The sequence below is a fragment of the Pelomonas aquatica genome (assembly GCF_026712205.1).
GTDB lineage: Bacteria > Pseudomonadota > Gammaproteobacteria > Burkholderiales > Burkholderiaceae_C > Pelomonas > Pelomonas aquatica.
On sequence record NZ_JAPPUW010000002.1, the window covers coordinates 55,707 to 109,087 of the forward strand.

The 53,381-nt window shown below is 70.3% G+C and carries 63 protein-coding genes (2 of these 63 cut by a window edge); 37 read left to right on the plus strand and 26 right to left on the minus strand.

Annotated features, from left to right (window positions below):
* The 20 genes from NYP07_RS02530 to NYP07_RS02625 all read right to left on the minus strand — a co-directional run.
* Window positions 1–130: the 5' portion of a phage baseplate assembly protein gene (locus NYP07_RS02530; RefSeq protein ID WP_268147077.1), read on the minus strand. The gene continues 944 nt to the left of window position 1, outside the view; only the first 130 of its 1,074 coding nucleotides appear in the window; the start codon lies at window positions 128–130; the stop codon falls past the left edge of the window.
* A complete protein-coding gene (locus NYP07_RS02535; protein WP_268147079.1) occupies window positions 123–1,328 on the minus strand; it encodes a DNA circularization protein in 1,206 nt (401 codons plus the stop codon). Before NYP07_RS02535 ends, NYP07_RS02530 begins: the two co-directional genes overlap by 8 nt.
* Window positions 1,325–2,806 carry a phage tail tape measure protein gene (locus NYP07_RS02540; RefSeq protein WP_268147081.1) on the minus strand — a complete coding sequence of 494 codons (1,482 nt, stop codon included), beginning with the start codon at window positions 2,804–2,806 and terminating at the stop codon, window positions 1,325–1,327. The genes NYP07_RS02535 and NYP07_RS02540 overlap by 4 nt, the downstream gene beginning before the upstream one ends.
* A 9-nt stretch (window positions 2,807–2,815) precedes the next feature.
* Window positions 2,816–2,941 (minus strand): GpE family phage tail protein, encoded by a 126-nt coding sequence (locus NYP07_RS02545; RefSeq protein ID WP_268147085.1) that lies wholly within the window; start codon window positions 2,939–2,941, stop codon window positions 2,816–2,818.
* An 8-nt stretch (window positions 2,942–2,949) separates the two neighbouring features.
* The gene (locus NYP07_RS02550; RefSeq protein ID WP_268147087.1) at window positions 2,950–3,246 is read right to left on the minus strand and encodes a phage tail assembly protein; all 297 of its coding nucleotides are present in this window, start codon (window positions 3,244–3,246) and stop codon (window positions 2,950–2,952) included.
* Window positions 3,243–3,608: a phage tail tube protein gene (locus tag NYP07_RS02555; protein ID WP_268147089.1), complete on the minus strand. Its 366-nt coding sequence runs from the start codon at window positions 3,606–3,608 to the stop codon at window positions 3,243–3,245. The genes NYP07_RS02550 and NYP07_RS02555 overlap by 4 nt, the downstream gene beginning before the upstream one ends.
* 3 nt (window positions 3,609–3,611) lie before the next feature.
* The gene (locus NYP07_RS02560) at window positions 3,612–3,791 is read right to left on the minus strand and encodes a hypothetical protein (RefSeq protein WP_268147091.1); all 180 of its coding nucleotides are present in this window, start codon (window positions 3,789–3,791) and stop codon (window positions 3,612–3,614) included.
* 35 nt (window positions 3,792–3,826) lie between these two features.
* The gene (locus tag NYP07_RS02565) at window positions 3,827–5,287 is read right to left on the minus strand and encodes a phage tail sheath subtilisin-like domain-containing protein (RefSeq protein WP_268147093.1); all 1,461 of its coding nucleotides are present in this window, start codon (window positions 5,285–5,287) and stop codon (window positions 3,827–3,829) included.
* Between the two features lie 11 nt (window positions 5,288–5,298).
* Entirely contained in the window at window positions 5,299–5,517 is a 219-nt protein-coding gene (locus tag NYP07_RS02570) for a DUF2635 domain-containing protein (protein WP_268147095.1), read from the minus strand.
* Between the two features lie 8 nt (window positions 5,518–5,525).
* Window positions 5,526–6,146, minus strand: coding sequence for a phage protein Gp37 (locus NYP07_RS02575; RefSeq protein WP_268147097.1), 621 nt, complete (start codon window positions 6,144–6,146; stop codon window positions 5,526–5,528).
* Window positions 6,143–7,159, minus strand: coding sequence for a gp436 family protein (locus tag NYP07_RS02580; RefSeq protein ID WP_268147099.1), 1,017 nt, complete (start codon window positions 7,157–7,159; stop codon window positions 6,143–6,145). The genes NYP07_RS02575 and NYP07_RS02580 overlap by 4 nt, the downstream gene beginning before the upstream one ends.
* On the minus strand, window positions 7,156–8,619 hold the full coding sequence (locus tag NYP07_RS02585; protein ID WP_268147101.1) for a hypothetical protein: 1,464 nt from the start codon (window positions 8,617–8,619) through the stop codon (window positions 7,156–7,158). Before NYP07_RS02585 ends, NYP07_RS02580 begins: the two co-directional genes overlap by 4 nt.
* 3 nt (window positions 8,620–8,622) lie before the next feature.
* Entirely contained in the window at window positions 8,623–9,690 is a 1,068-nt protein-coding gene (locus tag NYP07_RS02590; RefSeq protein WP_268147103.1) for a hypothetical protein, read from the minus strand.
* Complete coding sequence (locus tag NYP07_RS02595) at window positions 9,690–10,088, minus strand: hypothetical protein (RefSeq protein WP_268147104.1); 399 nt, start codon at window positions 10,086–10,088, stop codon at window positions 9,690–9,692. Before NYP07_RS02595 ends, NYP07_RS02590 begins: the two co-directional genes overlap by 1 nt.
* A 152-nt stretch (window positions 10,089–10,240) precedes the next feature.
* The gene (locus NYP07_RS02600; protein WP_268147106.1) at window positions 10,241–10,417 is read right to left on the minus strand and encodes a hypothetical protein; all 177 of its coding nucleotides are present in this window, start codon (window positions 10,415–10,417) and stop codon (window positions 10,241–10,243) included.
* A 10-nt stretch (window positions 10,418–10,427) separates the two neighbouring features.
* A complete protein-coding gene (locus NYP07_RS02605; protein ID WP_268147108.1) occupies window positions 10,428–11,387 on the minus strand; it encodes a hypothetical protein in 960 nt (319 codons plus the stop codon).
* 17 nt (window positions 11,388–11,404) lie between these two features.
* The gene (locus NYP07_RS02610) at window positions 11,405–11,764 is read right to left on the minus strand and encodes a capsid cement protein (protein WP_268147110.1); all 360 of its coding nucleotides are present in this window, start codon (window positions 11,762–11,764) and stop codon (window positions 11,405–11,407) included.
* Window positions 11,765–12,955 carry a hypothetical protein gene (locus NYP07_RS02615; RefSeq protein WP_268147112.1) on the minus strand — a complete coding sequence of 397 codons (1,191 nt, stop codon included), beginning with the start codon at window positions 12,953–12,955 and terminating at the stop codon, window positions 11,765–11,767.
* Between the two features lie 139 nt (window positions 12,956–13,094).
* Window positions 13,095–13,568 carry an OB-fold protein gene (locus tag NYP07_RS02620; RefSeq protein WP_268147114.1) on the minus strand — a complete coding sequence of 158 codons (474 nt, stop codon included), beginning with the start codon at window positions 13,566–13,568 and terminating at the stop codon, window positions 13,095–13,097.
* A 267-nt stretch (window positions 13,569–13,835) separates the two neighbouring features.
* Window positions 13,836–14,333, minus strand: a complete 498-nt coding sequence (locus NYP07_RS02625; protein WP_268147117.1) for a helix-turn-helix domain-containing protein — start codon at window positions 14,331–14,333, stop codon at window positions 13,836–13,838.
* Window positions 14,334–14,455: 122 nt separating this feature from the next.
* Between NYP07_RS02625 and NYP07_RS02630 the strand changes: the two genes are divergently transcribed.
* The 14 genes from NYP07_RS02630 (at window position 14,456) to NYP07_RS02695 (ending at window position 26,237) form a co-directional block, all read left to right on the plus strand.
* Complete coding sequence (locus NYP07_RS02630; RefSeq protein ID WP_268147119.1) at window positions 14,456–14,686, plus strand: helix-turn-helix domain-containing protein; 231 nt, start codon at window positions 14,456–14,458, stop codon at window positions 14,684–14,686.
* Window positions 14,687–14,697: 11 nt separating this feature from the next.
* Entirely contained in the window at window positions 14,698–14,988 is a 291-nt protein-coding gene (locus tag NYP07_RS02635) for a hypothetical protein (RefSeq protein WP_268147120.1), read from the plus strand.
* Window positions 14,985–17,345: a Mu transposase C-terminal domain-containing protein gene (locus NYP07_RS02640; RefSeq protein ID WP_268147122.1), complete on the plus strand. Its 2,361-nt coding sequence runs from the start codon at window positions 14,985–14,987 to the stop codon at window positions 17,343–17,345. Before NYP07_RS02635 ends, NYP07_RS02640 begins: the two co-directional genes overlap by 4 nt.
* A 34-nt stretch (window positions 17,346–17,379) precedes the next feature.
* A complete protein-coding gene (locus tag NYP07_RS02645; protein WP_268147124.1) occupies window positions 17,380–17,592 on the plus strand; it encodes a hypothetical protein in 213 nt (70 codons plus the stop codon).
* A complete protein-coding gene (locus NYP07_RS02650; RefSeq protein WP_268147126.1) occupies window positions 17,571–17,957 on the plus strand; it encodes a glycoside hydrolase family 19 protein in 387 nt (128 codons plus the stop codon). The genes NYP07_RS02645 and NYP07_RS02650 overlap by 22 nt, the downstream gene beginning before the upstream one ends.
* 130 nt (window positions 17,958–18,087) lie before the next feature.
* On the plus strand, window positions 18,088–18,885 hold the full coding sequence (locus NYP07_RS02655) for a DNA adenine methylase (protein WP_268147558.1): 798 nt from the start codon (window positions 18,088–18,090) through the stop codon (window positions 18,883–18,885).
* A 521-nt stretch (window positions 18,886–19,406) separates the two neighbouring features.
* Complete coding sequence (locus NYP07_RS02660) at window positions 19,407–20,489, plus strand: sterol desaturase family protein (protein WP_268147128.1); 1,083 nt, start codon at window positions 19,407–19,409, stop codon at window positions 20,487–20,489.
* 73 nt (window positions 20,490–20,562) lie between these two features.
* Window positions 20,563–21,135: an NADPH-dependent FMN reductase gene (ssuE, locus tag NYP07_RS02665; RefSeq protein ID WP_268147131.1), complete on the plus strand. Its 573-nt coding sequence runs from the start codon at window positions 20,563–20,565 to the stop codon at window positions 21,133–21,135.
* Between the two features lie 126 nt (window positions 21,136–21,261).
* Window positions 21,262–22,224: a sulfonate ABC transporter substrate-binding protein gene (locus tag NYP07_RS02670; protein WP_268147132.1), complete on the plus strand. Its 963-nt coding sequence runs from the start codon at window positions 21,262–21,264 to the stop codon at window positions 22,222–22,224.
* Complete coding sequence (locus NYP07_RS02675; protein WP_268147134.1) at window positions 22,221–23,165, plus strand: aliphatic sulfonate ABC transporter substrate-binding protein; 945 nt, start codon at window positions 22,221–22,223, stop codon at window positions 23,163–23,165. Before NYP07_RS02670 ends, NYP07_RS02675 begins: the two co-directional genes overlap by 4 nt.
* Entirely contained in the window at window positions 23,162–24,319 is a 1,158-nt protein-coding gene (gene ssuD, locus NYP07_RS02680) for an FMNH2-dependent alkanesulfonate monooxygenase (RefSeq protein WP_268147136.1), read from the plus strand. Before NYP07_RS02675 ends, ssuD begins: the two co-directional genes overlap by 4 nt.
* Before the next feature lie 2 nt (window positions 24,320–24,321).
* Window positions 24,322–25,083, plus strand: a complete 762-nt coding sequence (gene ssuC / locus NYP07_RS02685) for an aliphatic sulfonate ABC transporter permease SsuC (RefSeq protein ID WP_268147138.1) — start codon at window positions 24,322–24,324, stop codon at window positions 25,081–25,083.
* A 2-nt stretch (window positions 25,084–25,085) separates the two neighbouring features.
* Complete coding sequence (locus tag NYP07_RS02690; RefSeq protein WP_268147140.1) at window positions 25,086–25,877, plus strand: ATP-binding cassette domain-containing protein; 792 nt, start codon at window positions 25,086–25,088, stop codon at window positions 25,875–25,877.
* A 30-nt stretch (window positions 25,878–25,907) separates the two neighbouring features.
* Complete coding sequence (locus NYP07_RS02695; protein ID WP_268147142.1) at window positions 25,908–26,237, plus strand: thioredoxin domain-containing protein; 330 nt, start codon at window positions 25,908–25,910, stop codon at window positions 26,235–26,237.
* Here NYP07_RS02695 and NYP07_RS02700 read toward each other — a convergent pair.
* Together NYP07_RS02700 and NYP07_RS02705 are read right to left on the minus strand one after the other, a co-directional pair.
* On the minus strand, window positions 26,207–27,709 hold the full coding sequence (locus NYP07_RS02700; RefSeq protein WP_268147145.1) for a tripartite tricarboxylate transporter permease: 1,503 nt from the start codon (window positions 27,707–27,709) through the stop codon (window positions 26,207–26,209). The genes NYP07_RS02695 and NYP07_RS02700 overlap by 31 nt on opposite strands.
* A 10-nt stretch (window positions 27,710–27,719) precedes the next feature.
* On the minus strand, window positions 27,720–28,145 hold the full coding sequence (locus NYP07_RS02705; protein ID WP_268147148.1) for a tripartite tricarboxylate transporter TctB family protein: 426 nt from the start codon (window positions 28,143–28,145) through the stop codon (window positions 27,720–27,722).
* Between the two features lie 119 nt (window positions 28,146–28,264).
* Between NYP07_RS02705 and NYP07_RS02710 the strand changes: the two genes are divergently transcribed.
* Both NYP07_RS02710 and NYP07_RS02715 read left to right on the plus strand, forming a co-directional pair.
* A complete protein-coding gene (locus NYP07_RS02710; RefSeq protein ID WP_268147150.1) occupies window positions 28,265–29,809 on the plus strand; it encodes a glycine betaine ABC transporter substrate-binding protein in 1,545 nt (514 codons plus the stop codon).
* Between the two features lie 49 nt (window positions 29,810–29,858).
* Complete coding sequence (locus tag NYP07_RS02715; RefSeq protein WP_268147152.1) at window positions 29,859–30,653, plus strand: type 2 periplasmic-binding domain-containing protein; 795 nt, start codon at window positions 29,859–29,861, stop codon at window positions 30,651–30,653.
* Here the strand turns inward: NYP07_RS02715 and NYP07_RS02720 are convergent.
* Window positions 30,601–31,563, minus strand: coding sequence for a DMT family transporter (locus NYP07_RS02720; protein WP_268147154.1), 963 nt, complete (start codon window positions 31,561–31,563; stop codon window positions 30,601–30,603). The two genes, NYP07_RS02715 and NYP07_RS02720, sit on opposite strands and share 53 nt — an antisense overlap.
* A 74-nt stretch (window positions 31,564–31,637) precedes the next feature.
* Here NYP07_RS02720 and NYP07_RS02725 point away from each other — a divergent pair, with 74 nt between their 5' ends.
* The 8 genes from NYP07_RS02725 (at window position 31,638) to NYP07_RS02760 (ending at window position 39,062) form a co-directional block, all read left to right on the plus strand.
* Window positions 31,638–32,498 carry a LysR family transcriptional regulator gene (locus tag NYP07_RS02725; protein ID WP_268147156.1) on the plus strand — a complete coding sequence of 287 codons (861 nt, stop codon included), beginning with the start codon at window positions 31,638–31,640 and terminating at the stop codon, window positions 32,496–32,498.
* A gap of 133 nt (window positions 32,499–32,631) precedes the next feature.
* Window positions 32,632–33,432, plus strand: coding sequence for a class II glutamine amidotransferase (locus tag NYP07_RS02730; RefSeq protein ID WP_268147158.1), 801 nt, complete (start codon window positions 32,632–32,634; stop codon window positions 33,430–33,432).
* A gap of 322 nt (window positions 33,433–33,754) precedes the next feature.
* The gene (locus NYP07_RS02735) at window positions 33,755–33,928 is read left to right on the plus strand and encodes a hypothetical protein (RefSeq protein WP_268147160.1); all 174 of its coding nucleotides are present in this window, start codon (window positions 33,755–33,757) and stop codon (window positions 33,926–33,928) included.
* Window positions 33,929–34,102: 174 nt separating this feature from the next.
* Window positions 34,103–34,240 (plus strand): hypothetical protein, encoded by a 138-nt coding sequence (locus NYP07_RS02740; RefSeq protein WP_268147163.1) that lies wholly within the window; start codon window positions 34,103–34,105, stop codon window positions 34,238–34,240.
* A gap of 27 nt (window positions 34,241–34,267) precedes the next feature.
* On the plus strand, window positions 34,268–35,917 hold the full coding sequence (locus tag NYP07_RS02745) for an NRAMP family divalent metal transporter (RefSeq protein ID WP_268147166.1): 1,650 nt from the start codon (window positions 34,268–34,270) through the stop codon (window positions 35,915–35,917).
* 42 nt (window positions 35,918–35,959) lie between these two features.
* A complete protein-coding gene (locus NYP07_RS02750; protein WP_268147168.1) occupies window positions 35,960–37,297 on the plus strand; it encodes a carbohydrate porin in 1,338 nt (445 codons plus the stop codon).
* Window positions 37,298–37,299: 2 nt separating this feature from the next.
* Complete coding sequence (locus NYP07_RS02755) at window positions 37,300–38,016, plus strand: MgtC/SapB family protein (protein WP_268147170.1); 717 nt, start codon at window positions 37,300–37,302, stop codon at window positions 38,014–38,016.
* Window positions 38,017–38,108: 92 nt separating this feature from the next.
* The gene (locus NYP07_RS02760; RefSeq protein WP_268147172.1) at window positions 38,109–39,062 is read left to right on the plus strand and encodes a cation diffusion facilitator family transporter; all 954 of its coding nucleotides are present in this window, start codon (window positions 38,109–38,111) and stop codon (window positions 39,060–39,062) included.
* A 335-nt stretch (window positions 39,063–39,397) separates the two neighbouring features.
* Here NYP07_RS02760 and chrA read toward each other — a convergent pair whose 3' ends face one another.
* Window positions 39,398–40,759 carry a chromate efflux transporter gene (gene chrA, locus NYP07_RS02765; RefSeq protein WP_268147174.1) on the minus strand — a complete coding sequence of 454 codons (1,362 nt, stop codon included), beginning with the start codon at window positions 40,757–40,759 and terminating at the stop codon, window positions 39,398–39,400.
* Window positions 40,760–41,042: 283 nt separating this feature from the next.
* On the opposite strand from chrA, the gene NYP07_RS02770 reads away from it, so the two are divergent.
* From NYP07_RS02770 to NYP07_RS02780, 3 genes are all read left to right on the plus strand, one after another.
* Window positions 41,043–42,473: a S41 family peptidase gene (locus NYP07_RS02770; protein ID WP_268147177.1), complete on the plus strand. Its 1,431-nt coding sequence runs from the start codon at window positions 41,043–41,045 to the stop codon at window positions 42,471–42,473.
* 96 nt (window positions 42,474–42,569) lie between these two features.
* Window positions 42,570–42,800: an addiction module protein gene (locus NYP07_RS02775; RefSeq protein ID WP_268147179.1), complete on the plus strand. Its 231-nt coding sequence runs from the start codon at window positions 42,570–42,572 to the stop codon at window positions 42,798–42,800.
* Window positions 42,797–43,099, plus strand: a complete 303-nt coding sequence (locus NYP07_RS02780; RefSeq protein ID WP_268147181.1) for a type II toxin-antitoxin system RelE/ParE family toxin — start codon at window positions 42,797–42,799, stop codon at window positions 43,097–43,099. Before NYP07_RS02775 ends, NYP07_RS02780 begins: the two co-directional genes overlap by 4 nt.
* Window positions 43,100–43,121: 22 nt before the next feature.
* Here the strand turns inward: NYP07_RS02780 and NYP07_RS02785 are convergent, their stop codons facing one another.
* Entirely contained in the window at window positions 43,122–44,303 is a 1,182-nt protein-coding gene (locus NYP07_RS02785; protein ID WP_268147183.1) for an MFS transporter, read from the minus strand.
* Window positions 44,304–44,385: 82 nt separating this feature from the next.
* On the opposite strand from NYP07_RS02785, the gene NYP07_RS02790 reads away from it, so the two are divergent.
* From NYP07_RS02790 to NYP07_RS02820, 7 genes are read left to right on the plus strand one after another with little or no spacing between them, the layout of a single operon-like run.
* On the plus strand, window positions 44,386–45,144 hold the full coding sequence (locus NYP07_RS02790; protein WP_268147185.1) for a HesA/MoeB/ThiF family protein: 759 nt from the start codon (window positions 44,386–44,388) through the stop codon (window positions 45,142–45,144).
* 22 nt (window positions 45,145–45,166) lie between these two features.
* The gene (locus tag NYP07_RS02795) at window positions 45,167–46,141 is read left to right on the plus strand and encodes a GGDEF domain-containing response regulator (RefSeq protein ID WP_268147187.1); all 975 of its coding nucleotides are present in this window, start codon (window positions 45,167–45,169) and stop codon (window positions 46,139–46,141) included.
* A gap of 26 nt (window positions 46,142–46,167) precedes the next feature.
* The gene (locus tag NYP07_RS02800; RefSeq protein WP_268147189.1) at window positions 46,168–47,046 is read left to right on the plus strand and encodes an LOG family protein; all 879 of its coding nucleotides are present in this window, start codon (window positions 46,168–46,170) and stop codon (window positions 47,044–47,046) included.
* Entirely contained in the window at window positions 47,043–47,963 is a 921-nt protein-coding gene (gene rocF, locus NYP07_RS02805; protein WP_268147191.1) for an arginase, read from the plus strand. Before NYP07_RS02800 ends, rocF begins: the two co-directional genes overlap by 4 nt.
* A gap of 14 nt (window positions 47,964–47,977) precedes the next feature.
* Entirely contained in the window at window positions 47,978–48,811 is an 834-nt protein-coding gene (locus NYP07_RS02810; RefSeq protein ID WP_268147193.1) for a phosphodiesterase, read from the plus strand.
* A 28-nt stretch (window positions 48,812–48,839) separates the two neighbouring features.
* The gene (locus tag NYP07_RS02815; protein ID WP_268147195.1) at window positions 48,840–50,261 is read left to right on the plus strand and encodes an amidohydrolase family protein; all 1,422 of its coding nucleotides are present in this window, start codon (window positions 48,840–48,842) and stop codon (window positions 50,259–50,261) included.
* Between the two features lie 38 nt (window positions 50,262–50,299).
* Window positions 50,300–50,668 (plus strand): c-type cytochrome, encoded by a 369-nt coding sequence (locus NYP07_RS02820; protein ID WP_268147197.1) that lies wholly within the window; start codon window positions 50,300–50,302, stop codon window positions 50,666–50,668.
* Here NYP07_RS02820 and NYP07_RS02825 read toward each other — a convergent pair.
* Entirely contained in the window at window positions 50,665–51,660 is a 996-nt protein-coding gene (locus tag NYP07_RS02825; protein WP_268147199.1) for an NF038122 family metalloprotease, read from the minus strand. The two genes, NYP07_RS02820 and NYP07_RS02825, sit on opposite strands and share 4 nt — an antisense overlap.
* A gap of 315 nt (window positions 51,661–51,975) precedes the next feature.
* Here NYP07_RS02825 and NYP07_RS02830 point away from each other — a divergent pair, with 315 nt between their 5' ends.
* The 3 genes in view from NYP07_RS02830 to NYP07_RS02840 are tightly spaced (each overlapping or abutting the next) and all read left to right on the plus strand, a layout consistent with a single transcriptional unit that may run on beyond the window.
* The gene (locus NYP07_RS02830; RefSeq protein ID WP_268147201.1) at window positions 51,976–52,848 is read left to right on the plus strand and encodes a metallophosphoesterase family protein; all 873 of its coding nucleotides are present in this window, start codon (window positions 51,976–51,978) and stop codon (window positions 52,846–52,848) included.
* On the plus strand, window positions 52,845–53,177 hold the full coding sequence (locus NYP07_RS02835) for a cupredoxin domain-containing protein (RefSeq protein ID WP_268147203.1): 333 nt from the start codon (window positions 52,845–52,847) through the stop codon (window positions 53,175–53,177). Before NYP07_RS02830 ends, NYP07_RS02835 begins: the two co-directional genes overlap by 4 nt.
* Window positions 53,174–53,381, plus strand: the beginning of a protein-coding gene (locus NYP07_RS02840) for a sigma-70 family RNA polymerase sigma factor (protein WP_268147205.1). The gene runs 323 nt beyond the window's last position; only the first 208 of its 531 coding nucleotides appear in the window; its start codon is at window positions 53,174–53,176; the stop codon falls past the right edge of the window. Before NYP07_RS02835 ends, NYP07_RS02840 begins: the two co-directional genes overlap by 4 nt.

A 53,381-nucleotide genomic window follows, 5' to 3' on the forward strand; every position in this document is an offset into this window, starting at 1 on the left:
GGCCGGGCCAGCGCTCCGACACGGCCAGCGAGAAGCTGCCGGCGCCGTGCTCCATGCTGCGCGTGACGCGGATGCTTTCCCAGCCGGCGTGGCTGCGGCCACCCGCGAGGAGTTCGAGCTGATCAGGCATCGACCAGCACCTCCAGCGGCACCGAGCCGGCCACGAAGAGCGGATGCCTGACCTGGTTGCGGGCGACCAGCTCGGGCTCGCGCGTGGCATCGGCATACAGCTGCTGGGCCAGCGCCAGGCTGGGCAGCGTGGCCGGCGGCGCCCAGTTCACCAGGTGCGCCAGGTTGGCGCCGCGTGCGGTGATGTCGCGCACCACGGCCGAGCGCAGGCCGCGCAGTGCGTCGTAGACGTCGTCGGCGATGTCGGGTTGCTCCATCGCGTCGGTCAGCCCGTCGACCAGCTCGTCGCGCGCGGCCGTGGCGGCCTGGTAGCTGTCGAACTCCACGCGTGCCGCGGCGCGGGCGCCCTCGGCCAGCGCCGTCACGCGCACCAGGCGCAGCAGCTCGGCCTGGTTGGCGGCCTGGGCCTTGCGGCTGGTGGTGGCCGGCACGGTGAGCGGCAGGTCGGCGCCGAAGCGGTAGAGGGTGCGCGCCAGGCTGAGCGAGTCCGCCGGCGTCTGCGCCACGCTGCGCACCAGCGCCTTGATGTTGCCTACCAGCGACCGGGCCGTCGCGTCCGGGTTGTAGACGAGGCCGACCGGGTCTCGGCGCTGCGCGTCGATGTCGCGCTGCAGCTCGGCTTCGCTGGTCGGCGTGCCACGCACCAGACCGCTGGATGCCTGGATGACGTTGAGCGCCTGGCTGAAGATGCCGGCGCTGGCCTGGGCCACGAAGGCCGGCCTGCCTCGCACGGCGAAACGGTTCTCGAAGCCGGCTTGTGCAGCCTGAAGCGCATAGTCTGCCCGCGCCGCCGCCGTGGCACCCGTGCTCTCGGCCGCCGTCGTGAACAGCTTGGCGCCGGCCTCCACCAGGCTGATGGTGAAGCTGGCCTTGCCGCCCTCGGCCGTGCTCTCGCTGAGCTTGCAGTCGGTGACGGTGCAGCTCATCTCGCCGAGGTAGGGGTGCACCAGCGAGCCGGCGCCCGCCTCTTCGATGGCCCTGGCCAGCTGGTCGCGCGCCGCCATGTAGCCCGGCCCGATCACATAGGCCGTGATCGAGATGGCGCGGGCCTTGCGGCCGAGGTCTTCGGCGTAGGGCTTGTCGCGCAGCGGGAACTCGTGCAGCTGCACGCGGCGGCCCAGCGCCGTCTCGTGGCTGTCCACGAAGAACGGCACGCCGCGGAAGCTGGCGGGCTGCAGCTGGTCGCGCCAGGCGGTCACATGGCCCCCGCGAAGTTCGGGCCGCTGTAGACATCAAAGTCCATCGCGCTGCCCGGCGCCTTGCGCAGCTCGGCCACGCTGGGCTTGCCGTCGGCGTCGATCTGGATCTTGAGCGTGCCGCCCACCTGGGCCTTTTGGCCCGCCGCGGCCTGCGGCACGGCGCTCGGCTGCACCGGCCCTGCGCTGACGTTGAAGAAGTGGCTCATCGCGCCGCCGATCCAGCCCGGCAGGCCGCCGCTGAGCGCTTCCTTCACGCGGTTGAAGGAGGCCAGGATGCCGTCCCACAGTTCCGTGAACCACTGCTTGATGGGCTCCCAGTTCTTGTAGATGAAGTAGGCCAGACCAGCAATGGCGCCCACGGCCAGCAGGAACCAACCCACCGGCGTTACCAGCAGCGCGCTGCTCAGGATTCCCAGCGCCTTCACCAGCTCGAAGATGGCCAACACGCCCTTGGCAGCGGTCACCGAAGCGAACACCACCATCAGCGTGCCCCAGCCGCCAAAGGTCTGGGCCACGCGGTCCAGCACGCCCAGCAGCACGACCAGGCCCTTGGCGATCTGGCCCATCGAGGCCAGCACCTTGGGCGTCTTCTCGATGATGGCGCCGAGGAAGCGGCCGATCTTCTCGCCCAGCTCCTTGCGGCTGGCGGCGTTCATGTCGGCGACCTTTTTCAGCATCGCGTCCAGCCCCGGCAGCGCGATCAGCGTGACGGCCGCGAACAGCCCGCGCAGGCTGAACTCGAAGCGCTTTATGTTGTCGGCGGATTCCTTGAACTCGGCCGCCTGCTTGTCGTTCAGCGTGCCGTATTTGTCGGCCTCGTCGTACAGCGCCTTGAAGGCCCCGCTGCCCTGGTTGAGCATCTGGATCATCTCGGCGCCGCCGCGGCCCATCAGGGCGCGCGTGAGCGCGATCTTCTTCTCGGCGTTCTGCCCGGCGTCGCCCACCTTCTCGAACTTGTCGGCGATGGCCTCGAACACCTGCACGGCGTTCATCTTGCGCAGCTTCTGCACCGACAGGCCGACCCGTGTGAACCACAGCTGCGCGTCCTTGCTGCCGCTGGCGGCCTCGACCATGTTCTGCGAGAGGAACTGCAGCGAAGAGGCCATTTCCTCCTCGCTGCTGCCGCTGACGGCCGCCACATAGCCCAGGCGCTGGAACTGCTGGATGGGCACGTTGAGCTTGCGCGAGGCGTCCACCGTGCGGTCGATGGAGTCGATGGTCCGGTGCATCACCGCGAACGCACCGGCCAGCGACAGCGCCGCCACGCCGGGCAGCTTCATGATCTGGTCCTTGAGCCCCGCCCACGCGTCCTTGACCTTGTCGAGCCCGCTGTTCTCGACCAGGCCGTTGATCGATGCGCGCAGCTTGCGATAGGGCTCGGTCACCCGCTCGACGGACTGCTCCACGGCCTTGTTGATGCCGGTGAGCTTGGCCGTGGCCTTGTCGACCGCGTCGATGGTGAACTGGAGCTTGAGCATGTCGTGTGTTCAGCGGTTGCCGTTGGCTTGCTTCATCAGGCGCAAGGCCTGGCTGTGCCAGGCCTCAAGCTCATCCATCGTCAGCGCGTCCAGCTCGCTGGGCGGCCAATGGAAGACGTAGGCCAGGTCGGCCATGACCTCGATCAGGTTGCCTGGGACACTCCGAAAAAATCCGACGCCAGCTCCCCGGCCTTGAAGATGTCGGCCGCGTCGAGCTGGTCGAAGGTGCTCGGCGGAATGCCGGCGCTGGCGCACACCAGGGCCGTGACGAATTCGCCGGTGCCCTTGTCCTTGGCGTTCAGCACCTTGCGCGCATCCGCGCCCTTCAGGCGCCTGAAGGTCAGCTCGGTGATGCGCTCCAGCACCTCGCCCGACTTGGTCTTCAGGTCGACCGGCACCAGCAGCGTGTAGTGCTGGTCCTGCTTCACATCGCCACTCATACGCCCATCTCCTGCGCCGGGTCGCCCGAGAACTTCAGCGCCACCTTGCCGCCGTCGCCGGCGCTGACCTCGATGGCCTCGGTCACGAAGGCGTTGCGCACGACGTAGGTCTGGCCGGTGTCGGCCTCGTAGGTGAGCGTGGCGTCGGTGATGTCGCGCAGCTGCGCCAGGCTCGTGCCGGGCGTCAGCGCGATCTCGCAGTCCAGCTCGGCCGGCTCGGTGGCCTCGCTGTAGCCGATCAGGCCGCGGTTGCCGACCACCGGGCTGCGCTTGTTGCCGCCCAGCTTGAGCTTGGGGCCGGGCAGCGTTTCCAGCAGGCCGCCGTTGACCTTGATCTGGGCACGTGAGTGCGTCATGGGCATGGTTCAGTCCTCCTTCTCGTCGGCCATCACGAACTGGCCGGCATTGACCTCGACGGCCACCTCCTGGCCCGGGGCCAGGGTGTGGCGGCGCTCCTGGTCGGTCACGGCGCCCGCCGTGACCACCAGCACCGCCAGGCGCTTGGGCGAGCCCTGCGGCTCGTTGTTGCGAATGGTCATCTGCATCGCTGTGCGCGTCCTTTAACAGGGGTTAAAACCGTTCACAGCCGGAACTGAACCTGCGCCGCGAACACGCGGAACTGGTTGATCACGTCGGGCGGGATGACGGCGTCGACGCGGTTGGGATCGGTGGCGCTGCGCTGCACCAGCAGGTCGCGCTTGAACTGCTCCAGGCCCTCGGCCAGGCCGGCGTCCATCCAGTCCATGAACAGGGCCACCAGCTCGGCGCGGATGATGTTGGGCGTGACGATGGCCTGGCCGGGGCCGAACTGCGTGCCGTCGGCCGCGAGCTTGTGGCGCGGGAACTTGGTGGCGATGCGGGCGCGCACCGTGAGGCGCAGATAGGCCAGCGTCCGCATGGTCTCGATGTCCAGGTAGGAGGCATCGTCGACGCCGTAGGCGTTGGTCTGGTAGGTGGTGATCAGCCGCTCGATGAGCACCAGGCCGCCGGCATCGACCACCGTGGTGGCGATGCCGTCGAACAGCGCCAGGTTGCGCTCGTCGCGCGTCCAGCGGTCGCCCGTGGCCGGCGGCATCAGGCCCGGCAGCGGCAGCGTCTGGCGCGGGCGGGCCGGGTCGGGCTCGTAGGCATCCACGGCCGCGGCCACGGCGGCCCACACGTAGGTGGGGGTCGGGCTCTTGCCGGCGCCCATGATGGTGAGGTGCGGGCTGTTGCGCGTGGCGCCCAGCGTGGTGGATGCGGCCAGCGTGCCGGCCACGGCGGTGAAGGCCTGGCCTTCCTTCTGCACCAGCGGCCCCCAGCGCAGGGCCAGCAGGGCCTCGACCTTGCCGAGGTTGGCGGCGTCGGTGAACGGCGTGACGATGGTGTTGAACTGCTCGTCGCCGATGGCCGTGATGGCGGCCTGCACATCCGGGTTGGCGGTGCCGCCGGTCATGCCGGTCACAGCCGTGGCCAGGCCCTTGGGCGTGCGCTCGCCGCTGTAGAAGTTGACGCGGATGTCGATGCCGTTGGGCACCTCGCCCTTGTGGCGGGCGCTGAGCGAGACGACGGTGCCCACGGCCGCGGCGGTGACGGGCAGCGTGGTGTCGGCGTTCACCGCGGCGGCGAGCGCCGTGGCCAGGCTGGCGGCCGTGGCGCCGCTGGCCACGCCGACCTGCACCAGCTGGCCGCCGATGTAGGTGTTGAGCGTGCCGGCCTCGGTGGGGGCGCCGCTGATCGTCACCGTGCCCGTCGCCGCGGCGCCGGCGCCGTTGTCGTCGAGCGCCACGGCCCAGCACTCGGTGTAGCTGTTGGCCGCCTTCAGCGCGGCCAGCATGGCCGTGAGCATGGCGCCGCGGCCGAAGGCGGCCTCGGCCTGGGCCGCGCTCAGGATGCGCGTGGGCACGCCGGCCGCCACGCCGCCGGTGCCGAGGCGCTGGCCGATCACCAGGATCTTGTGGCGCATGGCCGGCAGGCCCTGCAGCGCACGCGAGTTGTCGAACTCGATGTACTGGCCCGGCGTGCGGATGTTGATCGGGATGCTGTTGAAGCTGATGGACATGGGGTCTCCGGTCAGTCGTTGGTGCTGGAAGCGTTGCGCGGCGGGCGGGCGACGGGGGCAGGCGCAGGAGCGGCCGGGGCCACCATCACGTCGCCGTCGACCAGGCGGCGGCTCCAGTAGGTGTCCAGCGGCTTCTCGGCGCCCTCGGCCGGCAGCGGCTCGCGCGTGATGGGGTCGCGCACGGTCACGCCGGCGCGGGCGGGCAGGAGGCGGACGGTCTCGTCGTTCATCTCGGCTCTCAGGTGGTGGGAAGGGTCACGGTGTCCTGGGCGTCAGGGCGGCCGTTGGCGTAGTTGCCGGCCAGCCACTCGGTGTGCGTGGCCTGCGGCGCATGGGGCGGGATGTCCAGCTGGGCCGCGAAGGTGGCGAAGTCGCCCAGCGCGCCGTCGACGGCGACATCGAAGCCCATCGGCATGTTGAAGGCGCAGGCGTACACGGCCAGGCCCTGGCGCTCCACGGCGCCGGTGAACAGGTCTTGAATGCCCGACAGCTCCAGCGTGCCGACGCCGGGCACCGTGTGACCGTGCAGCAGCGGCACGATGAGGCGCGAGATCACCTCGTAGGCGCCGATGGCCTGCGCGTTGCCGCGCCGTCGGGCCTGCTCGCCGCTGGGGTGCGACGTGACCACGTAGACCAGCCAGCCGCTGTCGATGATGGCCCGCGTGGCGCCGCGGCGCGGCACCTGGCCACCGCTGAAACTGACCAGCACACAGGGCGCCAGCTCCAGCAGGCGGCGCAGCATGTCGTCGTCCCAGTCTCCCGGCAGATCCTGTACGCGCAGACGCGTGCCGGCCACGGCAGCCTTGAGCGTGTCGACCAGGTGCGACTCGACCGTGGAGATGATGTCGGTGTCGCTCATGGTGCGAAGTCCGACAGCGAGCCCGGCGTGAACACCGGCTGCGTGGTGAAGAACTGCGGGCCGTCGGCGGGCGGCGTGGCCTGGGCGGCCATGTCGAGGCCCAGCGAGAGCTTGCCGGTGGCGATGTCGTCGAGCAGCTTCAGCGCGGCCTTCTCGCGGTTGGCGATGGACTCTGGTACGCGGTCGGCGTAAAGCCTGGCGCGCAGCAGGTCGGCGGCGATGTTGCTCAGCAGGCGGGGCACCGTGGCCAGCGGCAGTGCGTAGCGCGGCAGCAGCTTGGCGTCGATCAGCGCCTCGATGTCGGCGATGGCGTCTTCCATCCGCACCGCGTTGATCGTGGTGGCCGTCGGGTCGGTGGGGTTGGTGAGCTGGATCAGCTCGCCCTGGCCGATGCGGTCGGCGAGCTGGCGGGTGCTGGTGTAGTGGCCCGATGGCCCGATCCACGGGCCGAACACCATCGTGAAGGTGGCCGAGCCGAACGCCAGGCCGCTGGGCAGGCCTTGCGGGGCGACGCCGAAGGGGATGTCGAAGCTGACGACCGGCAGGCCCACCGCGGCCGTGCTGGCCAGGCCCGTGGTGGCCACGGCAAAGGTGAACCCGAAACTGACCGTCGGCGTGCCCGATGTCGCCGCACCGGGCAGGCCGGCCGGCATGACGTTGAACGCGGCGCCAACCGAACCGACCGTGACGGTCGCCGTCGTGGCGCCCATGTCGGCGCCGTCGACATAGAGCCGGTAGCCGATGCTGTAGGTGCCGTCGGCGGTTCCCGCCGGGATCGTGAAGCTGCCGTCCTCATAGAAGAGCGCGCCGGCCGGCGCGCCCCCGGTGATGAGCGCGCGGAAGGCCTTGCCGTCGTCGGCAGCAGAGTCCCAGTCGTTGTAGAGCAGGCCGGGGCCGGAGCCGCCCGTGGCTGTGGCGGCCCGCATGGCGGCGCCGGTGATGCCGTGCCCTGCATAGGCCGAGCTGACCCAGCCGGCCACAAGAAGCTGCGCGGAGTCGCTACGCCAACTCATGTTGCCAGCGCATCAGCGATGCCGTACTGCCCGGTCGACTCAATCCACGCCACCTTGTAGCGTGTGCCGGTCGAGATGCCAGGGTCGCTCACCGTGAACACCCCTGACGCATTGACCGAGACGTTGCTCTTTGTCACCACGACCGATGTCAGGCCGGCGTTGAGGACGACGACTGCGGACAGCGTGCCGCCAAGGGCCTGGCTGCCGTTGTTTCGCAGCAGCGGCTGGCTGGTGATCGTCCCGGACGCAGAGGCCGTGTAGGTGAGGCTGGCAGGGTTGCCAAGGCCGCCGTTATTGGTGACGCTGACTGTTTTTGCGCCCGCACTGGCCGGCGTGTACGTGAAGGTGGCAGTCGGCGCGCCATTGCTGATGCTCATCGATGACGGCGTGAACGCGCCACCCGCGCCGCCGTCGCTCGGGGTCACGACCAAGGTGCCCGTGATTGGACCGTTGGCGCCCACGGTGAAATTTCCAGAAGGGGCGCCAGACAAACCCGAACTAGGTCCAGATAGTGTCACTGCGGTCGCGCTCAAAGCGCCTGCCGTATAGGTCAAGCTGGCAGGGTTTGTGAGGCCGCCGTTATTCGTGACGCTGATGGTCTTGGCGCCGGTCGAAGCGGCCGTGTAGGTGAACGTGGCAGTCGGCGTGCCGCTACTGATGCTGACGGTTGTTGGCGAGAAGCTGCCGCCTGCCCCGCCGTCGCTCGGGGTCACGATGACGGTTCCCGTGATGACGCCGTCAGCGCCCACGCTGAACGCCGTCGAGGGCGATCCAGAGGTTCCCGAGGCCGGGCCGGACAGGGTGACGGAAGTAGCAGGCGTGACGCGGGCAACAGGGTGCGCGATTGTGGACTGGGCCACCGCGCCCGAGGCGGTCAGTGTGCGGGCGCCACTCAAGGACGTGTAGCTACCCCCTGCCGAGTAGTCCTTGAGCGCCCAGCCATCAATCCAGCCGGTGATGGTCTCGGGCATCGCGCCACCTAGCAGCGAGGTCACATTCGCTGAAGTGAGTGCGCCTCCGTAGAAGTGAGCTTCGGCGAAATCGGTGCCATTCAGGAACGCAGTGAGCACAACCTGGTTATGGCTAACCATGTTGGCATTGGGCTGCGTATCAGTGTTAGTGGTGCCTGTCGCGTTCGTGTGGTAGATCGTCCGACTGCTGGCGCTCGTAAACACAAGCACAAACAATTGGTACGCTGTGGGGCTGATGTCCGGCGTGCCGGCAGCTGCGGCCGATACAGAACCCCAACTGGCTGTTGCGTCAATGGCGTACTTGGCGCCATTGGCAGCATATAAGCCACCAACGATATCCCCGGGGTTGGCACTGTTGACTTGCTGAATGAACAGCGTGTTGGCAGAGGGAGCTTGGCCACCGGCGTACACGACGATTGAGAAGGGGTAGCTGGTTTTGAGAGCGCTGCCGCAAGTGAGCTTGGCGCTGTTGCTAAGTCTGAGTCCCATTCGTCAGGCCCTCTTCAGGAAATTCAGGTCGTTGGCCTGGCTGCCTTGCAGCACAAAGCCGTTGAGCGAAGGCACCCACAGGAGCCGCTTGCAAAGCGTGCCGGAGCTGGTCGGCACGGCACCCCCCGGCGTGTAAGTCGCCATATCCCAAACGGCACCAGCGTTGGGCGTGACGACATAGAACGTATTCATCCGCCCGGGGTGGAGGAAGTAAAACTTGCCGTCCATCGGGCAGTACGCCATGCCGGCGTACTGCGGCGCGTCGGTCTGGAACTGTGTCAGGGCGGCGCTGGCGTTGAACGTGATGCTTCTGCTGTTCCCCGTGGTCGGGTCGAAGTCCACCGCACTGATCCCAGAGCCAAAGCCCTCGCCGTCTGCCCATTGCAGCGCGAAGATGCGATTGCGCACCGAGTCGTAGGCGGCCGGGTAGCGCAGCAGCGAGCCACTACCCGGCTTGCTCCATGTCAGCGATGTGACGTTGAAGCAGTACCCGGTCTGGGTCCAGATGTTGCCGGCGCCGTCTTGCGCCACGCCGTAGTCGCCGGCGAGAGTGATGTCCCGCCATGTGTTGCGTGGCAGGTACTGCCTCGACGAGAGGCTGAACAGGTCCATGCCCGGGCCGGTCGGGGTTCCGCCGCCCCATCCAAACCGACAGCCTGCGAGAAGCACGGCATCGAGGCTGGCGATGTAGTGGGTGTGGTGGTAGGTGTGACGCGAGGCTGGGGAGCCGTCTGCGTAGTGGGTGACATTCGCCTCCACGCCGTTCCACGATGACGCGCGCAACGTCGCCCATGCCGGTGCGTCGTCTGACAGCTTGAGTGACGCGGCGGCGTTGCTCGATCCGTTGCTATGCCCGCCGGCCGCCACAACGACCAGCGTGGCATCGCTCAGCCTGATCGTCATGTCAGAGTAGGCATTGGTGTTCAGGCCGGCACCTGGGCCGCTGGTGCCCGGAATCTGCCCCCACGATCCGATCGATAGGGTCGTCAGCCACGCCGGGCCAGCGAACCTGCCCGCGTAGATGCCGGCGCCGCTGGCGACGGTGTAGCTGTCGGCGCGCGGCGTGGCCATCAGAGCGAGAAGATCTTGTTGGGGCCGTTGTCCCAGGTGACCGTGCCACCGGTGGTTCCCGCCGGGATGGGCAGGCCCGTGGCCGTGTCGATGAAGTGCACCAGCGGTGACGTGGTTTCGTCGCCGGTGTCCACGTAGATCCACAGCGCCTCGATGGTCGGGGCCGAGGTGAGGCCGGAGAAGGCAGCATTGGCGGCGCCGAACACGCCGCCGGTGAAGGTCTTGCCGGTGAGCGTGACGGGCGCGCCGACGCGGGCGCCGGCCGGCACGCTGCTCAGGAACTGGTGGCTGGGCGAGTAGGTGTAGGCCGCCAGATGGACCAGCTGAGCCTTGACCGTGCCGGCCAGCGCAGCGGCCAGCATGGTCTCTTTGAACTTGGGTTGGAGGGCGTTCGACATTCGTTGTTGACCTCTGAAAGAGCCGGGGCTTCAGGCAACACCATCCCCCGCTGCGGAGCCCCGGCACGAGCCTCGCGGGTTGAGCCTGGCTTGCCTCCGGCAGCCGCCCCAGGCGGCGGCTGCCTTCAAAGGCCTCTGGGTTGGGTATCCAGTCAGGCCGCGGGCGCGGCCTTCGGCGTGACGACGCTGCCCAGCAGGGGCTCGGCGGCGGCGTCGGTCATCAGCACCTCGTCGCCGGGCGCGTAGTCGTCGCCGTCGAGGCGCAGCGGGATGAGCACGTCGTAGGGCTTGGTCTCGGCCTTCTCGGCGGCCGTCTTTTTGGTAGCCATCGCGCCCTCCTCAGTTCACAGCGTTCTGGAAGAAGTAGCCCAGGTCGCCCGCCGTGACGAGTTCCTTGACCGACTCGCCGGAGCGGACGCGCACACCGCCGCGGGCGCCGATGTCGGGGTCTTGGATCGTGCCGCCGATGCGCGGACCGTACTGGGCCGTCACGCCGAAGGTGACGCCCGCGCGGGTGTCGGCCTGCTTGTTGCGGCACAGGAAGGCCGCATGCTTGCCCCAGGCGCGGGTCATGCTGGCCTGCTGGCCGGGAGCCGCGGTGTTGATCCACGCGTCGCCGACGTACAGATCCTCCAGCTCCAGCAGATCGGCCAGCGCCTTCAGCGGCACGACGCCGGCGTCGGTGTTGTAGCCAAAGACCGCCTTACAGATCTTCGGGTGCGTGCGCAGCTTGGTGGCGGTGGCGCGACCGAGCACGCCGATGTTGGGGCGCATCAGCATGCCGTCGAAGCTCGTGAGGATCGCGGTCAGCGGGTCGGAGTTCGCGAAGTCGCTCCACTGGCTGGTGCCGGCAAGTGCCACCTTGTTGTTGGCGCCGTAGCTCGCGTTGTTGAACACCAGGTTGGCGGCGCGGTACTCGCGGCGGTTCAGGACCGACTGCATGACCAGCGCCGTGGCGCGCTCCAGCGGGTTGGCGGCGCTGACGAAGCCGGGGCCGGCCTCGTGCGCCCGCTCCCAGGCCACGATGTCGGCGTTGGGCACGGGGGTGTCCAGCGCCTGGTCCTGGACCTGGTCGGTCTTCTCGGCCGCGGCCCAGTCGATCTGGTTGGGTGCGCTCTTGCGGCCGACGGTGGTGTCGGGCGCCTGGAAGGCGTCAGCCGAGCCGTAGTTGAGGTAGCGGAAGACCTCGGTCGAGACGGGCACGCGCGGCAGCACCTGGTCGGCGATCAGGCCGCTCTGGCTGTAGGCCACGGCGATGGCCGCGAGCGAGGGAACGATGACGAAGGGATGGGCAGCCATTGGGTTGGGCTCCTGGGTCAGAGCACGCCGAGGGCGCGCAGGTAGGGAATCTCGTCGCCGGCCACGCCGCCGATCTCGGCGAAGCCGATGATCCGGTTGCCGGTCGTCGTCGTGGTGATGGCGGCGCCGTTGGCGTCGCTGGTGAGGGCGTCGCCGGCGGCGACGTTGCCGCCCAGCACGACGAAGGGAACGGGGCCGACGGCCAGGTCGACCTGCTCGCCGGCCACGTGGGCCAGCTCGTCGCTGGTGCCCAGCAGCTTGTCGGTGGGGCCGGCGGCCAGCACGGCGCTCTTCACGCCGGCGCCCGGCTTGATGATGCGGAAGCGGCCGATGCCGCCCTCGGCCGCGCGGCCACGGAAATCACTGTTGACGGGCATTCACTGCTCCTTGTTGTTGCGGGTGATGTGGGCCACGGCCACGTCGATGCCGATGTCGCGGCCGGCCTTGGCCTGCTCGGCCTGGTAGGCCACGGCGGCGTCGGCGATGGACTGGGGGTCCGCGAAGTCGACGGTGCTGTCGCCGGTGCGTGCGGCGCCGGCGTGCTCGCCGAAGTGCACGACCTTGGGCGCCTTGCGGGCCTGCTCCTGGAAGACCTCCAGCGCCGAACGCTCGGTGCGCTTGGTGGGGTCGCCCTCGGCGAACTCGACGACGGTGGCCTCGGACGGCAGGGCCTCCATGAAGGCCACCATGCGGGCCTTGTCGGCGGGCAGCCAGCGGCCCTCGCTGATCATGGTTTCGGCGAACTGCGTGATGGCCGCAGTGCGCGCGCTCTTCACGAGCGAGGCCTGCGCGTCCTCGCGCTGCTTGATGGACGCCTCGCGGGCGTCCAGCTCGGCGGCGCGCGCGGTCAGCGCGGCGGCCTGGTCGGTGGGGTTGGGCACTGCGGGGGCTCCTTCGGCAAAGCCGGTGGTGGTGGGGGAACTGGGTTCGTCGTCGTCCGGCTCGGGCGCAAGGGCCTCGCGCTGCAGGGCGTCGAGTTCGTAGCTGGGCAGTACGCGGTCGGCCTCCTCGACGCCGAAGCGGGCGATGAACCACTCGCGCAGCCGGCGGAAGATGCCGACCTCGATCTGGTCTTCCCACTCGCCGAACTCGACGACGCCGTCGTTGCTGGCGGCGTGCGCGGCCACGGCGCGCAGGCCCTTCACGGCGGGCGGCTGCGCGCCGAGCCAGCCCACATGCTTGAGGTACCAGACGCCCGGCTTGGGGTTGGCCTCGTGGTCGGGCGGGTAGAAGCAGGCGCTGCGCTTCGGGTAGCGGCCGGAGGTGACCAACTCGCCGAAGGCGGGCTCGACCTGGCTGCTCTGCGTGATGACGAGGCTGGCGCCGCCGTCGACGGCCTGCAGGCCCGCGACCCAGCCATAGGCGGGATCATCGGTGCGCGGATGGCCAACGACGTGGGGCGCCTCGTGCAGGGCCGGGTCATAGGCCTGGGCGCAGGCCACCACGTCGGCGGCGGTGATCTCGTAGACCTGGCCATTCATGGCGCGGCGCTTGCCGGGCCTGAAGATCTCGACCTGGTCGAGCGAAGCCGGGGCCTGTTGCTGCGGGGTGTTGGATGCGGTGCTCACGCTTCGCATCCTCTGCAGCCGGCCTGCAGGGGTCTTTTAACGGGTGTAAAAAAGACAAGGCCCCGGTCCTTGGTAGGAGCGGGGCCATTCGGCTGCGGCCTGCAATGCTAGTGGTTTTCGCGCCTTCCCAGGCGCCGAGCTACTTCATCAATGCGGCGCGGCAGTCGTCGCCGCTGGGCCTGCCCACCAAGAACTTCATGCCCTCACAGGTCACCACGACACGCTGGCCACGCTGAAACGCGGCGGCGGCATTGGCCTCTGAACGGTTGAGCGTCATGGGCGCGGGCAGGAACTCGTTGTTCGTGCGCAGGGCCAGCACCGGGGCGCCAAACATGTCCTTCTCGATGGCATGGATGACGCCGTCCAAACGCACGGGCCGGCCGGCGATACGGTGGTCGGTCGCCACCTCGTTGGCCTCGTAGTCTTCGATCAGTTGGCGCAGCGAGGTGACATACACCGCCTCGGCCGCTGCGGGCACGGGCGCCGCACCGGCTTGGGCCGCGCCCGGCAGCGGCGCCTTTTTGTCGGACGACATGACGGCCACCACGCCCAGCGCGATGAAGGCCAGCGCCAGCCCGCCCAGCACCATCAGCGCCCGTTTGAAGATATTCATCATCTTTTCCCCCTTCGGTTCGGCCCTTCAAGATGGCGTCGCGTCGGCCGGGCCATGCAAAGCCGACGAGGCATGTGGTTCGCCATGCCGACCGCCAGCCAGACGGCAACCAATCCCGCATCCACCATTCCCAGATGCTGGTGAGCCCATCAAGCGGCCCGCAAAGGCGTTGAAACGGGCCGTAGAGCGTTTCAGAGGCGAGCGACAGGGGCCAGGTAGCCGTCACAACCCCGAAAGGCTTGCAGACGGTCAACGAGTGTTGACCAATCAATGCCCCTTCGCCTCGGCTCGCCGACTGGCCGCCTGGGTCTGTAGATACACGTCGAGCATGGCGCGCACAAGCGCCTGATTGGGCTCAGCACCCACCGGCTGCGTGTTGTAGACGCCGCCAGCCACGACAGCCAAGCCATTGGTGTCCAGCTCGACGCCGCGCTCCGAAGCCTCTCGCTGGACGCTCTCGATCACCCGGGAGAGATGGGCGGCGTCCAAGGGTGGCGCGAAGCGGCCCCGCTTCGATTCGACCAGCTGGGTCACAGGACGGCCCACATCGCTGTCAATGCCAGGGCCATTCAAGACGAAGTCCACATTGACCTCGTCAGGCCGCTGTGCAGCCAGCACCTTGAGCTTGTCCACCGGAAACGAACCGCGCCGCTTCCTCTCGCTGAGCGCGGCGCGCGATAGCCCCAGGGCTGAGGCCACCTCCTGGTCCTCCTTGACGCCCAAGGCCTGCTTGAGACGGTCGAGCTGAAAAGAAAAAGAGTCCATACCTATTGAATCAATCAATATTTGTGCTGTACTATGCTCGTCATTCAACAAATGTTGGCAATCCTGCGCAGTGATTAGTACCAGGAGCAAGAGATATGAATTCTGACGCAAACAGGACCGGAATGGACAAGAACAAGCTCGCAAAAGTTCGGGATGGCTTTCGCCTGCATGGCGTATCCGTATCCGGCTGGGCCAAGGCCAACAACCTGAGCGCGCCGCTGGTCCATCGCATCCTGTCTGGCCGCGCCAAGTGCGTGCGCGGCGAATCCCACCGTGCGGCGGTGCTGCTCGGCCTCAAGGCCGGCAAGGCCGCCGACCCCTCCTCCTTCGATCCGAGCGCAGCACTTCGCTGAAGGGGTAGGTCATGGGAAAGACCTTCGACCCGGCCGATTCGCGCCAGGGGACGCCAGCCGCCGCGCTTGCGGCAGCCATTGATAAGTTCGTGGCCGAGCAAGGCCTGAACCGGGACTTGATCACTCGCGCTGTCGCCGCAGCCATCAACGGCCTGGCGCGCGATGCGGGTCGCATTGGCGGCGCAGAGATCGCTCGCGTCGCCGTCTGCCTGTATGACTTGGCGCACGCAGCGCCACAGACGCCCTTTGACGAGGTGGCGCGGATCGGACTCGACCTCTATTCCTCGGGGAGGCGCCTGTGAGCGCCGCCCGCGTCACCGCCGCGCAGCTGGCCGGCCTGCCCGACATGCCCGCCGACAAGAGCGGCGTGATCCGCCGCGCCACGGCTGCCGGCTGGACCTTCGACGAGGAGCCCGGCCGCGGCGGCAAGCGCCGGCTGTACCACGTGGACCAGCTGCCCGCCGCCACGCGGGCCGCGCTGGCCTGGCACCAGAACAAGGTGGTGGTGGCCGGCACCGTGCCGGACGCCGCCGCCAAGCGCGAGCAGCACCAGGCGGCGCAGGCCGGCCAGGTGGAGGGCGCGCGCCTGGCGCTGCGCGGCGGGCTGGAGAAGGCCGCCGCCGGTGCACGGCAACAGACCAGCCTGCGCCAGGCCGCCACGCTGGCCCCGGCCGCGCAGGCGCGCATGGACTCGCGCCTGGCCGTGGTGCGGGCCTTCGAGGCCTATGCCTCGGCCTGCGGGCTGCCGGTGCACCAGGCGCGCATTGCGTTCGCGCTCAGCTACAACGACGGCGGCATTGAGGTGCCCGAGCTGGTACGCACGGAAGTGCCCCGCACCAGCGACAGCTCTATCGAGCGCTGGCAGGCCGCGCTGCGCAAGGGCGGCATCACGGCGCTGGCCGGCGCCTACGGCAACCGGGCCGGCAGCGGCTGCATCGACACGCAGCCGGCGCTGCAGGAGTTCGTGAAGGCGATGCTGGTGCAACACCCGCACGCCCGCGCCGGCCAGGTGATGCAGGGCCTGCGCGCACGCTTCACCGGCCCCCATGCCGTGATGGCGCAGGGCCTGGAGCTGCCCAGCCTGCGCACGCTGGAGCGCTGGATCGGTGCCTGGCGCGAGGCCAATGCCGAGGTGCTGCTGGCGCTGACGAACCCGGACGCGTGGAAGAACCAGCGCATGGCGGCCTTCGGTTCGGCCAGCGACGGCATCACCGAGCTGAACCAGCTCTGGGAGCTGGACAGCACGCCGGGCGACCTGCTGCTGGCCGACGGCAAGCGCTACACCATCATCGGCGGCATCGACGTGGGCACGCGCTGGATGCGCCTGGTGGTGGCGCCCACCAGCAAGGCCACGGCCGTGGCGGCCCTGGTGCGCCGCATGCTGCTGGACATGGGCGTGCCGCGCCAGGTCAAGACCGACAACGGCGCCGACTACGCCAGCCTGCACATCCGCCGCGTGTTTGCCGCTTTGAGCGAGCCGGGCGAGGACATGCAGCAGTTCTGCCCGCCCTTCCAGCCCTGGCACAAGCCGCACATCGAGCGCGGGCTGGGCACGTTCAGCCACGACCTGGTGGAGCTGTGCGGCGGCTACATCGGACACAACGTGGCCGACCGCAGCGCCATCGAGGCGCGCAAGAGCTTTGCCGACCGCCTGATGACGCGCGGCGAGACGGTGGAGCTGCGCATGACGCCGGCCGACCTGCAGGCCTTTTGCGACCGCTGGAGCGACGACGTGTACATGCACAACCCGCACGCCGGCCTGGGCGGCAAGACGCCGTTCGAGGTGGCCGCGCGCGGCTGCGCCGAGCGCCGCGTGATCGACGACGAGCACACGCTGGACATTCTGCTGGCCGAGGCGCCGGGCAACGGCGGCCGGCGCACGGTGGGCAAGAAGGGCATCCGGCTGGACGACGCGCACTTCATCGCGCCGGAGCTGGAGGCCTGGGTGGGCCGCGAGGTGTTCGTGCGCTACGACGCCATCCACCACGACCTGGGCACCGTCTATGTGTTTGGTGGCGACGACATGGCCTTCATCTGCAAGGCCGAGGCGCCGGAGCGCACGGGCATGGACCGGCGCGAGGTGGCCATCAAGGCCAAGGCGATGCAGACGGCCCGCGTGCAGGCCGAGCGCAAGGCGCTCAAGGCCGCCGCGAAGAAGGTGGGCACCGACCAGATCGTGGACGAGATCCTGCGCCAGCGCGCGGCCGAGGCCGGCAAGCTGGCCACGCTGGCCCCGCGCCGGGCCAGCGCCCACGAGAGCGCCGGCGTGCAGGCCGCCGCCGCAGCGGCCCAGGCGGCCACCGCGCCCACGCGCAGCACCGCGGACATGGCCGACCTGGCCGCCGTGCAGCAGGCCCGCGCCCGCATCGAGGCCGAGGCCGTGCCCACCGGCAACGCCAACGACCTGGCCGCGCAGCGCACGGCCCGCGCCGGCGGCGTGACGACGCCCATCTTCGAGAGCCTGGCCCAGCGCGTGGACTGGCTGCTGCGCCAGGCCCGCGTGCGCGAGCTGGGCGCCGAAGAGGCGGACTGCCTGGCGCAGTTCAAGCGCGCCCAGCCGGCCAGCTACCGGCGCATTGCCGAGCTGATCGCCGAGCAGCTGGGCACAGAGCAAGAGAAAGCCCCCGACCGCGTGCAAGGCGGATCGGGGGCCGTGTAACCCGGCCGTGAAGGCCTTTCAAACGAGGTGAATCATGAAGAACAAGCTCGCGTTGGTCAAGAACGTGGCGGCCCTGCAGATGGCCTATGAGGCCCTGGAAGGGCGCGACCTGGGCATCCCGGGCATGGCCCTGGTGTATGGCGAGACGGGCGCCGGCAAGACGACCGGCATCACCTGGCTGGTGACCCGGCCAGGCTGGATTCGTTGTTCTCGGCGGTGCAGGGTTTGGACGACGCGCGTGGGTTGATCGCGCAGGGTGCGGCGGCGATTGCGAACCGGGTCTATGCCGGCCGGCTGGGCAACGGGCCGGCGTCGAGCGGCGATGGCTGGCGCTTTCGTGGGTCGGGCTATCTGCAGCTGACGGGCCGGTCGAACTACGACCAGATCGGCAGGCTGCTTGGACTCGACCTGGTCGGGCACCCGGAGTGGGTGCGCGACCCGGCCTCGGCGGCGCGCGTGGCGCTGCAGTTCTGGGACTCGCGCGGCTGCAACCAGCTGGCGGATGCCGACGACGTGCGCGGGATCACGCGGCTGATCAATGGGCCGGCGCTGGCAGGGCTGAACGAGCGGTTCGCGGCGACGGCGCGGGCGCGGGAGGTGTGGCGCACCTGAAAAAGACAGGGCGACCAGCCCAGGAGTTGCACCTCCCAGCCTGGCCGCCACTCCGCAGTGCATGCCTGCGAACTGACCAAGGCCCTGCCACCTCCCGGGAGGCGGGCGCGAGTAGAACATGGAGTTCGCATTGGCCCTTCCTTTGATCCCCTGGATGGGTGGCAAACGGCGCCTGGCCCGCCACCTTCTTCCCTTGCTCGCCGAGTGCGAGCACAGCTGCTACGTCGAGCCCTTCTGCGGCGCGGCTGCCTTGTTCTTTTTGAGAGAGCACCGGACCAAGGTGGAGGTGCTCAACGACATTCATGGGGAGCTGATCAACCTGTACCGGGTCGTGCAGCACCACCTCGACGAGTTCATGCGGCACTTCCGCTGGGCGCTGTCCAGCCGGCAGCTGTTCGAGTGGGCCAAGATGGCCGAGCCGCAGACGCTGACCGACATCCAGCGCGCGGCGCGGTTCTTCTACCTGCAGAAGCTGGCCTTCGGCGGCAAGGTGGTGGGCCAGACGTTTGGCACCGCGACGACGGCGCCGCCCCGCCTCAACCTTCTGCGGATGGAGGAGGACTTGAGCGAGGTGCATCTGCGGCTGAACGGGGTGTTCATCGAGCGGCGACCCTGGCATGAATGCGTGCGCCAGTACGACCGCCCGCACTCGCTGTTCTTCATGGACCCGCCCTACTGGAAGACCGCTGGCTACGGTGGCGACTTCAAGCTGCATGAGTACACGGCGGTGGCGGAGTTGATGCGGACTATGCAGGGGCGCGGCATCGTCACGGTGAACGACCACCCGGACATGCGCAAGGTCTTCGCCGGCCTGAAGATGAAGCGGGTGGGGATCACCTACACGATCGGCGACGCCAAGAAGCGCAAGCCGACCGGCGAGCTGATCATCCAGAGTTGGGGGAAGGGGCGAGCCCTTAAAACGGCCTAGGAGCGCGCCACGGCGGCGGCAGTGGCCAGGCCTTGGCGGGGGCGAGATCGCGTCGCCTGGGCCGTTCTGGAGGGCCGATTCGGCCCGCGGAAGTGTTGCGACGCGTCACAGTTCGGGGTTTTGGCCGCTCCAGGCCCCTCTATAGAGAGGGCGGCGGGTCTTTCGCAACGCTTGGCGCCACGCTTCGCAACACTTCCCGGCTCCGCCGCGCATGCCTGTCAGAATGGCGCTCAACCCGTATCCAAAGGGCGTTTACCGTCGTTTCGAGCCGCCGGGCCGGTTTTCCAGGCCCGCCATCTCCACCCCAAACCATGCGCCGCCCGAAGTGTTGCGACCCCGCCCCCTCAAACGCCCCCTGGCCCGCGCTAAGTTGTTGTGGTTCAAAGCCTTCCCGCCCTTTCCCACTTCTTCCCGCCCGTTCCCGGTTCTCCCCTAGACCATGTGGAACATCACAGCTTGGGAGCGGCCCGGCGCTCGGCCCGCTGGAAAGCGGCACCGCCAACGTCCACTGGGCCGCTGACATGGCCGAGACCTTGCTGATTTACGCGCTGCCTGTGTTCCTGCTCTGCATGGCCGCCGAATGGGCCTGGGGGCGCCGGCGCGGCCGCGACACCTATCGCCTGGCCGACACGCTGAACAGCCTCAGCCAGGGCCTGCTGAGCCAGGCCGTGGCCGCGCTCACGCCGCTGGCCCAGACCGGCCTCTACGCGGCCGTGCACGCCCGCCTGGCCCTGGTGTCGCCGACGCTCTGGCATGGCGCGCTGAGCTGGGGGCTGGCCGTGCTGATGTACGACTTCTGCGACTACTGGCTGCACCGCGTCAGCCACGAGAACTCGCTGTTCTGGGCCGCCCACGCGGTGCACCACCAGAGCGAGCATTTCAACCTCAGCACCGCGCTGCGCCAGGAGAGCCTCTACTCGGTGATGGGCGCGCCCTTCTTTCTGCCGATGGCGCTGCTGGGCGTGCCCACGGGCCAGTTCGCCGCGGCCGGCATGGCCGTGCTGCTCTACCAGTTCTGGATCCACACCGAGCACATCGGCCGGCTGGGCTGGCTGGACCGCATGTTCTCGACCCCGTCCAACCACCGCGTGCACCACGCGGTGAACCCCGGCTACCTGGATCGCAACTACGGCGCCATCCTGGTGCTGTGGGACCGGCTCTTCGGCAGCTTCACGCCCGAGGCCGAGCCCTGCATCTACGGCACCGTGAAGCCGCTGGCGAGCTGGAACCCGCTGTGGGCCGTGGGCCAGTCCTATGCCGAGCTGGGGCGGCGCATGCGCGCCACGCCGCGCCTGGCCGACAAGCTGCGCGTGATCGTCAAGCCGCCCGGCTGGATGCCACCCGGCGCCGCAGGGGCCGAGGTGCCGGCCGAGGCCCGCCTGGCCCAGCCGCGCTTCGACCCGCCCGCGCCGCGCTGGGCCCGGCGCGCCGCCGTGGGGCTCTTCCTGGCGCTGGCGGCCGGCTGCGGCGCCTGGCTGGCCTGGTCGGACGACCTCGGCCCGCTGGCCCACCTCGCCGCCGCCGCCGTGCTCGCCGCGGGGCTCTGGGGCGTCGGCGCGCTGCTGTCGCGTCCGGCTCGCGGGCCGGCAACGGACGGCGCATAAGCATCGCCGCTTTCCTTCGTTCCGCGCGCCAGCGCCCTTCCCTATCGTGCAGGCCAGTCAACACCGGCCTGCCATGCACATCACCAGCCTCTCCGCCAGCCCCAGCGAACGCTCCCGCTCCACGTGGCTCACGCAGTTCGCGCTGACGCGCCTGGAAGGCCGCGGCGCCCGGCACGACGAGATCCTCGTGCGCCAGCTGCCCGCCGCCGCGCTGCTCGCGGCCGACGCCCGGCAGCCCGCCATCGCCGCCGCCGTGCGCGCCGTCGAGCTGGCCGACCTCGTCATCGTCGGCACGCCCATCTACAAGGCCGCCTACAGCGGCCTGCTCAAGGTCTTCCTGGACCTGCTGCCGCCCGACGCGCTACGCGACAAGCTCGTGCTGCCGCTGGCCACCGGCGGCAGCCCCGCCCATTTCCTGGCGCTGGACTACGCCCTCAAGCCGGTGCTGTCGGCCCTGGGCGCGCGCCACGTGCTGGACGGCGTGTTCGCCACCGACGCTCAATTGCGGCGCCTTGATCTCGAAGCTGGGGCCGGCGGCTTCGTGCCCGAGGCCGACCTGGTCGCGCGCCTGGACCGCGCGCTCGCGCCGCTGGCTTCGCTGGCGCCGCGAATGCGGGCCCGGCCCGAGCCCGCGCTCAGCTGTTGACGCTGCCGCCCCAGCTTCCTACCGCTTGTCTCCTCGCCTCCCGACCCGGGCACGGCGATTTCATCCCGGCGCTCGTGCGCTGATCGGGTGCGCCCGAGTGCCGGGATTTTTTTGCAAGGACAACCCATGCCCTTCCGCTCCCTGCTCCGCTGGACCGCGCTGCCGCTGCTGGTGGTCTTCAGCCTCCATGCCGGCGCCCAGACCAACACGCTGCGCATCGGCTTCCAGAAGGCCGCCAGCCTGCTGACGCTGCAGAAATCCAGCGGCTCGCTGGAGAAGCACCTCGCGCCCCTGGGCGTCGCCGTCAAATGGGTCGAATTCCCGGCCGGCCCGCAACTGCTCGAAGGCCTCAACGTCGGCGCCGTCGACGTCGGCTTCGTCGGCGAGGCGCCGCCCATCTTTGCGCAGGCCGCCGGCGCCAAGTTCGTCTACATCGGCTTCGACCCCGCCGCGCCCGAGGCCGAGGCCCTCGTCGTGCCCCGGGACTCGGCCATCAGGTCCCTCGCCGACCTCAAAGGCAAAAAGATCGCGCTGAACAAGGGCAGCAATGTCCACTACCTGCTCGTCAAGGCACTGGAGAAGCAGGGCCTGAAGTACGCCGACATCCAGCCCGTCTTCCTGCCGCCGGCCGACGCGCGCGCGGCCTTCGAGCGCGGCGCGGTGGACGCCTGGGTGATCTGGGACCCCTTCCTCGCCGCCGTCGAGAAGCAGAGCGGCGCACGCGTGCTGCTGGACGGCCGCGGCATCGTCAACAACTATGCCTACTACCTGGCCGAGCGCGGCTACGCCCAGCAGAACCCCAAGGTCATCCAGGCGCTGTTCGACGACAGTCAGGCCCAGGCGGCCTACCTGAAGGCCAACACCAAGGCTGCTGCGGCCGTCATCGCGCCGCTGCAGGGGCTGGAGCCCGAGGTCGTCGAGAAGAGCCTGACGCGCTACCAGTACGGCGTGAAGCCGCTCACCGCCGCCGTCGCCGCCGAGCAGCAGAAGATCGCCGACGCCTTCCACGCCCTCGGGCTGATCCCCAGGCCCATCCGCGTGGCCGATGCGCTGCCGGGCAGCGCCACCGTTGCGGAGGCCGCGCGATGAGCACGACCCGCCGCGCCGCCGTTGCCATCCTGGCAACCACCGCGGCCGCCTGGCGCCACGCCCTCGGGCAGTCGCCCGCCGTGCTGCGCATCGGCTTCCAGAAAGGCTCGCTCAACCTCGCGCTGCTGAAGAGCTACGGCCTGCTGGAACAGCGCCTGCCCTCGACCCGGATCCAGTGGACCGAATTCCCCGCCGGCCCGCAGCTGCTGGAGGCGCTGGCGCTGGGCAGCGTGGACCTCGGCGCCACCGGCGACGCGCCGCCCGTGTTCGCGCAGGCCGCGGGCAAGGACGTCGTCTACGTCGGCGCCGAGCCGCCCAAGCCCGACAGCTCGGCCCTGCTCGTCAAGCCCGACTCGCCGCTGAAGACGCTGGCCGACCTGCGGGGCCGGCGCATCGCATTGCAGCGCGGCAGCAGCGCCCATTTCCTGACCGTGCAGGCCGTCAAGCGCGCGGGCCTGGGCTGGGCCGACATCCAGCCCGTCTACCTGCCGCCGGCCGACGCGCGCGCGGCCTTCGAGCGCGGCTCGGTGGATGCCTGGGCCGTCTGGGATCCCTACTACGCCGCCGCCGAGATCAGCGGCGAACTGCGCACGCTGGCCACCAGCCGCGGCCTGACGAACAACAACACCTTCTACCTCGCCTCGCGCGCGCTGGCCCAGCAGCCGGCGCTGGTCAAGACCATCTTCCAGGCCCTGACCGACATCGACGCCCGCGCGCGCGCCGACCGCCGCGACGCGGTGCAGCGCTATGCCGAGTTCGCCGGCCTGCCGCCGGCCACGGTGCTGCGCATGGTCGAGCGCCGCGGCGCCGCGCCGGTCGGCCCGCTGACGCCGGCCCTCGTCAACGACCAGCAGCAGGTGGCCGACGCCTTCGCCGAACTGGGCCTGATCCCCCGCCCCATCCGCGTCGCCGACGCCGTCGCACAGGTGAAGAAAGCATGAAGATCTTCTGGTTCATCCCCACCCACGGCGACAGCCGCTACCTCGGCACCTCGCGCGGCGCGCGCGTGGCCGACCATGCCTATTTCAAGCAGATCGCGATCGCCGCCGACAACCTCGGCTACGAGGGCGTGCTGATCCCCACCGGCCAGTCCTGCGAGGACTCCTGGCTGGTCGCGGCCAGCCTCATCGACGCGACGCGGCGGCTCAAGTTCCTCGTCGCGCTGCGCCCCGGGCTGGTGGCGCCGACGCAGAGCGCCCGCATGGCCGCGACGCTGGACCGGCTCTCCGGCGGGCGGTTGCTCGTCAACCTCGTCACCGGCGGCGATGCCGGCGAGCTGGCCGGCGACGGCCAGTTCCTGGACCACGCCGAGCGCTATGCGCAGGCGGCCGAGTTCATCCGCATCTGGCGCGAGGTCATGACGCGCTCGCACGAGGGCCGGCCCTTCGACTTCGACGGCGAACACCTCGGCGTCAAGGGCGCCAGGCTGCTGTTCCCGCCGCTGCAGTCGCCCCACCCGCCGGTCTTCTTCGGCGGCTCCTCCGGCCCGGCCCACGATCTCGCCGCCGAGCAGGCCGACACCTATCTGACCTGGGGCGAGCCGCCCGACGAGGTAGCCAGGAAGATCGCCGACGTGCGCGCCCGCGCGGCCGCCCACGGCCGCAAGCTGCACTACGGCATCCGGCTGCACGTCATCGTCCGCGAGACCGAGGACGAGGCCTGGCGCGCCGCGACCGAGCTGGTCTCGCAGCTTGACGAAGCCACGGTCGCCGCCGCGCAGGCGCGCTTCGCGAGCATGGACTCGGTCGGCCAGCGCCGCATGGCCGAGCTGCACCGCGGCAGGTTCAACCGCGCCAATGTGCGCGAAGGGCTGGAGATCTCGCCCAACCTGTGGGCCGGCGTGGGCCTGGTGCGCGGTGGCGCGGGCACGGCCCTGGTCGGCAACCCGCAGCAGGTGGCCGAGCGCATCCGGGAGTACGCCGCCCTTGGCCTGGAGCACTTCATCCTCAGCGGCTACCCGCATCTGGACGAGGCGCACCGCTTTGCCGAGCTGGTCTTCCCGCTGCTGCCGCTGCAGTTGCGCGAGCGCCTGCGCGGCCCGGCCGGCGAGCTGATGGCCCACGGCCTGGTGCCCAAGCAGCTGGCCGCGAGCTGAGCATGCGCCACGCCCTCCCCTGGCTGCTGCCCGCGATCATCCTGCTCGCCTGGGAGGCCGCCTCGCGCAGCGGCCTGCTGTCCGCGCGCATCCTGCCCGAGCCGGCCGCCGTGCTGGCGGCCTTCTGGCAGCTGCTGCGCTCCGGCGAACTGGCCCACCATGTCGCAGTCAGCACGGTGCGCGCCTTCTCGGCGCTGGCGCTGGGCGGCGGCCTGGGCCTGCTGCTGGGCCTCGTCACCGGCACCTGGAAAGCGGCCGAGGCGCTGCTGGACACGACGTTGCAGATGCTGCGCAACATCCCGGCGCTGGCGCTGATCCCGCTGGTCATCCTGTGGTTCGGCATCGACGAGGCGGCCAAGCTGGTGCTGGTCGCCGTGGGCGTGTTCTTCCCGGTCTATCTGAACACCTTCCACGGCATCCGCGGCGTGGACCGCGACCTCATCGAGATGGCGCGCAGCTACGGCCTGTCGGGCTGGCAGCTGTACCGGCAGGTCATCCTGCCCGGCGCGCTGCCGTCCATCCTCGTCGGGCTGCGCTTCTCGCTGGGCCTGATGTGGGTGCTGCTCATCGTCGCCGAGACGCTGTCGGCCCAGGCCGGCATCGGCTATCTGACGATGAACGCCCGCGAGTTCCTGCAGACCGACATCGTGCTCGTCGGCATCCTGCTCTATGCGCTGCTGGGCAAGCTGGCCGACGTCGTGGCGCGCGGCCTGGAACAGGCCTGGCTGCCCTGGCACCGCGGCTATGCCGCCGAGAGGGGCTGACGATGTGGCTGACCGAGTTCGACACCCCCGTGCTGCCGCGCGAGTCGGTGCATGAAGACGCACGCCGCGCCGGCGACCCTCGCGGCCTGGCGCTGAAGCTGCGCGGTGTCGCCAAATCCTTCGGCGCGCGCCATGTGCTGAAGGACCTCGACCTCGCCATCGCGCCCGGCGAATTCGTCGCGCTGGTGGGCCGCAGCGGCTGCGGCAAGAGCACGCTGTTGCGCCTCATCGCCGGGCTGGACACGCCGACGGCCGGCCTCGTCGAGGCGGGTACGGCCGACGAACGCCGGCTGATGTTCCAGGACGCCCGCCTGCTGCCCTGGAAGCGCGTCGTCGACAACGTGGCCCTGGGCCTGGCCGGCCCCGAGGCCAGCGCGCGCGCGATGGAAGCCCTCGGCCAGGTCGGTCTGGCCGGCCGCGGCGGCGACTGGCCGTCGACGCTGTCCGGCGGCCAGCGCCAGCGCGTGGCGCTGGCCCGCGCCCTCGTGCACCGCCCGCGCCTGCTGCTGCTGGACGAACCCCTCGGCGCGCTGGACGCGCTGACCCGGCTGGAAATGCACCGCCTCATCGAGCAGCTCTGGCGCCGCCACGGCTTCACGGCCCTGCTCGTGACCCACGACGTCGCCGAGGCCGTGGCCCTGGCCGACCGCGTGCTGCTCGTCGACCGCGGCGGCATCGCGCTGGACGCGGCAGTGTCGCTGCCGCGCCCGCGCTCACGCGCCGCGCCGGGCTTCGCCGAACTGGAGGATCGCGTGCTGCGCCACATCGTCGGCCACGCCCCCACGGCGGCTTGAACCACGGCGGGCATGGCACCATGGCGCCCCATGACCGTTCACGTCGCCTGCCTCTGCGCGGCCTGGTGCCGCACCTGTGAGTCCTACCAGGAGGTTTTCGAAGCCGCCTGCGCCGAGCTGCCGCAGCAGGATCTGCAGGTGCGCTGGATCGACATCGAGGACGAGGCCGAGCTCGTCGGCGACCTCGACATCGAGACCTTCCCGACGCTGCTGATCGCCGACGACACGCATGTGCGCTTCGCCGGGCCGCTGACGCCGCAGCCGCAGACGCTCAGGCGGGTGCTGCGCGCCCACCTGGACGACACCCGGCCGATGCGCGTGGGCGCCGGCTATGAACTGCTGGCCGCCAGGCTGCGCTGAGGCGCGGCGCGCAGGAACGCCACCAGCTGCCACACGACGAACACCGAGATCAGCGCCAGCAGCCCGCCGCTGATCGGCCGGGTCACGAAGGTCGTGAAGCTGCCGCGGCTCAGCAGCAGCGCGCGGCGGAAGTATTCCTCCTGCATGGGGCCGAGGATGAAGCCGAGCATCAGCGGCGCGGCGTCCAGGTCCAGACGCGCGAACAGATAGCCCAGCAGGCCGAAGGCGGCCGTCGTGAAGATGTCGTCGAGGTTGTTGTTGACGCTGAAGGTGCCGATGCAGCAGAAGAACAGGATGGCCGGGAACAGCACGTTGTAGGGGATCCTGAACACCGACAGCCAGTAGCGCACCAGCGGCACGTTCAGCACGACGAGGAAGACATTGCCCACCCACATGCTGGCCACCAGGCCCCAGAACAGGTCGGGGTGGCCGGAGATCATGTTGGGCCCGGGCTGGATGCCCTTGATGATGAAGGCCGCCATCATCAGCGCCATGACCGGGTTCTCCGGGATGCCAATGCTCATCAGCGGGATGAAGCTGGTGCGTGCGGCGGCCTCGTCGGCGGCGGCCTGGCCGGCCACGCCCTCGATGGCGCCGCTGCCGATCTCGTCCTTGTATTTGCTGACCTTCTTGTCCAGCGCATAGGCCGCGAACTGCGCGATGACCGGCCCGCCGCCGGGCAGGATGCCGAGGAAGGAGCCGACGGCGCTGCCGCGCAGCGCGCTGGGGATGATGCGCTTGAACTCGGCCCAGCTCGGCATCAGGTGGATCTTGCCGCTGAAGGGCGAGCGCTCCTCGTGCGCGTCGAGGTTCTTCGTGATCTCGGCGATGCCAAAGCAGCCCAGGGCCACGCTGACCAGGCCCACGCCGTCCATCAGGAAGGGCAGGTCGAAGGTGTAGCGCTGCTGGCCGGAGATCACGTCGGTGCCGATCGAGCCCAGCAGCACGCCGACGAGGCACATGGCCAGGCCGTTGAGCAGGCTGCCGGTGGTGACGAAGCTGACGCAGAAGAAGCCGAGCAGGATCAGCGAGCAGTAGTCCGCCGGGCCGAACATCAGCGCCACCTCGCCGAGCAGAGGCGCCAGGCTGGCCAGCACGACGATGGCCACCGTGCCGCCGATGAAGCTGGAGATGCCGGCCGTGAACAGGGCCAGGCCCGTGCGGCCCTTGAGCGTCATCTGGTAGCCGTCGATGCAGGCCACGATGGAGCTGGCATGCGGGATCCGCATCGTGATGGCGCTGACGCTGTCGCCGTACTGCGCGCCGTAGTAGATGCCGGCCAGCATGATGAGGGCGCCGCCGGTCGGGATGGAATAGGTCAGCGGCAGCAGCAGGCTGATGGTGGCCAGCGGCCCGAGGCCGGGCAGCAGGCCCACCAGCGTGCCGACGACGCAGCCGATGGCGCAGAACAGCAGGTTCTGCAGCGTCAGCGCATGGCCGAAGCCGAAGGCGAGGTTCTGAAGGATTTCCATCGGGTGCCCTTCAGTACAGCGGCAGGTTGAGCCCCAGCAGCTTCTGGAAGGCGAAGGCGATGGCGACGAGGCAGGCGGCAATCTTCAGGTCGCGGCGCCAGGAGCGCTCGGTCGCCGCGAAGCCGGCGATGAGGCTCATCAGCACGATGCCCGCCACCATGTTGTGCAGCAGTTTGCTGACCAGCGCGAAACTGCACAGCGCCGCCATCAGCAGCGCGATATTGCGCGGCTTGAAGGCCAGCGGCACCGGCGCGACGAAGCGCGAGCGCACGATGCTCACGACGGCCACGAGGCCGAGCAGGCTGCTGACCAGCAGCGGGAACAGCCCCGGCCCGGCATGCGAGAAGTCGTTGATGGGGTAGCGCAGCGCACCCAGGCCGAAGCCCAGCGCGATGGCCGCGAGCACGAGGCCGCGGACGAGGTTGCGATCGTTCATGGTGGATTGAGATGGGTAGCCGTTGCGGCCACTCTAGGGAGATCGACCCCGGCCGCCATGTCACGCTTTCCACGAGTTGACAGATTGGCGCAAGCCGGCCCTGCCCTAGCATGCGCCGCATGCAAGTCGATGCTTCCTCGGGCCGCCAGGCCCGCCGCGGGTCGTGGCCGGCCCGAGTCGCCGCGCTGCTGCTGGCTTTGCTGGCGGGCCCGCTGGCAGCGGCGCCGCTGGTCGTCGGCTCCAAGCGCTTCACCGAGAGCTATCTGCTCGGCGAGATCGTCACTCAGACGCTGGCCGCCCAGGGCATCGCCGCCGAGCACCGCCAGGGCCTGGGCAACACGGCCATCCTGGCCGCGGCGCTGCGCGAGGGCCAGATCGACATCTACCCCGAATACACCGGCACCATCGTGCGCGAGCTGCTCAGGCGCGACGCGCCGGCCGACGCGCAGGCACCGCTGGCCCAGCTCAACGCCTGGCTCGCGCCACTGGGCCTGAAGGCCGCCGTGCCGCTGGGCTTCAACAACAGCTATGCGCTGGCCATGCGCGAGGCCGACGCCGCACGACTGGGCATCGCAACGATCTCCGACCTGGCCGCCAAGGCGGCGGCGCTGAAGCCCGGCCTGTCGCACGAGTTCATCGCCCGCGCCGACGGCTGGCCGGCGCTGCAGCGCGCCTACGGCCTGAAGCTCGCGCCCGGCGCCGGGCTGGACCACGGCCTGGCCTATGCGGCGCTGGCCGGCGGCCAGGTCGACCTCATCGACGTCTACACGACCGACGCACAACTGGCGCGCCAGCCGGTGCGCGTGCTGCGCGACGACCGCGGCTTCTTCCCGCGCTACGACGCGGTGCTGCTGATGCGGACGGCGGTGGACGCGCAGCCGCTGCAGGGCCTGGCGGGCCGGCTGCCCGAGGCGGCCATGATCCGCCTCAACGCGGCGGCCGAGCTGGACGGGCGGCCGTTCGCCGACGTGGCGCGCGGCTTCCTCGGCCAGGCCGCGCCGGCCGCGGCGCCACGCGGCGGCCTGCTGGCCCGGCTGCTGGCGCCCGACCTGCCCGGGCTGCTCGCCCAGCACCTGGCCCTGGTGCTGGCCTCGCTGCTGCTGGCCGTGGCGGTGGCCGTGCCGCTGGGCATCGCGGCCCACCGGCTGCCGCGCCTGGCCGCGCCGGTGATGGCGGCGGTGGGCCTGCTGCAGACCCTGCCCTCGCTGGCCCTGCTGGCCTTCCTGATCGCCCTCGTCGGCCGCATCGGCTTCGTGCCGGCGCTGCTGGCCCTGTTCGTCTACGCGCTGCTGCCCGTCGTGCGAAACACCCATGCCGGCCTGCAGGGCGTGCCGGCCGGCCTCGTGCAGGCGGCCCAGGCCCTGGGCTTGACGCGCGGGCAGACGCTGCGCGCCATCGAGCTGCCGCTGGCCCTGCCGACGCTGATGGCCGGCGTGAAGACCGCCGCCGTCACGAATGTGGGCACCGCCACCGTGGCGGCCTTCGTCGGTGCCGGCGGCCTGGGCGAGCGCATCGTCGCCGGACTGGCCGTCAACGACAGCGCGCTGATGCTGGCCGGCGCGCTGCCGGCGGCGCTGCTGGCGGTGCTGGTGCAGCTGTTGTTCGACCTGCTGGAACGCGCCGCGGGCCGGCATCACAATAGGCCCCAAACAACCCGGGGCTGAGCCGGCGGACGATGGGGGCAAGGGCATGAACGCGATTTGGCGATCAGGCTTGTGGGGCGCATGGGCGGCCGTCCTGCTGGCGGTGCCGCCGGCCGGTGCCGGTTGCCAGCGGCCCATCGACGTGCCGATGGCACCCCTGGGCCTGAGCGTCAGCTTCGACGGCGAGCGCGCCGGCGGCATCTACCCGGCGCTGCTGCGCGAGCTGGCCGCCTCCACGGGCTGCGTATTCCAGGTCCACCGCGTGCCGCGGGCGCGGCTGCTGAAGCTGTTCGAGTCGGCCCAGGCCGACCTGCTGATCCCTGCGGCGGCCTCGCCGGCGCGTGACCGGGACGGCGAGTTCGTGCCGCTGATCCAGGTGCGCGCCAGCCTGCTGACGCTGTCGCACGAGCTGCCCGCGCCACGCTCACTGGCCGAACTGCTCGCCCAGCCCGACTTCAAGCTCGCCGTCGTGCGCGGCTTCACCTTCGGCGCCGCCTACGACGCCGCAGTGGCCACGCTGCGCGAGCGCAAGCGCCTCGTCGAGGAAGCTGACGTCGCCGGCGCGGCCCGCGCGCTGCGCCAGGGCCTCGCGCAGGCCACCATCATGATGACGGCCACCTTCGTCAGCACGCTGGCCGCCGAGGCCGACCTCGCCCCGCTGCTCAAGCAGGTGCGCAGCGAGGCGCTGGAGGAGCTGGGCTGGGCCGAGAGCGGCGTCTACCTGTCGCGCCAGCGCCTGGGCGAGGCCGACCGCCGCACGCTGCGCCAGGCCTTCGGCCAGGCCGCGAAGGCCGGCCGGGTCTGGCAGCTGTTCAACGACGGCTACCCGCCGGGCAGCCTGGGCGGCAACGTACGGCCGCTCTGACCGGCCCGCGACGGGCAGGCGGCCTGACCAGGCCGATGCCGGCGAGCACCAGCCCGCTGCCCGCGACGAAGGCCGGCGCGAGCGACTCGCCCAGCAGCCACACGCCCAGCACGACGCCGAACAGCGGCGTCAGGAAGGAGAACACGCCGAGCCGGGACGCGAGGTAGCGGCGCAGCAGCCAGCACCAGGTCAGGAAGCTCGCGAAAGACACGACCAGGCTCTGGAAGCCCAGATGCGCCCAGACCACGGCCGTGGGCTCGAAATGCCATTGCCGCGTCATCGCAGTGGCCGGCAGCAGCAGGCCGAAGGCACCCAGCAGTTGGTAGAGCAGGGTCTCGGTGGCGGGCGCCGCGGCAAGCGCCGAGCAGCGGATCGTGATCGTCGTCGCGCCCCAGGCCATGCCGGCCAGCAGCGCCAGGCCGTCGCCCAGCGGCGCCCAGGCGCCTGACTCATCCCGGGCGCCACCCAGGAAGGCCAGCGCGATGCCGCCGAACGCGAGCGCGATGCCCACCCATTGCCGCCCGCCCAGGCGCTCGGCCGGCAGGCGCAGATGCAGGCCCAGCGCGGCAAAGATCGGCGCCGTGTACAGGAAGATGACGACGTGCGAGGCCTGCGTCAGCCGCAGCGCCTCGGACACGAGCAGGTATTCCAGCCCGAACAGCAGGCCGGCCACGGCGCCCGGCCGCCAGTGGCGGCGCGCCGGCCTCTCGCCGCGGCGGCGCATCAGCAGCGCCAGCAGCACCAGGGCGACCAGCGACCTGAGCGCGACGACCAGCATCGGGCTGGCCTCGGCGGCGATGGCCTTCAGCGACAGCTGCTGCAGGCTCCAGATCAGGCACAGCAGCGTCATGACCGCGCCGGCGCGCGCATCGAGCGGGCCGGGCGTGACGGTGGAGGAAACAGCTTTCATGGCGCCAATGTGCAGGCCGGCGCCATCGACGAAAAGCGGATAATTCGACCACCAATCATCCGGTTTTCGAATCCATGCGCGACCTGCAGATCGACTGGCTGAAATGCTTCGTCGCCACCGTCGACGCAGGCTCGCTGTCCAGCGCCGCGGCGGAGGTGAACCGCTCGCAGTCGGCGGTCAGCATGCAGCTCAAGAAGCTGGAGTCGGCCGTCTGCCAGCGCCTGCTCGTCCGCGGCCCGCGCCGGCTGGTGCTGACGCACGCGGGCCAGACCCTGCTCGGCTATGCGCGGCGCATCCTCGACCTGCAGGCCGAAGCCCAGGCGGCGCTGGGCGAAGACGGCGTCAGCGGCCTGGTGCGCCTGGGCGTGCCGGACGACTACGCCAGCAAATACCTGACGCCGGTGCTCAAGCGCTTCGCGCCGCGGCACGGCGGCGTGGAGATCCAACTCGACTGCGAGCAGTCCACGTCGCTGATCCCGCGTGTGGCGCGCGGCGAGCTGGACCTCGCGCTGGTGTCGCGCGACCACGCCCGCCGCGGCACGCTGCTCTTCCACGAGCCCATGGTCTGGGTCGGCTCGCCGCAGTTCGAGGTCTGGCAGCGCAACCCGCTGCCCATCGCCGTCTACGAGGAGGCCAGCCTCGGCCGGCGCAGCGCGATCAATGCGCTGGCGCTGCAGGGCCGGCCCTACAAGGTCGTCTACAACAGCTCCAGCCTCGCCGGGCAGATCGCCGCCGTCGAGAGCGGCCTGGCCGTCGCAGTGCTGACCCAGTGCAGCGCGCCGCCGCACCTGCAGGTGCTCGGCCTCGAACACGGCCTCGGGCCGCTGGAGCCGATGCAGGTCGCCGTCTACCGCAGCCAGGCCTCGCGCGGCTCCAAGGCCGTCGACAGCCTGCAGCGCATGCTGGTGCAGACGCTGCGCCAGGCCGGCGCCTGAGCCCCGCGGTGCGCATTACGCACGCTCCGGGCCGGCCGAATAAGCTCATGACGCATGCTTCGTTGGCGAATCCGTCATCCGCGCTCAGACTGGCGGCGTTGCAACCTGCACCGACAGCTTCCGCCCCCGACCGATGTGTGAGCTCTTCGCCCTCAACAGCTGCCAGCCGGCCGCCGCCACCTTCTCGCTGAGCGGCTTCGCCGCCCGCGGCGGGCGCACCGCGGACCATGTCGACGGCTGGGGCGTTGCCTTCCACGCCGGCGAGCGCTGCGATGTCGTCGTCGAGGACAGCCCTGCCGCCGAGTCCGAACTGGCCCGGCGCCTCGGCCACGAGCCGGTGCGCGTGCGCAACATCCTGGCCCATATCCGCAAGGCGACCCAGGGCGAGCGCGCCGTGGAGAACTGCCATCCCTTCCGCCGCGACTGGGCCGGCCGCACCTGGGTCTTCGCGCACAACGGCGACCTGAAGGATTTCCGTCCCGCGCTGGACGGCAGCTTCCTGCCGGCCGGCCAGACCGACAGCGAGCGCGCCTTCTGCTGGCTGATGCAGCGGCTGCAGCAGCATTTCGACAATCGCCTGCCCGACTGGCCCGAACTCGCGGCGACGCTGACGCCCTGGATCCACGAAGTCGCCGAGCACGGCCGCTTCAACCTGCTGCTGACCGACGGCTGCGCGATGCTGGCCCACGCCTCCACGCGGCTGCACTGGCTGCAGCGCCGCCCGCCCTTCGGCCATGCCAGCCTGCGCGATGGCGATCTCAGCGTCGACCTCGCGACCGTCAACGGCCCGGCGGACCGCATGGCCCTGGTCTCGACCGAGCCCCTGACCCATGGCGAAGCCTGGCAGGCATTCGCGCCCGGCGAGGTGCGCGTGTTCGAGCACGGCGACTGCGTCTATGTGAGCGAAGGCGTCGCCGTCCGCGCCGCGGCCTGATTTCGTTGACATGCGCAATATTGCGGTGCAACAATCCTGACATCCAAACTTCGGAGCCCCGTGCGTGGACAGTGCCAGTTGTTGCAGTGAATCGAAGCGAGCCGTGATGGCCGCCAGCTGCCCAGCCGTCTGACGCCGACTCCCCGGCGTTCGACCTGAGCGGTCCGAGCGCCCATTGCCCCGCCCTGTTCCAGGGCCTGCTTCTCCCTCGTTTCACTGAAGCTGCCGACCCGTGGCGTGCATCAGCGCGCCGCTGGTCAGCGCGTGATCTTCTGCCTTGTGCATGCATGGTGGTGGCCGGCCTTGCCCCGGAGAACCGCCCATGTCGAACCAACAAGCCCGTCGCGAAGGCCAGCACTCGTCGCCCGCGCGTGCGCCTTCGCCGCCGCCTGCCGCCGCGCCGTGGAGCCGCATCGATGCCGCCAGCATCTGGCCCACGCATCGGCTGCGCGCCTTCTGGCTGACCCAGCCCGGGCGCCCGGGCACGGCCGCCTGACGGGCGGCCCCGATTCAACACCGACAGGAGAACGCATGGACCCCGACCCTAGTTGGCGCCGACGCGCGCCCCTCCCCACCCCGCTTTCCCTTTCCATCCCGAACCCGGCACCGCCGCGGAGGGCTGCGCGCGCCTGAGCGCGACGGTTTCTCCGTGCTGCCGCAGGAGAAACCGATGACCTTCAAGTTCCACGCGCTGGCCGCCGCCAGCTTCATGGGCCGCCTGCTCCGGCGCGCTCTCCGCCCGACCCTCCAGCAGCCTCAGCGCCCGGCCTACGGCCTGCTCGTCGACGGCCTCGGTGCGGGCCGCTGAACCCGCCGCGAGGAGGAGGAGAGTCCCATGGATTCCACGACCCTGCCGCCCCGCAACGGCGCCGTGCTGGATGCTGCCCATGTCGGCGACATCCGCGGCGCGCTCGGGACCATCAAGCTCGGCGACGCCGGCCATGCGCGTGGCCCGATGCGGCGCCTCAAGACCCTGCTGGCCATCCTGGGGCCGGGCCTGATCGTGATGGTCGGCGACAACGACGCCGGCGCCTTCTCGACCTATGCCCAGGCCGGGCAGAACTACGGCACCACGCTGCTGTGGACGCTCGCGCTGCTGATCCCGGTGCTCTACGTAAACCAGGAGATGGTGCTGCGCCTGGGCGCGGTGACGGGGGTGGGCCATGCGCGGCTGATCCTCGAACGCTTCGGCAGGTTCTGGGGCGCCTTCAGCGTCGTCGACCTGTTCCTGCTGAACGCGCTGACCCTCGTCACCGAGTTCATCGGCATCGCGCTCGGCCTGGACTACCTGGGCATTCCGCGCGCGCCGGGCGTCGGCATCGCGGCCGTGCTCATCATGCTGGCGGCCAGCACCGGCGACTTCCGCCGCTTCGAGCGCTTCGCCCTGAGCCTGGTGCTGGGCAGCCTGGTGCTGCTGCCGCTGTTCGTCATGGTGCATCCGCCGATGGGCCAGCTGGTGCGCGACTTCGCCACGGTGCAGATGCCCAGGGACGGCAGGCTCAGCGACGTGATGCTGCTCATCATCGGCATCGTCGGCACGACGATCGCGCCGTGGCAGCTGTTCTTCCAGCAGAGCTATGTCATCGACAAGCGCATCACGCCGCGCTTCATCCGCTACGAGCGCCTGGACCTCTGGCTGGGCATCGTGCTGGTGGTGCTGGGCGCGGTCGCGCTGATCGGCCTGGTGGCCCATTGCTTTGCCGGCAAGCCCGAGGCGGGCCGGTTCAGCGATGCGCTGGCCGTGGCCCGGGGCCTGGCCCAGTACCACGGCCATGGGGCGGGCACGCTGTTCGCGCTGGCGCTGATCGACGCCAGCGTGATCGGCGCGGCGGCCGTGTCGCTGTCCACGGCCTATGCGGTGGGCGATGTGCTGGCGGTCAACCATTCGCTGCACCGCAAGCCGGGCGAGGCCAAGGGCTTCTACCTCGTCTACTGCGGGCTGATCGTGCTGGCCGCGGCCCTGGTGCTGCTGCCCGGCGTGCCGCTCGGCCTGCTGACCAATGCCGTGCAGACCCTGGCCGGCGTGCTGCTGCCCAGCGCCTCGGTCTTCCTGCTGCTGCTTTGCAACGACCGCCAGGTGCTGGGCCCCTGGGTCAACGGCCGCTGGACCAATGCCTTCACGTCGGCCGTCGTCGCGGTGCTGGTGATCCTGTCGACCGTGCTGACGGCCGCGGTGATCTTCCCCGACATCGGCGAGGACCAGATCGTCGCGATACTGGTCGGCGGCGGCCTGCTGGCCCTGCTGATCGGCCTGGCGACCCTGGCGACGCGCGCCCATCGCGCGGCCGCCCTGCCCCGGCCGCGCGACGATGCGCGGCCCGCCAGCCCGCGGCAGATGGAGCAATGGCGCATGCCGCCGCTGCATCTGCTGAGGCCGGCGCAACTCACGCCGACGACGCGGCTGTGGATGGGCGTGCTGCGCCTGTATCTGCTGCTGGCCGTCGCGATGGTCGTGCTGCGCGTGCTGCAGCTGGCCTTGGCCTGAGCGACATCGAACACCACACACACACCGTTTCCGATCCGAAAAATGACGATGACGAATCTCTTCAACATGACGGCCTGGCTGCCGGCCCTGCTCCTCGGCGCCGGCCTGAGCCCCATCGCCCAGGCGCAGGACAGCCAGGGCCAGCAAGACTGGAACTGGCATCTGCAGGCCACCAGCACGACGCAAAGGCATGGCGGCTTCAACTCGCCCTATGCCGGCGCCAACAGCCTGCTGCCGCGCGAAAGCGCCAAGGAGACGCTGGACGCCACGCTCTTCCTCGGCCTGCGGCTGTGGCAGGGCGGCGAGTTCTATATCAACCCCGAGCTCGACCAGGGTTACGGCCTGGCCAACACGATGGGCGTCGCCGGCTTCACCAGCGGCGCCGCCTACAAGGTCGGCCACGACAGCGTCTACGGCCGCCTGCACCGCGCCTTCCTGCGCCAGACGATTGCGCTGGGCGACGCGACCAGCGGGGTGGAAACCGGCGCCAACCAGCTGGCGGGCGCCCGCCCGGATGAGCGGCTCACGCTGACGCTGGGCAAGATCTCGGTCGCCGACCTGTTCGACGGCAACAGCTACGCCCACGATCCGCGCGCCGACTTCCTGAACTGGTCCATCATCGACGGCGGCGCGTTCGACTACGCCGCCGATTCCTGGGGCTTCAGCTCGGGCGCGACGGCCGAATGGGTCCGCGGCGACTGGTCGCTGCGGGCCGGCTTCTATGCGATGTCCAAGCTGCCGAACGGCGAAACCCTGGACGGCCGCTTCGGTCAACACCAGTGGCTGCTGGAGGCCGAGCGCCGCTTCCGCTGGATGGGCCGCCAGGGCGCAGCGCGGCTGCTGGGCTTCGTGACCGAGGCGCGCATGGCGAGCTATGCCGACGCCTTCGGCCAGGCCCAGGGCGGCCAGATGCCGGCGGACCTCACGCCGCTGCGCCGGCTCCAGCGCAAGCACGGTCTGGCCTTCAATGCCGAGCAGGAACTGGCCGACGGCGTCGGCGCCTTCGTCCGCTACAGCTGGAACGATGGCCGCACCGAGGCCTACGACTTCACCGACATCAACCGCTCGGTCGCGGCCGGCCTGCAGCTCAAGGGCGGCCTGTGGCGGCAGCCTGAGCACACGCTGGGCGCGGCGCTGGCGGCCAACGACCTGTCGAGCCCGGCACGGCAGTTCTTCGCGGCCGGCGGACTCGGCATCCTGGTCGGGGACGGCATGCTGCCGCACTACGCGACGGAACAGGTCTTCGAGGTCTTCTACAAGGTTGCGCTGGGCCGCTTCCTGTCCGTGACCGGCGACTACCAGCATGTGCGCCACCCGGCCTACAACGCCGACCGCGGGCCGGTGTCGATCCTGGCATTGCGCCTGCACGCGGAGTATTGACGATGCAAGCCCTGAACAACCTCAACCTCGAGTCGCTGCTGGACACCCTGTTCAGCGTGAGCGCCGCCTTCGCCCTCGGCGGGCTGATCGGGCTGGAGCGCCAATGGCGCCAGCGCACGGCCGGGCTGCGCACCAATGCACTGGTGGCCGTGGCCTCGGCGGTCTTCGTGGACATGGCCCAGCGGCTCGGCGGCAACGCAAGCGCCGTGCACGTGGTGGCCTATGTCGTCTCGGGCGTGGGCTTCCTCGGCGCCGGCGCGATCATGAAGGAAGGGGCCAATGTCATCGGCCTGAACACCGCGGCCACGCTGTGGGGATCGGCGGCCGTGGGCGCCTGTGCCGGCGCGGACCTGCTGGGCGAAGCCGTCGTGGCCTCGCTGTTCGTGCTGGCCAGCAACACGCTGCTGCGCCCGGTGGCGAACCGCATCAACCGCCGGCCGGTGGAGGAGGAATCCAGCGAGGCCACCTACACGGTCTATGTGATCTGCGGGCGCGACCGGCAGGCCGAGGTGCACGAGCGCCTGATCGAGCTGCTGGAGGAGGCGAGCTATCCGGCGCGCGCGGTGGATCAGCACCCCTTCGGCCAGAACGACGCCGAGATCGGGGCCACGCTCTACGCCACCGCCGTCGTCCCTGAGCAGCTCGACGAGGTGACCGCGCGCCTGGAGGCCACGCCGGGCGTGGTCCAGGCGTTCTGGAACGCCAGCGCCGAGGAGTGAGGGCCCGCCCGCCGGAGCCCTTCATGCCAGTTTCAGCTTGACCACTTACGCCGGCGGGTCGACATCGACGACCTGCCCAGCCCCCACACCCCATGCAGCCCATACCCGACGATTCCGAGGACACCGAACACAGCGCGGCCGAGCGCGCCGCCGCCGCATCCCGCAGCACCTGGGTCAGCGTCATCGTCAACCTGGCGCTCACGTCGACCCAGATCACCGCCGGCCTGCTGACCAAGTCCCAGGGCCTGGTGGCCGACGGCGTGCATTCGCTGTCCGACCTGATCGCCGACTTCGTCGTGCTGCTGGCCAGCCACCACAGCCGGAAGGACGCCGACGCGGACCACCCCTATGGCCACCACCGCTACGAGACGGCGGCCTCGCTGGTGCTGGGCCTGCTGCTGCTCGCCGTGGGCCTGGGCATGCTGGGCTCGGCCATCACCAAGCTGCAGCAGCCCGAGGCCATCCCGCAGGTGCACATGGCCGCGCTGTGGGTGGCGCTCGGCGCGCTGACGGCCAAGGAGCTGCTGTTCCGCTACATGCTGGCCGTGGCCAAGCGGGTCAAGTCCAGCATGCTGGTGGCCAATGCCTGGCATGCGCGCTCGGACGCCGCGTCCTCGCTGGTGGTCGGCATCGGCATCATCGGCAACCTCGCGGGCTACCCCATCCTCGACCCCATCGCCGCGGCCATCGTCGGCTTCATGGTCACCCGGATGGGCTGGGAATTCGGCTGGGATGCCCTGCACGACCTGATGGACAGGGCCGTCGACGAGGAGGAGGTCGCGGCCATCCGCCTCACGCTGGTGGAGACGCCCGGCATCATGGGCGTGCACGACATCCGCACCCGCAAGATGGGCGACATGGTCGTCGTGGACGCCCACATCGAGGTGGACGCGGCGCTGACCGTGGAGGCCGGCCACGAGATCGCCGTCGAAGCGCGGCGCCGCGTGCTGCAGCGCCACCGCGTGCTGAACCTGATGACCCATGTGGACCCGTGGCGCCGACCGGACGGGGACCACGACGGGGTCGCGGCCGCGACGCGCGCTTGACCGCATTGCGCGGTCGGCCTTTTCACGTCAGGTCATGCATGCAATAGGGTTAACCCTTGAATTTCGCTTGCAAGACTAGGTGATAACCCTTATATTCACTCACATCAACAACGGAAGAAAGAAAGGGAAAACCATGGAATTGCTGATCGTGACCCTCGTGCTGTCGACCCTGGCCGTGATGGGCCTGCTGCGCGACGACCTGGCCGGCAACGCGAACGCTGCCGCAGCCTGACCTGTCCGGCGGCCCAGGGGCCGCCACACCGCATCAAGGGCTGCCTCGGCAGCCCTTTTGTTTTGGCGTGCAAGGCGGGCAGAGGTGAAAGACTCTCAAGCTCTCAGCCCAGCAAGGCCGGCGCGATCTGCGTCAGCAGCAAGCCGGCCACGGCGCAGGCGCCGAGCAGCGGCATGACGCCCAGATCGAAGCCGAACAGCGCGATGCCCGCCGCGAGGCTGACGAGGGCGGACACCGCGTCGAAGCGCCCCGAGAGCCCCTCGGGCCACAGCACATGGAGGGCGAAGAACAGGGCCAGGTTCAGGATGCCGCCCACCACGGCGGCCGTGATGGCCGTCAGCGGCGCCATGAACTTCAGCTTGCCATGCGTCGTCTCGATGAGGGGCCCGCCGGCCAGGATGAAGACGAAGGACGGCAGGAAGGTGAAGAAGGTCACCAGCACGCTGCCCGCAACGCCGGCCGCGAACAGCGCGTCCGGACCGAACACCTGCTGGGTCCAGCCGCCGACGAAGCCGACGAAGGCCACCACCATGATCAGCGGCCCCGGCGTCGTCTCGCCGAGCGCCAGGCCGTCGATCATCTGCGTGCCGCTCAGCCACTGGTGCTGCTCGACGGCGCCCTGGTAGACATAGGGCAGCACCGCATAGGCGCCACCGAAGGTCAGCAGCGCCGCCTTCGTGAAGAACCAGCCCATCTGCGTCAACGCCCCCTCCCAGCCGAAGCGGGCGGCCAGCAGGGCCATCGCGGTGCCCCAGAGCCCCAGGCCGATGCCCAGCACGCGGGCCAGGCCGGCCCAGGAGAAGCGGGCATGCGGCGGGGGCGGCGTGTCGTCGTCGATCAGCGCGGGGCCATAGCCGGCCTCGGCCTTGCCGCCATTGCCACCCGTTGCGAAGACGCCGGGCGCCCAGCTGCCGCCGACAACGCCGATGGCGGCCGCGCCGAGCACGATCAGCGGGAAGGGCAGGTCGAAGGCGAAGATCGCGAAAAAGGCCGCCGCCGCGATGCCCCACAGCCAGCCGTTCTTCAGCACCCGCGTGCCGAGGCGGTGGGCCGCGTGCACGACCAGAGCCGTCACCGCCGGCTTGAGCCCGTAGAACAGCCCCGCCACGACGACGAGCTTGCCGTGGGCGACATAGAGCCAGGACAGGCCGATCAGGATGAACAGCGACGGCAGCACGAACAGGCTGCCGGCCACGATGCCGCCCCAGCTGCGGTGCATCAGCCAGCCGATATAGGTCGCCAGCTGCTGGGCCTCGGGCCCGGGCAGCACCATGCAGTAGTTCAGCGCGTGCAGGAAGCGCCGCTCGCTGATCCAGCGCCTGCGCTCGACCAGTTCGGCATGCATGATCGCGATCTGCCCGGCCGGGCCGCCGAAGCTGATGAAGCCGAGCCTGAGCCAGAAGCGCAGGGCCTGCCAGAAGCGCACGGGGGTGGGGCGGGCCGAGGGATCGGGGGCTTCAGTCATGCCCGGTATTTTCATGGGCTGCGCAGGCCTGCCCCCGCCGCCACCTGCACGGCCGGATCCGGCTGCACCAGGCCCTGCGCATCGGCGACGGCGGCCCGGTGCGAGGCGGCGTTGCCCGCAGTGACTTCCGGTACCCGGCCACCACGCCAACTCCATCACTTCGGCACCGAATTGAAGGGTTGCCGGCGGGTAAATCGGCGAGTGGCGCCAGCCCCCGGGGCTACACTCGACTCACCTGTCAAGCTGTTTTCGGCAGGATTTCGTTGATCACAGGACTCGCCTCATGAGCTCCAAATTGAAAGTCGCCGGCTGGGTTGCCCTCGGCGCCGTGGCAGGTGCCCTCGCCACGATGCAGCTCCAGGCCAATGCGCGCAGCAGCCTGTCCCCCCTCCCGCTCGAAGAGATGCAGCAGCTCGCGGCGGTCTTCGGCATCGTCAAGAGCGACTACGTCGAGCCCGTCGACGAGAAGAAGCTGATCAACGACGCGATCGGCGGCATGGTGTCCGGGCTCGACCCGCACTCGCAGTTCTTCGACAGGAAGAGCTTCAAGGAATTCCGCGAAGGCACGACCGGCAAGTTCGTCGGCGTCGGCATCGAGATCGGCATGGAGGACGGCCTCGTCAAGATCGTCTCCCCCATCGAAGGCTCGCCCGCCTTCCGCGCCGGCCTGAAGAGCGGCGACCTGATCTCCCGCATCGACGACACCGCCGTGCGCGGCCTGACCATCGACCAGGCCGTCAAGAAGATGCGCGGCGAGCCGGCCACCAAGGTCAGCCTCACGATCTTCCGCAAGGCCGAGAACCGCAGCTTCCCGGTGACCATCGTCCGCGAGGAGATCAAGGTCCAGAGCGTGCGCGCCAAGATCGTCGAGCCCGGCTATGCCTGGATCCGCGTCAGCCAGTTCCAGGAACGCACCGTCGACGATTTCGCCAGGAAGCTCGAAGAGATCTACAAGCAGGAGCCCAAGCTCAAGGGCCTGGTGCTGGACCTGCGCAACGACCCGGGCGGCCTGCTCGAAGGCGCGGTGGCCGTCTCGTCGGCCTTCCTGCCGCGCGACGTCGAGGTGGTGTCCACCAACGGCCAGGTGCCCGAGTCCAAGGCCAGCTACAAGGCCAGTCCTGACGACTACCGCCGCCGCAGCAGCGACGACCCGCTCAAGCACCTGCCCGTCGCGCTGAAGACCGTGCCGCTGGTGGTGCTGGTCAACGAGGGCTCGGCCAGCGCCAGCGAGATCGTCGCCGGCGCGCTGCAGGACCACCACCGCGCCACGCTGATGGGCGCGCAGACCTTCGGCAAGGGCTCGGTGCAGACCGTGCGCCAGCTCGGCCCCGAAACCGCGCTGAAGATCACCACCGCGCGCTACTACACGCCGAGCGGCCGCTCCATCCAGGCCAAGGGCATCGTGCCCGACGTCATGCTGGACGAAACCGCCGAGGGCAATGTCTTCGCCGCGCTGCGCATGCGCGAGGCCGACCTTGAGAAGCACCTGGCCAACGGCCCCGAGGAAGACGCCGCCCGCCTGAAGGCCCGCGAGGAAGCCCGCGCCAAGCTGGAGGCCGAATTCGCCAAGCGCGCCGAGCCGCCCAAGCCCCTGCCCGAGTTCGGCTCCACCGAGGACTTCCCGCTGCTGCAGGCCCTGAACCAGCTCAAGGGCCAGCCGGTCGTCGCGTCCAAGACGGCGGCAGAACGCAAGGCCGAGGCCAAGGCTGAATAAATCGACGCTTGTTTGGAGTTGAAACGGGCCTCGTGAGAGGCCCGTTTGCTTTCCTGCGGCACGACAGCCGGGGCACCTCGGCGCTACCATCCGGCCATGCGCGCACAACTGGCCGATGAGCTGATCCAACTGAGTCCCGCCGAGAAGCGCGAGCTGGGCGAAGCGCTGATTGCCAGCGCCGATGCCGACACGGCCGACTCACGGCAGCTCACGGATGCCCAACGCACGGAACTGCGCGCGCGCCTGACCCACCACCGGGCCAATCCGGGCGAGCCCGGCATCACCCTGCAGGAACTGAAGACCAAGCTGCTCGGCGCCCGCGCATGAGCTTCGGCTTGATCTTCAAGCCGCGCGCCGAAGCGGAGATCGCCGAGGCCTTCGCGTGGTACGACCAACCTACCATCCGCCAGGGCGAGGCCTTCTTTTCCGAGCTGGAGCGCGTCGAACGCTTCATCCGGTTGAATCCCCTGCTCTATCCGGAGGTCGACCCGGCCATCCGCCAAGCCAACCTGCGTCGCTTCCCCTATTCGCTGTTCTACGTCGTGGACGGCAGCGTCATCAGCGTGCTGTCGTGCTTCCACCAGCACCGAGACCCCGGCACACGGCCTGCCCGCGGCGACGCGTAACACGGCTCGCTCAGAAGCAGCGTTATGGCCTCGGCCGCGCGACCGCCAATGCTCCCAGCGCCGCGATGGCCCCGAGCGCCGGCACCGCCCGCCAGCCCAGCGAGGCCAGCAACACCGACCCCAGCGCCGCGCCGCTCGCCATGCCCGCGAACATCGAGCTGACCAGCACGGCGTTGAGCCGGCTGCGCGAGGCGGGGTCGAGGCCGTAGACGACGCTCTGGTGCGAGACCAGCGCGGCCTGCACGCCCAGGTCGAAGACGACGGCCACGACCACCATCAGCCACAGCGAGGCCGGCGCCAGCGCCTGCACGGCAAAGGCGGCCAGCACCAGCAGCGCCCCGACGCGGATGACGGCCTGCGGGCCGCGCCGGTCCGCGAGGCCGCCTGCCAGCGGCGCGGCCAGCGCACCCGCGGCGCCGGCCAGGCCGAAGGCGCCGGCCACCGCGCTGCCCTGGCCGAACTCCGGCCCCGCCAGCACCAGGGCCAGCGTCGACCAGAACGCACTGAAGGCCACGCTCAGCAGCCCCTGCGCGAGAGCCGCACGGCGCAGCGGCGCATGCTTCATCCACAGCCCCGCCATCGACGCCAGCAGCGCGCCATAGCCGGCCGACGTCGCCGGCACGAAGCGCGGCAGGCTGCGCCACAGCAGCGGGATCAGCAGCGCGACGGCGACCGCCGCACTTGCGTACACCGCGCGCCAGCCGGCCAGCGCCGCCAGCGAACCGGCCGCCACGCGCGACAACAGGATGCCGAGCAGCAGCCCCATCATGACCTGGCCGACGCGCCGGCCGCGCTCGGCCTCGGGCGCCAGCGTCGCGGCGGCGGGCACCAGGTCCTGGGCCAGCGTCGCTGTCAGGCCGATGGCGACGCTGGCCAGGCCCAGCGCGCCGAAGCTGGGGGCCAGCGCGGCAAAGGCCAGGGCCGCGACCAGCGCGGCCGACTTGACCGCGATGATGCGGCGCCGGTCGTAGCGGTCGCCCAGCGGCGACAGCAGCAGGATGGCCGCGCCGTAGCCGAGCTGGGTCAGCGTGGGCAGCAGGCCGATGGTGGCGCTGCCGACGCCGAACTGCTGGGCCAGCAGGCCGAGCAGCGGTTGGACATAGTAGATGGAGGCCACGGCCAGGCCGGTGGCCGTGGCCAGCAGGAAGGTCAGGGCCGGGCCGAGAACCGCCGGCGCGGCATGAGGGGCGGGAGTGGACTTCATGGGGCGGCAAGTGTGACGACCTGCCAATAGCCTTGCAGGACCCACCCCTGTCGCGGCCGCAGGCAGGCACTATCCTGGCGCCATGAACGACGCCGACCTGCTGCGCTACTCCCGCCATCTGCTGCTCGACGACATCGGCATCGAGGGCCAGCAGCGCCTGCTCGATGCCGGCGCCCTCGTCGTCGGCGCCGGCGGCCTGGGCTCGCCGGTGGCCCTCTACCTCGCGTCGGCCGGCGTCGGCCGCATCACGCTGGTCGACCACGACACCGTGTCGCTGACCAATCTGCAGCGCCAGATCGCCCACGACATGGGCAGCCTGGACCGCCTCAAGGTCGAGTCCGCCGCCGCCCGCATGGCCGCGCTGAACCCGGCCGTGCAGGTGCGCCCGCTGGCGCGCCGGGCCGACGCCGCGCTGCTCGACGCGGAGCTGCCGCGCGTCGACGTCGTCATCGACTGCAGCGACAACTTCGCGACCCGCCACCTCGTCAACGCGGCCTGCGTGCGCCACGCCAGGCCGCTGGTCTCCGGCGCGGCCATCGGCTTCGACGGCCAGGTCAGCGTCTACGACAGCCGCTCGCCCGAGCACCCCTGCTACGCCTGCCTGTTCCCGCCCGAGTCGGGCTTCGAGGACGCCGCCTGCGCGACGATGGGCGTGTTCGCGCCGCTGGTGGGCATCGTCGGCAGCGTGCAGGCGGCCGAGGCGCTGAAGCTGCTGGCCGGCATCGGCGAGCCGCTGGCCGGCCGGCTGCTGATGCTGGACGGGCGGCGCATGCAGTGGAGCGAGATCGCGCTGCGGCGCGACCCCGACTGCGCGGTCTGCGCCGGCAGGCGCGGCCGATAATCGCCGCGAGAGACCGCCCCACATGCCCGCCGCCAGCCCCGCACCCGCAGAACCCGCCGCCTCGCTGCGCATCCTGGTCGTGGACGATGACGAGGCCGTGCGCGGCAGCATCGCCTACCAGCTGGACCGGCTGGGCCATCAGGTCATCGAGGCCTGCGATGCGCAATGGGCGCTGGAGCTCTTCGACCGCCACCGGCCCGACCTCGTCCTCAGCGACGTCGACATGCCCGGCTTCGACGGCTGCTGGCTGGCGCGCCAGGTGCGCGAGCGCGACCAGCGCGGCTGGACGCCCCTGATCTTCCTGTCGGCGCTGGGCGAGGCCACCAGCGTTGCCGCCGGCATCGCCGCGGGCGCCGACGACTACCTGCTGAAGCCGGTCCACCCCGTCGTGCTGGAGGCCAAGCTGCACGCGATGCGCCGGCTGCGCGACATGCGCTCGCAGCTGGAGGCGCTGTCGGAGGAACTGCGCTGCGCCAACGTCGAGCTGCTGCGCCAGGCCCGGCACGACGGCCTGACCGGGCTGCTGAACCGGCGCGGCCTGGACGAGCAGCTCGACGTGGCCATCGAGCTGTCGCGCCGCAACCGCATGCCCTTGACCGTCATGCTCTGCGACGTGGACCACTTCAAGCGCTACAACGACGGCCTCGGCCACCACGCGGGCGACGAATGCCTGCGTCACGTCGGCGCGCTGCTGAGGCAGTTGGCGCGGCGCCCGATGGACTCCGTGGCCCGCTACGGCGGCGAGGAATTCGCCCTCGTGCTACCGGACACGCCGCGCGCCGGTGCGCGCACGCTGGCCCACGCCATCACGCGCATCTTCGAGACGACGGCCCTGCCCCATCCCGATTCCCCGGTCGCCGCCCACGTCACGCTGTCGGGCGGCATCACCACCTGCGACCCTGGCAGCGCCACGCCCGCCGCCACGCTGCTGCAGCGTGCCGACGAGGGCCTCTATCTCGCCAAATCGCAGGGGCGCAACCGCTTCGTCAGCCTGTGAGTGCGCCCCCAACGACCGCCCCGCCCATGAACCGCCGCCTCGACCTCACCGCCCGCAATTTCCCGTCCGCCAAGGACGAATGCGAGACCCTCGTCCCGCACCCCGACTACGACGGCCCCGGCAGCGCCTACGAGCTCGCCTTCAAGGACGAAGCCTTCCTGCTGCGCGACGACATGCGCCCGGTGCGCATGCAGCTGGAACTGCTCAAGCCCGAGCTGCAGCTGACCGAGCAGGGCGTGCGCAGCACCGTCGTCATCTTCGGCAGCGCGCGCATCCTGCCGCGCGACGTGGCCGAGCAGCGCCTGGCCCTGGCCGAGGGCGGCGGCGAGTCCGGCGCCATCCGCCGCGCACGCATGCAGCTCGACATGAGCCGCTACTACGAGGAGGCGCGGCGCCTCGGCCGGCTCATCACCGAAGCCTCGGCCGCGCGCGGCCAGCCCATCTACGTCGTCACCGGCGGTGGCCCCGGCATCATGGAGGCCGGCAACCGCGGCGCCTTCGAGGCCGGCGGCAAGAGCATCGGTCTGAACATCGTGCTGCCCCACGAGCAGCGCCCCAACCCCTACATCACGCCGGAGCTGTGCTTCCGCTTCCACTATTTCGCGCTGCGAAAGATGCATTTCCTGATGCGCTCGGTCGCGCTGGTCTGCTTCCCCGGCGGCTTCGGCACGCTGGACGAACTCTTCGAGAGCATGACGCTGATGCAGACCGGCAAGAGCCGCCGCCGCCCCGTGCTGCTGTTCGGCCGCGAGTTCTGGAGCCGGCTCATCAACTTCGACCTGCTGCTGGACACCGGCATGATCAGCCCGGGCGACGAGCGCCTCTTCCACTACGTCGAGACGGCCGAGGAGGCCTGGACCCTGCTCGAAACCGAATACGAACTCGCCACCACGCCCACGCTATGACCCAGCTCAGAAACGTCTCCCTGATCGGCGCGCCCACCGACATCGGCGCCGGCGCCCGCGGCGCCAGCATGGGCCCCGAGGCCATGCGCGTGGCCGGCCTCGCCGAGGCGCTGCGCGCGCGCGGCGTCGACGTCGTCGACCGCGGCAACCTCAGCGGCCCGGCCAACCCCTGGCTGCCGCCGGTCGAAGGCTACCGCCACCTCAGCGAGGTCGTCGCCTGGAACCAGGCCGTGCACGAAGCCGTCTACGCCGAGCTGAAGACCGGCCGCATGCCCATGCTGCTGGGTGGCGACCACTGCCTGGGCCTGGGCTCGATCAGCGCCGTCGCGCGCCACTGCCGCGACACCGGCAAAAAGCTGCGCGTGCTCTGGCTGGACGCCCACGCCGACTTCAACACCAGCGTGCTGACCCCCAGCGGCAACATCCACGGCATGCCCGTGGCCTGCCTGTGCGGCTTCGGGCCGCAGGAGCTGATCGAGATCGGCGGCCAGGTGCCGGCCATTCAAGCGAAGTGGGTGCGCCAGATCGGCATCCGCAGCGTCGACGAAGGCGAGCGCCGCTTCGTGCACGAGCAGGACCTCGAAGTCTTCGACATGCGCTTCATCGACGAGATGGGCATGCGCCACACGATGGAGCTGGCCCTGGCCACGCTGGACGACCACACCCATCTGCACGTCAGCTTCGACGTCGACTTCCTCGACCCGGTGATGGCGCCCGGCGTCGGCACCACGGTGCCCGGCGGCCCGACCTACCGCGAGGCCCATCTCTGCATGGAGATGATCGCCGACACCGGCCGCATGGCCTCCATGGACCTGATGGAGCTGAACCCGGCGCTGGACGAGAAGAACCGCACGGCCCTGGTCGCGCTGGACCTGATCGAAAGCCTGTTCGGCAAGAGCACGCTGATGCGCAAATAAGCGCAAACCGAGCCATGGACGCCACGCCCTATCTGCTCGTCCAGCTCAGCGACCCGCACATCACGCAGCCGGGCCGGCTGATCTGCGGCCGCGTCGACACCGCCGCCGCGCTGCGCCATGCCGTCGAGCGCGTGCTGCAGATCCGGCCGCGGCCCGTGGCCGTGCTGATCAGCGGCGACCTCGTCGACGCCGGCCATCCGGCCGAATATGCCCAGCTGCGCGCGCTGCTCGCGCCGCTGACCGATGCCGGCCTGCCGCTCGCGCTGCTGCCCGGCAATCACGACGCGCGCGGCCCGCTGCAGGCGGCCTTCGCCGACCTGCCCGGCGTGCACTGCGGCGAGCCCGGCGCCGCCGCCCTGCAGTACGCGCTGGACCTGCCCGGCCCGCTACGCCTCGTCGTGCTCGACAGCCTCGTGCCCGGCCAGCCCCAGGGCGGCTTCGACGACGCGCGGCTGGACCAGGCCCGCGCGCTGCTGGCCGAGCGCCCGTCCATGCCCACCCTCGTCGCGCTGCACCACCCGCCCCACGCCACCGGCCTGGCCGCGATGGACGCGATGGCGCTGCAGCAGGGCCTGGACGGCTTCGAGGCGCTGATCGCCGCCCACCCGCAGGTGCTGCGCGTCGTCTGCGGCCATCTGCACCGCATGACGCTGGGCCGCATCGCGCATGCGAGCGTCGTCAGCGCACCGTCCACGGCCCACCAGATCGCGCTGGAGCTCGCGCCGGACGCACCGCTCGGCGTGGCGCTGGAGACGCCGGGCTGGCTCATCCACGCCTGGGGGCCGGGGCTGGAACCGGTCACGCATCTGGCGCAGGCGGGCAACCCCGAGGTCATCCCGGATATCTAGGCGCTGGCCAAGTGCGAGGATGCGGCGCATGAAGAAGCCGCCTGCCCTCCTTGCCCTCATGCTGGCCATCCAGGCCTTCGCGCAAACGCCGCAACCGCCCGGCGACACCGAGCGCTACACCCTCTTCCAGGCTCCCGTCACGCTGCTGCGCAACGCCCAGCTCTTCGACGGCAGCGGCGGTGCGCCGCGCGAGCACATGAGCGTGCTGATCCGCGACGGCCGCATCGCCGACGTGAAGCCCGATGCCGAGCTGAGGGCGCCCGCCGGCGCCCTCGTCAAGGACCTGGCCGGCGGCGCGCTGATGCCCGGCTTCGTGCTGCTGCATGAACACCTCTTCTACCCGACCGAGCGCGGCAGCTACGGCGCCTTCTTCCAGAGCTTCCCGCTGCTCTATCTCGCCGGCGGCGTGACGACGCTGCGCACGGCCGGCAGCATGAGCCCCTATGCCGACCTCAACACCTGGAAGGACATCCGCGAAGGCCGGGCCGTCGGCCCCGACATGGACGTGACGGCGCCCTTCCTGAACGGCATCCAGGCCTTCGTCGCCCAGGTGCCGCGGCTCGCGAGCGCGGAGGACGCCGTGCGCCAGGTCGGCTACTGGGCCGACGTCGGCGCCACGTCTTACAAGGGCTATATGCACCTGACGCGCGAGCAGCTCGCCGCCATCGTCGAGGCCGCCCACGAGCGCAAGGCAAGGGTGACGGCCCACCTCTGCGCCGTCACTTATGCCGAGGCCGCCACGATGGGCATCGACAACCTGGAGCACGGCTTCTTCGCGTCCAGCGATTTCGTCGACAGCAAGCAGCCCGACGCCTGCCCGGCCGGCGACGCCGTGCCACGCTCGCTCGACGCGCTGGCCGTCGACGACCCGCGCATGGCCGCGCTGCAGCGCCGGCTGATCGACCGCAAGGTGGCGCTGACCTCCACGCTGACCGTCTTCGAGACCTTCTCCCACGGCCGCCCCATGGCCCCGGCCGCGGCGCTGGACCTGCTGATGCCGCAGCTGCGCGAGCAGTACGTGGCCCGCTACACGGCCATCCAGCGCGGCGGCCCCAATGCCTATGGCCGCGTGCTGGCCAAGGACATGGCGTGGGAAAAGCAGTTCGCCGACGCCGGCGGCCTGCTCGTCGCCGGCACCGACCCGACCGGCTATGGCGGCGTCATCCCGGGATACTCCTCGCTGCGCCAGTTCGAGCTGCTGCGCGAGGCCGGCTTCGATGCCGCCGCCACCGTGAAGATCATGACGGCCAACGGCGCGACCTATCTCGGCCGCAGCGCCGACATCGGCCGCATCGCGCCGGGCCTGCGCGCCGACCTGATCGCCTTCGCCGCGCCGCTGGACGCGGCCAGGCCGGCGCTGCCGGACGTGGCCTGGACGATGAAGGCCGGGCGGGCCTGGGACCGGGCCAGGATCCTGAATGCATGGAAGGGCCAGGTGGGGCTGCGTTGACGGCGGAATAAAGCCCGCCCTGCCAGGGTAGTGCTGGCATGGACAAGACCTTCGCCCTGCTCGCCCTGCTCGCCGCACAGGCGGCCGCGGCCGCGCCCGACCCGGCCCGCGGCCAGGCCATCTACCAGGCCCGCTGCACCGCCTGCCACTCGCCGGACTTCAACGGCGTCGGCCCCGCCCACCGCGGCGTGTTCGGGCGGCTGGCGGGCACGGCCAAGGGCTATGCCGGCTACTCGGCCGCGCTGAAGAAATCGGGCCTCAGGTGGAACGAGGCCAACCTCGACCGCTGGCTGGCCGACCCCGAGACCCTGGTGCCCGGCCAGGCCATGGGCATCAGCCTGGCCGACGCGGGTGAGCGCGCCGACGTCATCGCCTTCCTGAAGACGCTGGCCAACGCAAAAGACTAGGCGCGCCGCCCCCGGCGAGCCGCGAACAGCGCCGCGAAGGCCCCCAGCACCAGCGCCAGCGAGCCGGGCTCGGGCACCTTGGTCAGGTTGTAGCCCATGGCGTCCAGCGCAACGACTTCCGGTGAATACCGGTTCAGCGTCGGATGCGACCCCGGCGTAGCGTAGGCATCCTGCACCTGCGGTACGGCACCGGTCGGCAGCGGGTTGCTGGCCCAGTCGCCGTAGTCGGCACCGTCACTGCAGTTGTGGAACTGGGCCAGCTTCGTGCTGCCGTCCAGCGAGAAGTAGGCGGCCGGCTCGCCGCCGCAGGCGTGAGGCGCATAGGTGCGGTTGCCGGCAGCGTCGTAGCGGAACAGATCCTCCGTCGCGGGGTCCGCGAAGAATCCCGTCTGACCCACGTCCGAACCCAGGCCCAGCACCTCGTCGATCTCGTGCTCGACAACCGCCAGCAGGCTGTATTGGCCGGTGGTGCCGGGACTGCCCACGTCGGTCAGATGCGTGTTCACGGTGATGGTGCCGTCCAGGCCACCGGGCGTGGCGACCGAGAAGCCGAGCGCCTTGAGGTTGGCGGCTTTAACAATGACGAAATTGCTGCCCGTCACGGGATTGGTCGCCCCGCCGGGGAGATGAGCCAGGGCCGTGGTGTCTGTGGCATCGCCTGAACTGCCGGCGATCAGGCTGTTGATGAAATTCTGGTAGCGGGCCTGGAAGACGTAGGACGAACTCCCGCCGAGGCCGCCGCCCTCCTGGAACTTGATCGATACATTGATCGGGTTCGTGAAGACGTTGTCGTAGAAACTGGCCGCCGAATTGATGACCGCTTCGATGGCGGCCGCATTGGCATCGCCGGTGATGGTCGTATCGAAGATCGGCGTGATCACCAGGTTGGCATGCGCCGGCAGGGCCCAGGTCAACGCGACGGCCGACACCGCGGCGGACAGGGCGGCCCGGATGCCGGTCGAGGCGGAAAAAGGCTTGCGGTTGCGGTTCATGAAATCCCTCCACGCCGGTGGCTGTGTTGTTCAAATGCGGATCGACCCCGGCCCCGGTGCCCGACCGGCAGGCCTGGGCCACCGCCCAACGCTCGCGGCACGTGACAAGCAAGAAGCAATCCCGGCTCATTGCCATTTCGCTTTTCCCGTTGGGGGACAGTGACTTGGCGCCCATGCCGGCGGGATCGGGGCGCGCCGGCCGCGCCGCCGTGTAAACCAAACCGACGTTTGCCGCCACCGCCTGCCAAGGCCGGGAATAAAACCCGGCGCGCGCCGGTAGAGCAGCAGGTCACCACTTCCCTCGCGAGGGCGACCATGCACAGACGCGACTTCCTCCACCTCGCCGGCCTCGGCGGCGGCGCCATCTTCTCGGCCGGCCTGGCCGGCTGCGCGGCGACCGGGCGGCGCCAGGACGGGTTCTATTTCGTGCAGCTGTCCGACACGCACTGGGGCTTCCAGGGCGCGCCCAACCCCGATGCGCGCGGCACGCTGCCCAAGGCGGTCGCGGCCGTCAACGCCCTGCCCCAGGCGCCCGACTTCATCGTCTTCACCGGCGACCTGACCCACACCACGGACGACCCCGCCGAGCGCCGCCGCCGCATGGCCGAGTTCAAGCAGGTCGTCGGCGAGCTCAAGGTCAAGACCGTGCGCTTCATGCCCGGCGAGCACGACGCCGCGCTGGACCGCGGCGCCGCCTTCAAGGAAATGTTCGGCGACACCTGGTACCGCTTCGACCACAAGGGCGTGCACTTCATCGCGCTGGACAACGTGTCCGACCGCGGCACGACGCTCGGCGCCGAGCAGCTCGGCTGGCTGCAGGCCGAGCTGGCCAGGCTGGACCGCGACGCGCCCCTCGTCGTGCTGGCCCACCGGCCGCTGTTCCCGCTGGTGCCCAAGTGGGACTGGCACACCCGCGACGGCGACCAGGCCCTGGCCCTCTTGATGCCGCACAGGAACGTCACCGTCTTCTACGGCCACATCCACCAGGAGCACCACCAGATGACGGGCCACATCGCCCACCATTCGGCACGCTCGCTGATGTTCCCGCTGCCCGCGCCCGGCACGGCCGAGAAGCCGCTGCCCGTGGCCTGGGACCCGGCCGCGCCCTACCGCGGCCTGGGCTGGCGCGAGGTCGAGGCCGGCGGCAGGGACGTGGAGCGCATCGAGCATGGAGTCTCTGCAGCATGAGGCGCCGACAGCTCTTGCTGCTCGCAGCCGTGGGCATGGGCGCGCGAGCCCAGGCGCCGCGCGAGATCGAGATCACGGCCCAGCGCTTCAGGTTCACGCCCAACGTGATCCCGCTGAAGGCCGGCGAGCCGGTCGTGCTGCTGATACGCTCGCTCGACTTCGCGCACGGCTTCTTCGTGCCCGACCTCAAGCTGCGTACCGACCTCATGCCCGGCCGCGTCACCCGCCTCGCCCTCACACCCCAGGTCGCTGGACAGCTCGCCTTCCTGTGCGACAGCTTCTGCGGCGACGGACACGAGGGCATGGATGGTCACTTCATCGTGACATGACCGACGCGCGCCGCTTCGAGGCCACCGTGCTACCGCTGCTGGACGCGGCACACAACCTCGCGCGCTGGCTGCTGCGCGACGCGGCCGCGGCCGAGGACGCGGTGCAGGAAGCCGCGCTGCGCGCTTTCCGCTACTTCGCCGCGCTGCGCGCCAACGAGGACGCCCGGCCCTGGTTCCTTGGCATCGTGCGCAATGCCTGCTTCA

Excerpts from the sequence above, each read along its gene's own strand:
- NYP07_RS02690 (WP_268147140.1), top strand. The coding sequence starts at position 25,086 with ATGTGGCTGACCGAGTTCGACACCCCCGTGCTGCCGCGCGAGTCGGTG.
- NYP07_RS02820 (WP_268147197.1), top strand. The coding sequence starts at position 50,300 with ATGGACAAGACCTTCGCCCTGCTCGCCCTGCTCGCCGCACAGGCGGCC.
- NYP07_RS02590 (WP_268147103.1), bottom strand. The coding sequence starts at position 9,690 with ATGGCCACGCCGCGCGCCGACAGCTACACCGTCGCCAGCGGCGCCGGC.
- NYP07_RS02815 (WP_268147195.1), top strand. The coding sequence starts at position 48,840 with ATGAAGAAGCCGCCTGCCCTCCTTGCCCTCATGCTGGCCATCCAGGCC.
- NYP07_RS02825 (WP_268147199.1), bottom strand. The coding sequence starts at position 51,660 with ATGAACCGCAACCGCAAGCCTTTTTCCGCCTCGACCGGCATCCGGGCC.
- NYP07_RS02800 (WP_268147189.1), top strand. The coding sequence starts at position 46,168 with ATGAACCGCCGCCTCGACCTCACCGCCCGCAATTTCCCGTCCGCCAAG.
- NYP07_RS02625 (WP_268147117.1), bottom strand. The coding sequence starts at position 14,333 with ATGGACTCTTTTTCTTTTCAGCTCGACCGTCTCAAGCAGGCCTTGGGC.
- NYP07_RS02580 (WP_268147099.1), bottom strand. The coding sequence starts at position 7,159 with ATGAGTTGGCGTAGCGACTCCGCGCAGCTTCTTGTGGCCGGCTGGGTC.
- NYP07_RS02550 (WP_268147087.1), bottom strand. The coding sequence starts at position 3,246 with ATGAGTGGCGATGTGAAGCAGGACCAGCACTACACGCTGCTGGTGCCG.
- NYP07_RS02540 (WP_268147081.1), bottom strand. The coding sequence starts at position 2,806 with ATGCTCAAGCTCCAGTTCACCATCGACGCGGTCGACAAGGCCACGGCC.
- NYP07_RS02575 (WP_268147097.1), bottom strand. The coding sequence starts at position 6,146 with ATGAGCGACACCGACATCATCTCCACGGTCGAGTCGCACCTGGTCGAC.
- NYP07_RS02600 (WP_268147106.1), bottom strand. The coding sequence starts at position 10,417 with ATGGCTACCAAAAAGACGGCCGCCGAGAAGGCCGAGACCAAGCCCTAC.
- NYP07_RS02730 (WP_268147158.1), top strand. The coding sequence starts at position 32,632 with ATGTGTGAGCTCTTCGCCCTCAACAGCTGCCAGCCGGCCGCCGCCACC.
- ssuC (WP_268147138.1), top strand. The coding sequence starts at position 24,322 with ATGCGCCACGCCCTCCCCTGGCTGCTGCCCGCGATCATCCTGCTCGCC.
- NYP07_RS02810 (WP_268147193.1), top strand. The coding sequence starts at position 47,978 with ATGGACGCCACGCCCTATCTGCTCGTCCAGCTCAGCGACCCGCACATC.
- NYP07_RS02570 (WP_268147095.1), bottom strand. The coding sequence starts at position 5,517 with ATGAACGACGAGACCGTCCGCCTCCTGCCCGCCCGCGCCGGCGTGACC.
- NYP07_RS02700 (WP_268147145.1), bottom strand. The coding sequence starts at position 27,709 with ATGGAAATCCTTCAGAACCTCGCCTTCGGCTTCGGCCATGCGCTGACG.
- NYP07_RS02790 (WP_268147185.1), top strand. The coding sequence starts at position 44,386 with ATGAACGACGCCGACCTGCTGCGCTACTCCCGCCATCTGCTGCTCGAC.
- NYP07_RS02610 (WP_268147110.1), bottom strand. The coding sequence starts at position 11,764 with ATGCCCGTCAACAGTGATTTCCGTGGCCGCGCGGCCGAGGGCGGCATC.
- NYP07_RS02565 (WP_268147093.1), bottom strand. The coding sequence starts at position 5,287 with ATGTCCATCAGCTTCAACAGCATCCCGATCAACATCCGCACGCCGGGC.
- rocF (WP_268147191.1), top strand. The coding sequence starts at position 47,043 with ATGACCCAGCTCAGAAACGTCTCCCTGATCGGCGCGCCCACCGACATC.
- NYP07_RS02720 (WP_268147154.1), bottom strand. The coding sequence starts at position 31,563 with ATGAAAGCTGTTTCCTCCACCGTCACGCCCGGCCCGCTCGATGCGCGC.
- NYP07_RS02605 (WP_268147108.1), bottom strand. The coding sequence starts at position 11,387 with ATGGCTGCCCATCCCTTCGTCATCGTTCCCTCGCTCGCGGCCATCGCC.
- NYP07_RS02725 (WP_268147156.1), top strand. The coding sequence starts at position 31,638 with ATGCGCGACCTGCAGATCGACTGGCTGAAATGCTTCGTCGCCACCGTC.
- NYP07_RS02695 (WP_268147142.1), top strand. The coding sequence starts at position 25,908 with ATGACCGTTCACGTCGCCTGCCTCTGCGCGGCCTGGTGCCGCACCTGT.
- NYP07_RS02775 (WP_268147179.1), top strand. The coding sequence starts at position 42,570 with ATGCGCGCACAACTGGCCGATGAGCTGATCCAACTGAGTCCCGCCGAG.
- NYP07_RS02630 (WP_268147119.1), top strand. The coding sequence starts at position 14,456 with ATGGACAAGAACAAGCTCGCAAAAGTTCGGGATGGCTTTCGCCTGCAT.
- NYP07_RS02555 (WP_268147089.1), bottom strand. The coding sequence starts at position 3,608 with ATGCCCATGACGCACTCACGTGCCCAGATCAAGGTCAACGGCGGCCTG.
- NYP07_RS02585 (WP_268147101.1), bottom strand. The coding sequence starts at position 8,619 with ATGGGACTCAGACTTAGCAACAGCGCCAAGCTCACTTGCGGCAGCGCT.
- NYP07_RS02740 (WP_268147163.1), top strand. The coding sequence starts at position 34,103 with ATGACCTTCAAGTTCCACGCGCTGGCCGCCGCCAGCTTCATGGGCCGC.
- NYP07_RS02745 (WP_268147166.1), top strand. The coding sequence starts at position 34,268 with ATGGATTCCACGACCCTGCCGCCCCGCAACGGCGCCGTGCTGGATGCT.
- NYP07_RS02830 (WP_268147201.1), top strand. The coding sequence starts at position 51,976 with ATGCACAGACGCGACTTCCTCCACCTCGCCGGCCTCGGCGGCGGCGCC.
- NYP07_RS02560 (WP_268147091.1), bottom strand. The coding sequence starts at position 3,791 with ATGCAGATGACCATTCGCAACAACGAGCCGCAGGGCTCGCCCAAGCGC.
- NYP07_RS02750 (WP_268147168.1), top strand. The coding sequence starts at position 35,960 with ATGACGATGACGAATCTCTTCAACATGACGGCCTGGCTGCCGGCCCTG.
- NYP07_RS02675 (WP_268147134.1), top strand. The coding sequence starts at position 22,221 with ATGAGCACGACCCGCCGCGCCGCCGTTGCCATCCTGGCAACCACCGCG.
- NYP07_RS02735 (WP_268147160.1), top strand. The coding sequence starts at position 33,755 with ATGTCGAACCAACAAGCCCGTCGCGAAGGCCAGCACTCGTCGCCCGCG.
- NYP07_RS02795 (WP_268147187.1), top strand. The coding sequence starts at position 45,167 with ATGCCCGCCGCCAGCCCCGCACCCGCAGAACCCGCCGCCTCGCTGCGC.
- NYP07_RS02780 (WP_268147181.1), top strand. The coding sequence starts at position 42,797 with ATGAGCTTCGGCTTGATCTTCAAGCCGCGCGCCGAAGCGGAGATCGCC.
- chrA (WP_268147174.1), bottom strand. The coding sequence starts at position 40,759 with ATGACTGAAGCCCCCGATCCCTCGGCCCGCCCCACCCCCGTGCGCTTC.
- NYP07_RS02785 (WP_268147183.1), bottom strand. The coding sequence starts at position 44,303 with ATGAAGTCCACTCCCGCCCCTCATGCCGCGCCGGCGGTTCTCGGCCCG.
- NYP07_RS02835 (WP_268147203.1), top strand. The coding sequence starts at position 52,845 with ATGAGGCGCCGACAGCTCTTGCTGCTCGCAGCCGTGGGCATGGGCGCG.
- ssuE (WP_268147131.1), top strand. The coding sequence starts at position 20,563 with ATGCACATCACCAGCCTCTCCGCCAGCCCCAGCGAACGCTCCCGCTCC.
- NYP07_RS02595 (WP_268147104.1), bottom strand. The coding sequence starts at position 10,088 with ATGTCGAACGCCCTCCAACCCAAGTTCAAAGAGACCATGCTGGCCGCT.
- NYP07_RS02670 (WP_268147132.1), top strand. The coding sequence starts at position 21,262 with ATGCCCTTCCGCTCCCTGCTCCGCTGGACCGCGCTGCCGCTGCTGGTG.
- NYP07_RS02660 (WP_268147128.1), top strand. The coding sequence starts at position 19,407 with ATGGCCGAGACCTTGCTGATTTACGCGCTGCCTGTGTTCCTGCTCTGC.
- ssuD (WP_268147136.1), top strand. The coding sequence starts at position 23,162 with ATGAAGATCTTCTGGTTCATCCCCACCCACGGCGACAGCCGCTACCTC.
- NYP07_RS02645 (WP_268147124.1), top strand. The coding sequence starts at position 17,380 with ATGAAGAACAAGCTCGCGTTGGTCAAGAACGTGGCGGCCCTGCAGATG.
- NYP07_RS02620 (WP_268147114.1), bottom strand. The coding sequence starts at position 13,568 with ATGAATATCTTCAAACGGGCGCTGATGGTGCTGGGCGGGCTGGCGCTG.
- NYP07_RS02755 (WP_268147170.1), top strand. The coding sequence starts at position 37,300 with ATGCAAGCCCTGAACAACCTCAACCTCGAGTCGCTGCTGGACACCCTG.
- NYP07_RS02545 (WP_268147085.1), bottom strand. The coding sequence starts at position 2,941 with ATGGCCGACCTGGCCTACGTCTTCCATTGGCCGCCCAGCGAGCTGGAC.
- NYP07_RS02710 (WP_268147150.1), top strand. The coding sequence starts at position 28,265 with ATGCAAGTCGATGCTTCCTCGGGCCGCCAGGCCCGCCGCGGGTCGTGG.
- NYP07_RS02760 (WP_268147172.1), top strand. The coding sequence starts at position 38,109 with ATGCAGCCCATACCCGACGATTCCGAGGACACCGAACACAGCGCGGCC.
- NYP07_RS02705 (WP_268147148.1), bottom strand. The coding sequence starts at position 28,145 with ATGAACGATCGCAACCTCGTCCGCGGCCTCGTGCTCGCGGCCATCGCG.
- NYP07_RS02635 (WP_268147120.1), top strand. The coding sequence starts at position 14,698 with ATGGGAAAGACCTTCGACCCGGCCGATTCGCGCCAGGGGACGCCAGCC.
- NYP07_RS02770 (WP_268147177.1), top strand. The coding sequence starts at position 41,043 with ATGAGCTCCAAATTGAAAGTCGCCGGCTGGGTTGCCCTCGGCGCCGTG.